Annotated in this window: 52 protein-coding genes, 7 tRNA genes and 1 pseudogene (2 of these 60 cut by a window edge); 18 read left to right on the forward strand and 42 right to left on the reverse strand. The window is 53.4% G+C overall.

Annotated elements, in window-relative coordinates:
• The 4 genes in view from nadD to leuS are tightly spaced (at most 14 nt apart) and all read right to left on the reverse strand, a layout consistent with a single transcriptional unit that may run on beyond the window.
• A protein-coding gene (gene nadD, locus FHD02_RS10640; RefSeq protein WP_137360499.1) for a nicotinate-nucleotide adenylyltransferase crosses the window boundary here: on the reverse strand, positions 1 to 202 show its beginning. Its footprint begins 440 nt before the window's first position; 202 of the gene's 642 nt are visible here — the first part of the coding sequence; the start codon lies at positions 200 to 202; the stop codon falls past the left edge of the window.
• 1 nt (position 203) lies between these two features.
• Entirely contained in the window at positions 204 to 1,235 is a 1,032-nt protein-coding gene (holA, locus tag FHD02_RS10645) for a DNA polymerase III subunit delta (protein ID WP_137360500.1), read from the reverse strand.
• Positions 1,235 to 1,828, reverse strand: a complete 594-nt coding sequence (gene lptE, locus FHD02_RS10650; RefSeq protein WP_137360501.1) for an LPS assembly lipoprotein LptE — start codon at positions 1,826 to 1,828, stop codon at positions 1,235 to 1,237. The genes holA and lptE overlap by 1 nt, the downstream gene beginning before the upstream one ends.
• A gap of 14 nt (positions 1,829 to 1,842) precedes the next feature.
• Positions 1,843 to 4,425, reverse strand: a complete 2,583-nt coding sequence (gene leuS, locus FHD02_RS10655) for a leucine--tRNA ligase (protein WP_094301018.1) — start codon at positions 4,423 to 4,425, stop codon at positions 1,843 to 1,845.
• A gap of 235 nt (positions 4,426 to 4,660) precedes the next feature.
• Between leuS and FHD02_RS10660 the strand changes: the two genes are divergently transcribed.
• Complete coding sequence (locus FHD02_RS10660) at positions 4,661 to 5,143, forward strand: zinc ribbon-containing protein (RefSeq protein WP_137360502.1); 483 nt, start codon at positions 4,661 to 4,663, stop codon at positions 5,141 to 5,143.
• Positions 5,144 to 5,249: 106 nt separating this feature from the next.
• On the opposite strand, the gene rihA is transcribed toward FHD02_RS10660, so the two are convergent.
• The 10 genes from rihA to miaB form a co-directional block, all read right to left on the reverse strand.
• Positions 5,250 to 6,185, reverse strand: coding sequence for a pyrimidine-specific ribonucleoside hydrolase RihA (gene rihA / locus FHD02_RS10665; RefSeq protein WP_220393867.1), 936 nt, complete (start codon positions 6,183 to 6,185; stop codon positions 5,250 to 5,252).
• A 116-nt stretch (positions 6,186 to 6,301) separates the two neighbouring features.
• Positions 6,302 to 7,027, reverse strand: a complete 726-nt coding sequence (gene gltL / locus FHD02_RS10670) for a glutamate/aspartate ABC transporter ATP-binding protein GltL (protein WP_003022754.1) — start codon at positions 7,025 to 7,027, stop codon at positions 6,302 to 6,304.
• Complete coding sequence (gene gltK / locus FHD02_RS10675) at positions 7,027 to 7,701, reverse strand: glutamate/aspartate ABC transporter permease GltK (RefSeq protein ID WP_003022757.1); 675 nt, start codon at positions 7,699 to 7,701, stop codon at positions 7,027 to 7,029. The genes gltL and gltK overlap by 1 nt, the downstream gene beginning before the upstream one ends.
• Positions 7,701 to 8,441, reverse strand: coding sequence for a glutamate/aspartate ABC transporter permease GltJ (gltJ, locus tag FHD02_RS10680; protein WP_137370880.1), 741 nt, complete (start codon positions 8,439 to 8,441; stop codon positions 7,701 to 7,703). Before gltJ ends, gltK begins: the two co-directional genes overlap by 1 nt.
• A gap of 159 nt (positions 8,442 to 8,600) precedes the next feature.
• Positions 8,601 to 9,509: a glutamate/aspartate ABC transporter substrate-binding protein GltI gene (gene gltI / locus FHD02_RS10685; protein ID WP_003022762.1), complete on the reverse strand. Its 909-nt coding sequence runs from the start codon at positions 9,507 to 9,509 to the stop codon at positions 8,601 to 8,603.
• Between the two features lie 357 nt (positions 9,510 to 9,866).
• Complete coding sequence (gene lnt / locus FHD02_RS10690; protein WP_137370879.1) at positions 9,867 to 11,405, reverse strand: apolipoprotein N-acyltransferase; 1,539 nt, start codon at positions 11,403 to 11,405, stop codon at positions 9,867 to 9,869.
• A gap of 24 nt (positions 11,406 to 11,429) precedes the next feature.
• Positions 11,430 to 12,308, reverse strand: a complete 879-nt coding sequence (gene corC / locus FHD02_RS10695) for a CNNM family magnesium/cobalt transport protein CorC (RefSeq protein WP_038638785.1) — start codon at positions 12,306 to 12,308, stop codon at positions 11,430 to 11,432.
• 96 nt (positions 12,309 to 12,404) lie between these two features.
• The gene (ybeY, locus tag FHD02_RS10700; protein ID WP_137370878.1) at positions 12,405 to 12,872 is read right to left on the reverse strand and encodes an rRNA maturation RNase YbeY; all 468 of its coding nucleotides are present in this window, start codon (positions 12,870 to 12,872) and stop codon (positions 12,405 to 12,407) included.
• Positions 12,869 to 13,915 carry a PhoH family protein gene (locus FHD02_RS10705; RefSeq protein ID WP_042309794.1) on the reverse strand — a complete coding sequence of 349 codons (1,047 nt, stop codon included), beginning with the start codon at positions 13,913 to 13,915 and terminating at the stop codon, positions 12,869 to 12,871. Before FHD02_RS10705 ends, ybeY begins: the two co-directional genes overlap by 4 nt.
• A 153-nt stretch (positions 13,916 to 14,068) precedes the next feature.
• A complete protein-coding gene (gene miaB / locus FHD02_RS10710) occupies positions 14,069 to 15,499 on the reverse strand; it encodes a tRNA (N6-isopentenyl adenosine(37)-C2)-methylthiotransferase MiaB (protein WP_042309792.1) in 1,431 nt (476 codons plus the stop codon).
• Between the two features lie 147 nt (positions 15,500 to 15,646).
• On the opposite strand from miaB, the gene ubiF reads away from it, so the two are divergent.
• Positions 15,647 to 16,822 carry a 3-demethoxyubiquinol 3-hydroxylase gene (ubiF, locus tag FHD02_RS10715; RefSeq protein ID WP_137370877.1) on the forward strand — a complete coding sequence of 392 codons (1,176 nt, stop codon included), beginning with the start codon at positions 15,647 to 15,649 and terminating at the stop codon, positions 16,820 to 16,822.
• A 104-nt stretch (positions 16,823 to 16,926) separates the two neighbouring features.
• On the opposite strand, the gene FHD02_RS10720 is transcribed toward ubiF, so the two are convergent.
• From FHD02_RS10720 to nagB, 12 genes are all read right to left on the reverse strand, one after another.
• A tRNA-Gln gene (locus FHD02_RS10720) sits at positions 16,927 to 17,001 on the reverse strand.
• A gap of 35 nt (positions 17,002 to 17,036) precedes the next feature.
• Positions 17,037 to 17,111, reverse strand: a tRNA-Gln gene (locus FHD02_RS10725).
• A gap of 43 nt (positions 17,112 to 17,154) precedes the next feature.
• Positions 17,155 to 17,231: transfer RNA gene (locus FHD02_RS10730), tRNA-Met, on the reverse strand.
• Between the two features lie 21 nt (positions 17,232 to 17,252).
• Positions 17,253 to 17,327 (reverse strand) — tRNA-Gln (locus FHD02_RS10735).
• Between the two features lie 37 nt (positions 17,328 to 17,364).
• A tRNA-Gln gene (locus FHD02_RS10740) sits at positions 17,365 to 17,439 on the reverse strand.
• A gap of 23 nt (positions 17,440 to 17,462) precedes the next feature.
• Positions 17,463 to 17,547 (reverse strand) — tRNA-Leu (locus FHD02_RS10745).
• 8 nt (positions 17,548 to 17,555) lie between these two features.
• A tRNA-Met gene (locus FHD02_RS10750) sits at positions 17,556 to 17,632 on the reverse strand.
• Positions 17,633 to 17,855: 223 nt separating this feature from the next.
• A complete protein-coding gene (gene asnB, locus FHD02_RS10755; RefSeq protein WP_003835552.1) occupies positions 17,856 to 19,520 on the reverse strand; it encodes an asparagine synthase B in 1,665 nt (554 codons plus the stop codon).
• Positions 19,521 to 19,771: 251 nt separating this feature from the next.
• On the reverse strand, positions 19,772 to 20,524 hold the full coding sequence (gene nagD / locus FHD02_RS10760) for a ribonucleotide monophosphatase NagD (protein WP_038638796.1): 753 nt from the start codon (positions 20,522 to 20,524) through the stop codon (positions 19,772 to 19,774).
• 57 nt (positions 20,525 to 20,581) lie between these two features.
• Positions 20,582 to 21,802, reverse strand: a complete 1,221-nt coding sequence (locus FHD02_RS10765) for an N-acetylglucosamine repressor (protein ID WP_042309787.1) — start codon at positions 21,800 to 21,802, stop codon at positions 20,582 to 20,584.
• Between the two features lie 8 nt (positions 21,803 to 21,810).
• Positions 21,811 to 22,959 (reverse strand): N-acetylglucosamine-6-phosphate deacetylase, encoded by a 1,149-nt coding sequence (gene nagA / locus FHD02_RS10770; RefSeq protein WP_042309784.1) that lies wholly within the window; start codon positions 22,957 to 22,959, stop codon positions 21,811 to 21,813.
• A gap of 60 nt (positions 22,960 to 23,019) precedes the next feature.
• Entirely contained in the window at positions 23,020 to 23,820 is an 801-nt protein-coding gene (gene nagB, locus FHD02_RS10775; RefSeq protein WP_003022803.1) for a glucosamine-6-phosphate deaminase, read from the reverse strand.
• Positions 23,821 to 24,162: 342 nt separating this feature from the next.
• Here nagB and nagE point away from each other — a divergent pair, with 342 nt between their 5' ends.
• The 4 genes from nagE (at position 24,163) to chiQ (ending at position 30,190) form a co-directional block, all read left to right on the forward strand.
• Positions 24,163 to 26,112: a PTS N-acetyl glucosamine transporter subunit IIABC gene (gene nagE, locus FHD02_RS10780; protein WP_220393868.1), complete on the forward strand. Its 1,950-nt coding sequence runs from the start codon at positions 24,163 to 24,165 to the stop codon at positions 26,110 to 26,112.
• 187 nt (positions 26,113 to 26,299) lie between these two features.
• Positions 26,300 to 27,967, forward strand: coding sequence for a glutamine--tRNA ligase (gene glnS / locus FHD02_RS10785; RefSeq protein ID WP_220393869.1), 1,668 nt, complete (start codon positions 26,300 to 26,302; stop codon positions 27,965 to 27,967).
• A 434-nt stretch (positions 27,968 to 28,401) separates the two neighbouring features.
• On the forward strand, positions 28,402 to 29,808 hold the full coding sequence (gene chiP / locus FHD02_RS10790) for a chitoporin (RefSeq protein WP_038638807.1): 1,407 nt from the start codon (positions 28,402 to 28,404) through the stop codon (positions 29,806 to 29,808).
• 49 nt (positions 29,809 to 29,857) lie between these two features.
• Complete coding sequence (gene chiQ, locus FHD02_RS10795; RefSeq protein ID WP_038638809.1) at positions 29,858 to 30,190, forward strand: ChiQ/YbfN family lipoprotein; 333 nt, start codon at positions 29,858 to 29,860, stop codon at positions 30,188 to 30,190.
• Positions 30,191 to 30,338: 148 nt separating this feature from the next.
• On the opposite strand, the pseudogene FHD02_RS10800 reads toward chiQ, so the two are convergent.
• The 9 genes and pseudogenes from FHD02_RS10800 to ybfF form a co-directional block, all read right to left on the reverse strand.
• Positions 30,339 to 30,598: pseudogene (locus FHD02_RS10800) on the reverse strand (hypothetical protein); the annotation flags it as partial.
• A gap of 53 nt (positions 30,599 to 30,651) precedes the next feature.
• On the reverse strand, positions 30,652 to 31,791 hold the full coding sequence (tcuB, locus tag FHD02_RS10805; RefSeq protein WP_137360511.1) for a tricarballylate utilization 4Fe-4S protein TcuB: 1,140 nt from the start codon (positions 31,789 to 31,791) through the stop codon (positions 30,652 to 30,654).
• Entirely contained in the window at positions 31,778 to 33,181 is a 1,404-nt protein-coding gene (tcuA, locus tag FHD02_RS10810; RefSeq protein WP_042309774.1) for an FAD-dependent tricarballylate dehydrogenase TcuA, read from the reverse strand. The genes tcuB and tcuA overlap by 14 nt, the downstream gene beginning before the upstream one ends.
• 97 nt (positions 33,182 to 33,278) lie before the next feature.
• Positions 33,279 to 34,205 (reverse strand): tricarballylate utilization LysR family transcriptional regulator TcuR, encoded by a 927-nt coding sequence (tcuR, locus tag FHD02_RS10815; protein ID WP_137360512.1) that lies wholly within the window; start codon positions 34,203 to 34,205, stop codon positions 33,279 to 33,281.
• A 128-nt stretch (positions 34,206 to 34,333) separates the two neighbouring features.
• Entirely contained in the window at positions 34,334 to 34,780 is a 447-nt protein-coding gene (fur, locus tag FHD02_RS10820; protein WP_003022836.1) for a ferric iron uptake transcriptional regulator, read from the reverse strand.
• Positions 34,773 to 34,859: a ryhB-regulated fur leader peptide gene (locus FHD02_RS24860; protein WP_137349021.1), complete on the reverse strand. Its 87-nt coding sequence runs from the start codon at positions 34,857 to 34,859 to the stop codon at positions 34,773 to 34,775. Before FHD02_RS24860 ends, fur begins: the two co-directional genes overlap by 8 nt.
• A gap of 210 nt (positions 34,860 to 35,069) precedes the next feature.
• Complete coding sequence (fldA, locus tag FHD02_RS10825; RefSeq protein ID WP_054176141.1) at positions 35,070 to 35,600, reverse strand: flavodoxin FldA; 531 nt, start codon at positions 35,598 to 35,600, stop codon at positions 35,070 to 35,072.
• 155 nt (positions 35,601 to 35,755) lie between these two features.
• Positions 35,756 to 36,043, reverse strand: coding sequence for a LexA regulated protein (gene ybfE / locus FHD02_RS10830; RefSeq protein WP_042310165.1), 288 nt, complete (start codon positions 36,041 to 36,043; stop codon positions 35,756 to 35,758).
• A gap of 128 nt (positions 36,044 to 36,171) precedes the next feature.
• A complete protein-coding gene (gene ybfF, locus FHD02_RS10835; RefSeq protein ID WP_137360513.1) occupies positions 36,172 to 36,945 on the reverse strand; it encodes an esterase in 774 nt (257 codons plus the stop codon).
• A 193-nt stretch (positions 36,946 to 37,138) separates the two neighbouring features.
• Between ybfF and seqA the strand changes: the two genes are divergently transcribed.
• On the forward strand, positions 37,139 to 37,681 hold the full coding sequence (gene seqA, locus FHD02_RS10840; RefSeq protein ID WP_042309768.1) for a replication initiation negative regulator SeqA: 543 nt from the start codon (positions 37,139 to 37,141) through the stop codon (positions 37,679 to 37,681).
• A 24-nt stretch (positions 37,682 to 37,705) separates the two neighbouring features.
• On the forward strand, positions 37,706 to 39,346 hold the full coding sequence (gene pgm / locus FHD02_RS10845; RefSeq protein ID WP_016152262.1) for a phosphoglucomutase (alpha-D-glucose-1,6-bisphosphate-dependent): 1,641 nt from the start codon (positions 37,706 to 37,708) through the stop codon (positions 39,344 to 39,346).
• Between the two features lie 94 nt (positions 39,347 to 39,440).
• Here pgm and kdpE read toward each other — a convergent pair whose 3' ends face one another.
• From kdpE to kdpF, 6 genes are read right to left on the reverse strand one after another with little or no spacing between them, the layout of a single operon-like run.
• Positions 39,441 to 40,118, reverse strand: coding sequence for a two-component system response regulator KdpE (kdpE, locus tag FHD02_RS10850; RefSeq protein ID WP_137360514.1), 678 nt, complete (start codon positions 40,116 to 40,118; stop codon positions 39,441 to 39,443).
• A complete protein-coding gene (kdpD, locus tag FHD02_RS10855; RefSeq protein WP_042309756.1) occupies positions 40,115 to 42,799 on the reverse strand; it encodes a two-component system sensor histidine kinase KdpD in 2,685 nt (894 codons plus the stop codon). Before kdpD ends, kdpE begins: the two co-directional genes overlap by 4 nt.
• 10 nt (positions 42,800 to 42,809) lie before the next feature.
• Positions 42,810 to 43,376 (reverse strand): potassium-transporting ATPase subunit KdpC, encoded by a 567-nt coding sequence (gene kdpC / locus FHD02_RS10860; protein ID WP_220393870.1) that lies wholly within the window; start codon positions 43,374 to 43,376, stop codon positions 42,810 to 42,812.
• Between the two features lie 8 nt (positions 43,377 to 43,384).
• A complete protein-coding gene (gene kdpB / locus FHD02_RS10865; RefSeq protein ID WP_220393871.1) occupies positions 43,385 to 45,433 on the reverse strand; it encodes a potassium-transporting ATPase subunit KdpB in 2,049 nt (682 codons plus the stop codon).
• Between the two features lie 20 nt (positions 45,434 to 45,453).
• A complete protein-coding gene (kdpA, locus tag FHD02_RS10870) occupies positions 45,454 to 47,133 on the reverse strand; it encodes a potassium-transporting ATPase subunit KdpA (RefSeq protein ID WP_137360516.1) in 1,680 nt (559 codons plus the stop codon).
• Positions 47,133 to 47,222 (reverse strand): K(+)-transporting ATPase subunit F, encoded by a 90-nt coding sequence (gene kdpF / locus FHD02_RS10875; RefSeq protein WP_077949339.1) that lies wholly within the window; start codon positions 47,220 to 47,222, stop codon positions 47,133 to 47,135. Before kdpF ends, kdpA begins: the two co-directional genes overlap by 1 nt.
• A 308-nt stretch (positions 47,223 to 47,530) precedes the next feature.
• On the opposite strand from kdpF, the gene FHD02_RS10880 reads away from it, so the two are divergent.
• The 4 genes from FHD02_RS10880 (at position 47,531) to FHD02_RS10895 (ending at position 51,282) form a co-directional block, all read left to right on the forward strand.
• On the forward strand, positions 47,531 to 47,737 hold the full coding sequence (locus tag FHD02_RS10880) for a YbfA family protein (RefSeq protein WP_003022870.1): 207 nt from the start codon (positions 47,531 to 47,533) through the stop codon (positions 47,735 to 47,737).
• A gap of 89 nt (positions 47,738 to 47,826) precedes the next feature.
• Positions 47,827 to 48,780, forward strand: a complete 954-nt coding sequence (locus FHD02_RS10885) for a DUF523 and DUF1722 domain-containing protein (protein WP_061381671.1) — start codon at positions 47,827 to 47,829, stop codon at positions 48,778 to 48,780.
• A gap of 20 nt (positions 48,781 to 48,800) precedes the next feature.
• Positions 48,801 to 50,219, forward strand: a complete 1,419-nt coding sequence (phrB, locus tag FHD02_RS10890) for a deoxyribodipyrimidine photo-lyase (protein ID WP_061381672.1) — start codon at positions 48,801 to 48,803, stop codon at positions 50,217 to 50,219.
• A 160-nt stretch (positions 50,220 to 50,379) separates the two neighbouring features.
• Entirely contained in the window at positions 50,380 to 51,282 is a 903-nt protein-coding gene (locus tag FHD02_RS10895; protein WP_137349223.1) for an Rpn family recombination-promoting nuclease/putative transposase, read from the forward strand.
• A gap of 50 nt (positions 51,283 to 51,332) precedes the next feature.
• Here FHD02_RS10895 and dtpD read toward each other — a convergent pair whose 3' ends face one another.
• Positions 51,333 to 52,814, reverse strand: coding sequence for a dipeptide permease DtpD (gene dtpD / locus FHD02_RS10900; RefSeq protein ID WP_042309740.1), 1,482 nt, complete (start codon positions 52,812 to 52,814; stop codon positions 51,333 to 51,335).
• Positions 52,815 to 53,103: 289 nt separating this feature from the next.
• Between dtpD and ybgI the strand changes: the two genes are divergently transcribed.
• The 6 genes in view from ybgI to FHD02_RS10930 are tightly spaced (at most 53 nt apart) and all read left to right on the forward strand, a layout consistent with a single transcriptional unit that may run on beyond the window.
• The gene (ybgI, locus tag FHD02_RS10905; RefSeq protein ID WP_137360543.1) at positions 53,104 to 53,847 is read left to right on the forward strand and encodes a radiation resistance protein YbgI; all 744 of its coding nucleotides are present in this window, start codon (positions 53,104 to 53,106) and stop codon (positions 53,845 to 53,847) included.
• A gap of 19 nt (positions 53,848 to 53,866) precedes the next feature.
• Positions 53,867 to 54,523: a 5-oxoprolinase subunit PxpB gene (pxpB, locus tag FHD02_RS10910; RefSeq protein ID WP_079224989.1), complete on the forward strand. Its 657-nt coding sequence runs from the start codon at positions 53,867 to 53,869 to the stop codon at positions 54,521 to 54,523.
• Positions 54,517 to 55,449: a 5-oxoprolinase subunit PxpC gene (gene pxpC, locus FHD02_RS10915; RefSeq protein WP_038638865.1), complete on the forward strand. Its 933-nt coding sequence runs from the start codon at positions 54,517 to 54,519 to the stop codon at positions 55,447 to 55,449. Before pxpB ends, pxpC begins: the two co-directional genes overlap by 7 nt.
• A complete protein-coding gene (gene pxpA, locus FHD02_RS10920; RefSeq protein WP_079224988.1) occupies positions 55,439 to 56,173 on the forward strand; it encodes a 5-oxoprolinase subunit PxpA in 735 nt (244 codons plus the stop codon). The genes pxpC and pxpA overlap by 11 nt, the downstream gene beginning before the upstream one ends.
• A 53-nt stretch (positions 56,174 to 56,226) precedes the next feature.
• Positions 56,227 to 56,949 (forward strand): DUF969 domain-containing protein, encoded by a 723-nt coding sequence (locus tag FHD02_RS10925; protein ID WP_061381677.1) that lies wholly within the window; start codon positions 56,227 to 56,229, stop codon positions 56,947 to 56,949.
• Positions 56,946 to 57,671 carry the 5' portion of a DUF979 domain-containing protein gene (locus tag FHD02_RS10930; protein WP_042309733.1) on the forward strand. 270 nt of this gene lie beyond the right edge of the window, so the window shows 726 of its 996 coding nt (coding positions 1-726); its start codon is at positions 56,946 to 56,948; its stop codon lies beyond the right edge, outside the window. Before FHD02_RS10925 ends, FHD02_RS10930 begins: the two co-directional genes overlap by 4 nt.

A 57,671-nucleotide genomic window follows, 5' to 3' on the forward strand; every position in this document is an offset into this window, starting at 1 on the left:
GCTTATCGGCAATGGCCAGCTCAACCATGCGCTTACGTTGTTCGCCGGATGCTTCGGGTTGCGCGCGATGTGGCGGCACGTTATTGGGCATGATGATGACCCGGGAAAGGCCAATCAGATTCGCCAGAATTTCAACCGGTTTAAGATGACCATAATGCACCGGATCAAAGGTGCCGCCGAACAGAGCCTGCAATGATTTCATATCAACCATCAATAAAAACATCGGCCAGCGATTTATGGCAGAGCAAAAGGGAAAGTCCCTCAAGTTCCGCCCACACTGACTGACCATAGTCTTGTTTAAGCGTAATTTCCGTACGTGTTAACAGCGTCACCGCCTGACGCAGCTGTTCCGGATGTAGCCGGTTAAGCGCATCGCCCATCATGCCACGGCGATTTTGCCACACACGATGTTTATCAAACAACGTGCGCAAGGGCGTATGGGCCGATTGCCGTTTCAGATTGACCAGTAGCAGCAATTCGCGCTGTATCGTACGCAGTAAAATAACCGGCTCGCTGCCTTCAAGGCGTAACTGTTGCAGGATGTGCAGCGCGCGTTTGCTTTTGCCCATCAGCAACGCATCCACCCAGTGGAATGGCGTAAAGTGCGCGGCATCGTTAACGGCTTTCTCCACGCGAGGCAGCGTGAGTTTGCCATCAGGCCACAGTAATGCTAGCCGCTCAAGTGCTTGCGCCAGAGCTAACAGGTTACCTTCATAGCAATAGCACAATAGCTGATTGGCGGCGTCATCCAGTTGCAGGTTGTTAATTTTCGCTCTCGCGGCAACCCAGCGTGGAAGCTGTGCTTGTTCCGGTGTCTGGCAGCTAACCTGAACCGCGTTATTTGCCAGCCCGGTATACCATGCGCCGTTTTCCTGCGCCTTAGTCAGTTTGTTGCCGCGAACAATCAGCAGCAAATCGTCATGCAGCAGAGTGACGAGCGACGTGAGTTGTTCGTTAATGGCGGCATTGGGGCCATTTTCAGGCAACTGCAAAAGCAGAGTTTGACGACTGGCAAACAAGCTCATCGCCTGGCAGAGTGAAAATATTTCTCCCCAGTCGGTGCTGGTGTCCAGAGTAAAAGCGTGGTGTTCTTCGAATCCTTGCGTTGCGGCAGCCAGACGGATGGCATCCTGGCTTTCCTGCAATAAGAGGGGATCGTTGCCCAGTAGTAAATACGCCGCGCGCAGCCCTTCATTGAGCTGTGCGCGGAGTTGTTCAGGGTACAGCTTGAGCATCAGTTACCCAGCGTGGTGGAAACACGCGCCGGAGATGACGCTGGCGCTGCGGCTGGCGTCGCTGCTTGCTCAGCATCGGCACTGGATGACCGAGTATCGGCCAGATGAACGCTTGGCAGCTTACGAATCAACTGTTCCGCCGCTTTGTCGTACATCTCTTTGATGATCATGTCCTGCTCGTTATCCTTCGCCAGTGCAGCCTGAGAGTTATCAAAGAACGAACGATAAACTTTGGCGCTGATGGGGTAGATATCGTGTCCTGGAATCAGCACGGTAGCTCTTACGGACATTATCATCTGGTATTCAGCCGTTTGACCGTTCTGGAATACCGACGCCGTATCCTTTGAGAGACTCACTCCTCCCAGCCGTAAGGACGTCACATCTTTACGCATTGAACCATCTTCAAGCAGCGTAACGCCGTTCAGACGCAGTTGATTACGCACCGCGCGGCTTAACGGGCCATTCGGATCGCCAGAGTTCAGGATCATGGTTTGCATTGAGGGTGGAACCTGCGTAGTACTACGCAGGTGCCAACCACACCCGGCGGTGACCAGCACCGCCAGAGATAACAACAATGTTGTCAGAAGTCGCACGCTTCCTCCCGCGCTTAGCCAACGACCAGATTGAGGAGTTTACCCGGTACATAAATCACTTTACGTACGGTAACGCCATCAAGATATTTTGCTACCAGATGCTCCTGGCCAGCACGTTCACGAACCTGTTCTTCGGTGGCGTTTACCGGAACGGTGATTTTGCCACGTACTTTACCGTTAACCTGAACGACAACCAGCGTTGAGTCTTCAACCATAGCGCTTTCGTCAGCTACCGGCCACGGTGCGTTATCGATATCGCCTTCGCCTTTCAGCGCCTGCCACAGGGTGAAGCAAACGTGTGGGGTGAACGGGTTAAGCATACGCACAACGGCCAGCAACGCTTCCTGCATCAGGGCACGGTCCTGCTCGTCTTCCTGCGGCGCTTTCGCCAGCTTGTTCATCAGCTCCATAATCGCCGCAATTGCGGTGTTGAAGGTCTGACGACGACCGATATCATCGGTGACTTTAGCGATAGTTTTGTGCACGTCGCGGCGCAGCGCTTTTTGATCTTCGCTCAGAGCATCAACGTTCAGGGCAGCAACATCACCTTTGGAAGTATGTTCGTAAACCAGTTTCCAGACACGTTTCAGGAAGCGGTTAGCTCCTTCAACGCCGGATTCCTGCCATTCCAGGGTCATGTCAGCCGGAGAGGCGAACATCATAAACAGACGCACGGTGTCCGCACCGTAACGTTCAACCATCACCTGCGGGTCGATGCCGTTGTTTTTGGACTTGGACATCTTGCTCATGCCGGTATACACCAGTTCATGACCTTCGGCGTCCTTCGCCTTCACGATACGACCTTTTTCGTCGCGTTCAACGATGGCATCAACCGGAGAAACCCAGTTACGCTCGCCGTTGGCACCCACGTAATAGAACGCATCTGCCAGCACCATGCCTTGACACAGCAGCTGTTTAGCCGGTTCGTCAGAGTTCACCATGCCCGCGTCGCGCATCAGCTTATGGAAGAAGCGGAAGTAGAGCAGGTGCATGATGGCGTGTTCGATACCGCCAATGTAGATATCAACTGGCAGCCAGTAGTTAGCGGCTTCTGGATCCAACATGCCTTCGTTGTACTGCGGGCAGGTATAACGCGCGTAGTACCAGGAGGATTCCATAAAGGTATCGAAGGTGTCGGTTTCACGCAGCGCAGGCATGCCGTTAATGGTGGTTTTCGCCCACTCAGGATCGGCTTTGATCGGGCTGGTGATGCCATCCATGACCACATCTTCCGGCAGAATAACCGGCAGCTGATCTTCAGGCGTTGGCAGTACAGTACCGTCTTCCAGCGTCACCATCGGAATCGGCGCGCCCCAGTAACGCTGACGGGAAACGCCCCAGTCGCGCAGACGATAGTTAACTTTACGCTCACCCACGCCTTTTGCGACCAGCTTGTCAGCAATGGCGTTGAAGGCAGCTTCGAAGTCGAGGCCATCGAACTCACCGGAGTTAAACAGCACGCCTTTTTCGGTCAGAGCTTGTTCCGACAGATCCGGCTCTGCGCCTTCGGCGGTCAGAATGACCGGCTTGATGGTCAGGCCATATTTGGTGGCAAATTCGTAGTCGCGCTGATCGTGACCCGGAACGGCCATCACTGCGCCTGTGCCGTATTCCATCAGGACAAAGTTTGCCGCCCAAACCGGGATTTCTTCGCCAGTCAGCGGGTGAACCGCTTTAAAGCCAGTGTCGACGCCTTTCTTCTCCATGGTCGCCATTTCGGCTTCAGCAACCTTGGTGTTACGGCATTCGTCAATGAAGGCGGCCAGTTCAGGGTTGTTCGCGGCAGCTTTCTGCGCCAGCGGATGACCTGCGGCAACGGCCAGGTAGGTCGCCCCCATAAAGGTGTCCGGGCGGGTGGTATAGACGGTCAGCGTGTTGTCGTAACCGTTCACGTCGAAGGTGATTTCCACACCTTCAGAACGGCCGATCCAGTTGCGCTGCATAGTCTTAACGGTGTCTGGCCAGTGATCCAGGTTATCCAGATCGCGCAGCAGTTCGTCAGCGTAAGCGGTGATTTTAATAAACCACTGCGGGATCTCTTTACGCTCAACTTTGGTATCGCAACGCCAGCAGCAGCCGTCGATAACCTGCTCGTTGGCGAGAACGGTCTGATCGTTCGGGCACCAGTTGACCGCAGAGGTTTTCTTATACACCAGGCCTTTTTTGTACAGCTCGGTGAAGAACTTCTGTTCCCAACGGTAGTACTCCGGGGTGCAGGTCGCCAGCTCGCGGCTCCAGTCATAACCAAAGCCCAGCATTTTGAGCTGGTTTTTCATGTAGGCGATGTTGTCGTACGTCCACGGTGCCGGAGCGGTGTTGTTTTTCACCGCAGCGCCTTCCGCAGGCAGACCGAACGCATCCCAGCCAATGGGCTGCAGTACGTTTTTGCCAAGCATACGCTGGTAGCGGGCGATTACGTCACCGATGGTGTAGTTACGTACGTGGCCCATGTGTAGTCGACCAGAAGGATAGGGAAGCATAGACAGGCAGTAATACTTCTCTTTGCTCTCGTCTTCGGTCACTTCAAATGTGCGCTTCTCATCCCAGTGAAGCTGTACTTTGGATTCTATCTCTTCCGGGCGGTATTGCTCTTGCATGGCAGCCAGTGGTCCTGTTTTCAATACAGCTACAAACGTAGCTCTAGATGTGGTGTTTCAGATCCGCATAGCATAGCCCAAACGCCCGCGCCAAAACAGCCTTTCGCGCATTCAGCGTTGAATTCCCGCAAGGATAATTCTTGCACGAATTTACACACTCTGTGGACAGTCTTGCAAAGCGTAGCGTAAATAACGTCTATTATTATAGACAGTTAACGACCCAGGAGGTGAAGTGATGAACAAGGTTGCTCAATATTACCGTGAACTGGTGGCTTCACTGAGCGAACGCCTGCGTAACGGCGAACGCGATATTGATGCGCTGGTGGAGCAGGCGCGTCAGCGAGTTATGCAGACCGGGGAGTTAACGCGAACCGAGGTGGAAGAGGTCATTCGGGCCGTTAGACGCGACTTAGAAGAGTTTGCGTTGAGTTATGAAGAGAGTCTCGATGAGGAGACGGACAGCGTCTTTATGCGGGTTATCAAAGAGAGTATCTGGCAAGAACTGGCCGATATTACCGATAAAACGCAGCTCGAATGGCGCGAAGTCTTTCAGGATCTCAGCCATCATGGGGTTTATCACAGCGGCGAGGTGGTTGGCCTGGGCAATCTGGTCTGCGAGAAGTGCCACTTCCATTTAGCGGTATACACCCCGGATGTACTGCCGCTGTGCCCGAAATGCGGGCACGATCAGTTCCAGCGCAGGCCGTTTGAGCCTTAATGATTAGACGTGCCAAACGTCATTTGTAGGCCTGATAAGATGTGTCAGCATCGCCATCAGGCAATATGCCGGATGGTGGCGCAAGCGCCTTATCCGGCCTACATTTTTACGCGTAATATCTTAAACGTTCTGCCAGCAGATCGACAAACCCCTGGCGATCCACGTCCACCATCACGGTGGCGTTTGGCTTATTGCCGCTCAGGAAGTAATAATCCACCACAGTCATCCCCTGGGTGTATTTGCCCTGGGTTTCCACGCCGACCCAGCGCTCGACGGTGGTAAACAGTTCAGGTTTCAGCAGCCAGGCAATGGTACATGGGTCGTGCAGCGGCGCGCCGATGAATCCCCATTTTTCGTCTTTATGATATTCAAAGAAAAAGTCGAGTAGTTCTGCCACGATCGTCGGAACAGGGTTGCCGATAGCGCGGAATCGCTCGGTATCTTCACGATGTATTTGCGCTTTATGCGTGACGTCCAGCCCGGCCATTACCACTGGGATACCCGACTGGAATACGATCTCAGCGGCTTCAGGATCAACATAGATATTGAATTCCGCCGCGGGCGTCCAGTTCCCGAGGCCCATCGCACCACCCATAATCACGATACGGGCGATTTTGGCGTGCAATTCCGGGTGGCTGTTCAAAAGCAATGCGACGTTAGTTTGCGGCCCGGTGGAGACAATCGTGACTGGTTCCGGACTTTCGCGCAGCACTTTAGCCATCAGTTCCACGGCGGTACAGTCCAGAGGAGCGAAAGCGGGTTCCGGCAATGCCGGGCCATCCAGCCCACTCTCACCGTGGACGTTATCGGCAATAATCAGATCGCGCATCAGCGGTTTTACGGCTCCGCCGGCTACGGGGATATCCGTACGGTTGAGTAACGTTAACATGCGTAATACGTTACGCAGCGTTTTGTCGGGCGTCTGGTTGCCGGCAGAAGAGGTGATTGCTTTCACATTCAGTTCAGGTGAGGCGAGGGCGAGAACAATTGCGATAGCGTCGTCATGACCTGGATCGCAATCAAACAGAATAGGAAGTGCCATTGTTGCTCCTTGTAAGTGGGACTTTGTGACAAGGGTAACGCTGGGCTGTACCTGTTTCGAGAAGTGAAGAGATAAAGCGTGAGGTGGCGCGCACATAGCGGTGCGCGCCAGCAAGATTAGTGCAGGATTTTGGCGAGGAAGTCTTTGGCGCGGTCCGACTTCGGATTGGCGAAGAACTCTTCTTTCGGTGAGTCTTCAACAATTTTCCCTTCATCCATGAAGATTACCCGGTTCGCTACTTTCCGCGCAAAGCCCATTTCGTGGGTCACCACCATCATGGTCATCCCTTCGTTGGCCAGTTCAACCATAACGTCCAGCACTTCGTTGATCATTTCAGGATCAAGCGCCGACGTTGGTTCGTCAAACAGCATGGCGATAGGATCCATGCACAGCGCCCGGGCGATGGCGACACGCTGTTGCTGGCCCCCGGAGAGCTGAGCCGGAAACTTCTCGGCATGCGCAGACAGACCGACACGTTCCAGTAACTTTTGCGCTTTGTCGCGGGCTGGTTTTTTGTCGCGTTTAAGCACTTTTACCTGCGCCAGCGTCAGGTTTTCAATAATCGACAGATGCGGGAACAGTTCAAAGTGCTGGAACACCATACCCACACGGGAGCGCAGTTTGGCCAGATCGGTTTTTTTGTCGTTCACCACGGTGCCATCAACCGTGATGACGCCCTGTTGTACCGGCTCCAGACCGTTCACCGTTTTGATCAGCGTGGATTTACCGGAACCTGAAGGACCGCAAACCACGACTACTTCGCCTTTTTTCACTTCCGTGGAGCAGTCGGTCAGCACCTGAAAGTGACCATACCATTTAGAAACATTTTTCAGGGTAATCATTAAACTGTCCTTTTCTTCAAATAGCTGACCAACAACGATGCGCTCAGACTGAATACAAAATAAACGGCGCCAGCAAACAGGATCATTTCAACCTGCGTGCCGTCACGCTCGCCAATGGTGGAGGCGGTACGGAAGAAATCTGCCAGACTTAATACATAGACCAGCGAGGTATCCTGGAAGAGTACGATACCCTGGGTAAGCAGCAGCGGCACCATCGCGCGGAAGGCCTGCGGCAGAATAATGAGCTTCATCGACTGCCAGTGGGTCATCCCCAGCGCCAGCGCGGCGCTGGACTGTCCACGAGAAATACTCTGGATCCCAGCCCGGATAATCTCTGAGTAGTACGCGGCTTCAAACATCGAAAACGCGACCATCGCCGAGATCAGGCGAATATCGGTTTTTGGCGACAGACCCAATACGTTTTGCAGGAAGCCAGGCACAATCAGGTAGAACCACAGCAGTACCATCACCAGTGGAATAGAACGGAATACGTTGACGTAGCCTTTCGCAAACCAGGCTATCGGCGCGAAGCTGGACAGACGCATGACGGCCAGGATAGTTCCCCATACGATACCAATGACGACCGCCGTGACGGTGATTTTCAGCGTGATGATCAGCCCGTCCAGCAGGTACGGCAGGGAAGGGACAATAGAACTCCAGTCAAATTCGTACATTATTTGCCTCCCATATTGCCCGGCAGGCGGATCTTGCGTTCGACGAGATTCATCACCAGCATGATGACTGCGTTAATCAGCACGTAGGCCAGGGTAATAGCCGTAAACGATTCCCAAGCGTGGGCGGAGTAATCCAGCAGCTTACCTGCCTGAGCAGCCATATCGACCAGGCCGATGGTGGAGGCGATCGCGGAGTTCTTCACCAGGTTCATCATCTCTGAGGTCATTGGCGGAACAATCACGCGGTATGCGTTTGGCAACAGAACATAGCGGTAGGCCTGAGGTAACGTCAGCCCCATCGCCAGTGCGGCGTTTTTCTGCCCACGAGGCAGAGACTGAATAGCGGCACGAACCTGTTCGCAGACGCGCGCGGCGGTAAACAGACCCAGACAAAGCATCGATGAGAGGAAGAACTGGATGTTGGGATCCAACTCAGCCTTGAACCACATCCCAATGTTTTCCGGAAGCAGTTCAGGAATAACCAGATACCAGGTGAAAAACTGGACGATGAGCGGAACGTTACGAAAAAGCTCAACGTATAGCGTGCCGATCCCGGAAAGAAAACGATTTGGAACGGTACGTAAGATGCCGAATAATGAGCCTATGAGGAAAGCGATAATCCAGGCGGTGATGGATAACGCGACCGTGACCTGGAAGCCACTCCAAAGCCAGCCGAGATAGGTGGTGTTGCCGAACGGGGCTTGTTGTAAAAAAATACCCCAGTTCCAGTCTATAGACATAAATCTACTCCAGAAAAAAAAGGGTAGCAGCGCTACCCTCGAAGATTGTTATTCGGCGTTTTGCGGTTTTCAGGCCTGATGGGGAACGACCATCAGGCTTATAGTCTGTCCGTGCCGAGTAGCAATCGAGAGGGAGGGGAAGCCTCCCATTTATTTTAGTTAGTTAAGCGCTTTATCATTCGGTTCTTTGAACAGGGCTTTCATCTCGTCTGACAGTTCGAAATTCATGTTCAGGTTCTTCGGTGGAATTGGGTTTTTAAACCACTTATCAAACCATTTTTCCGCTTCGCCTGAGGTCTGCGCCTTGGCGATAGTGTCGTCCATCAGCTTTTTGAACTCAGGGTCATCTTTGCGCAGCATGCAGCCGTAGGCTTCCTGAGACTGTGGCTTGCCGACGATCTCCCAGTTGTCTGGTTTCTTCGCCTTCGCGCGTTCGCCAGCCAGCAGGGCGTCATCCATCATAAAGGCAACGGCGCGGCCGCTTTCCAGAGTACGGAAAGAGTCACCATGGTCCTTCGCGCTGATGATGCGCATATCCATTTTTTGTTCTTCGTTCAGCTTGTGCAGCAGCACTTCCGAGGTGGTACCCGAAGTCACGACCACGGCCTTGCCTTTCAGGTCAGCGAAATCTTTAACATCACCGCCTTTTTTCGCCAGCAGACGGGTGCCAACAACGAAAATAGTGTCAGAGAATGCCGCTTGTTTTTGACGCTCGACGTTATTGGTGGTGGAGCCACATTCAAAGTCGAAGGTACCGTTTTGCAGCAGCGGGATACGGTTCTGTGAGGTGATCGGGATCAGTTTTACCTGTAGGTCAGGCTTGTTGAGTTTTTTCTTCACGGCTTCAACGATGGCGTTGGAGTAATCCTGTGAATAACCGACCACTTTTTGCTGATTATCGTAGTAAGAAAACGGTACCGATGATTCACGGTGGCCGACAACGATAACGCCATTTTTGGCGATCTTGTCCAGCGTGCTGCCTGCCGCTGGTGCTGCGTCTTCTGCGTGCGCCAGACCGGCGGACATTCCCATGACCAGCATAGCAGTGGCGAGCTTACGTAATTGCATATCCAACTCCTTTATCGTCTGCGCCAGGGACGCATTGATACCCATTGTGATGTTGTTATTGTTTGCTACTTAAACGTGCAGTCTTGTATATGTTTGTTAACATTTAGTTTGGATGAATGTAAAGAATTTGCTGTGTTATTGTTTATTTTTGCGAAGTGCGCCGCACCATTTGGGGGCAAAAATATCTTGTTGCACTTTTCAGGTGCTACCAAAGCTCAACTTTGGTGCGACCAGGTTGCACATTCAGCCAAAACGGCGTTTGCCTTGTATAACAAAGCAATAGGCGTGCCATAATGGGCAGGGTAGGGAGTTTGTCGGCCGGATAAACAAATCGTTATCCGGCTTGGGGAAGGAAGGTTATTTACGACGCTGGCGCAGGCTCATTACCAGCGCGCCAAAGCCAAACAGCGCGGTAAGCAGCCATAGCGGCCAGTTACCGGTCCGGGCATACGGGGTTAAGCCCGTGGTTGGCGTCACGCTGGTGGTCAGCACCTGACGGGTAAACTGCGGGATCATCGCCTGAATTTCACCCTGTGGACCAATCACCGCCGTAATACCGTTGTTGGTGCTACGCAGCAGCGGGCGCGCCAGTTCCAGGGAACGCATACGCGCCATCTGGAAGTGCTGCCACGGGCCGATAGACTTACCAAACCACGCATCGTTAGAGATGGTGAGCAGATAGTCCGTATCCGGGCGGAAGTTATCACGAACCTGTTCGCCAAGAATGATTTCGTAGCAGATAGCTGCGGTCAGCTTAAAGCCATGCGCATGCAGCTGTGGCTGCACATACGGTCCGCGGCTGAACGACGACATAGGCAGGTCAAAGAACGGCGCTAACGGGCGCAGGATCGATTCCAGCGGGACAAACTCGCCAAACGGTACCAGATGGTTTTTGTTGTAGCGGTTGCTGGAGTCGTAGCTGTACGGACTGTCTTTACCCAACGTGATGATGGTGTTGTAGGTGTCGTAACGGTTCTGCTTATTCAGCCGCGCGTCTACGATACCGGTAATCAACGTGCTGTTTTTCGATTTCAGCAGGTCATCCATCATGCTCAAAAAACGCTGCTGGTTAATTTCCAGGTCCGGGATAGCGGACTCCGGCCAGATGATCAGCTGTGATTTGCCCATTTCGGGCTGGGTGGCGTCGAGATAAATTTTCAGCGTGTTAAGTAGCTGACCCTCATCCCATTTGAGTGATTGTGGAATGTCACCCTGGACCATCGAAACCTGAGTCGTTTTTTCCGGCTCAAGCGTATACCACTGGATATAGCGCAGCGGGAAGGGCAGAGCGAAAAGCACCATGCCAGCAATCAGCGATTGCCAGTTACGCTGTACGATAGCCAGCGCCAGCAGGCCGCTGACCATCATCAGCAGGAAGTTTATCGCTTCAACGCCCATCACCGGCGCCAGCCCTTTTAGCGGGCCGTCAATCTGGCTGTAGCCGAACTGCAGCCACGGAAAGCCGGTCAGCACCCAGCCCCGCAGGAACTCGGTTATCTGCCAGACAACCGGCGCGGCAATGGCGACGCGTAGCCAGGTTGTTTTCGGCCACAGGCGTGACAACACGCCAGCAAACAGACCGGTATAGAGTGAAAGGTAGGCGGCAAGCAGTACCACAAGGAAAACGTTAACCGGACCTGGCATACCGCCAAACTGCGCGATGCTGACGTAGACCCAGTTAATGCCGGAACCAAACAACCCCAGGCCCCAGAAGTAGCCGATAGCGGCTGACTGAAGTGGACGGCGGTTGAGGGTGAGAGCCTGCAGGCCCATCAGCGATACGATCGCCGCAGGCCAGATGTCATACGGAGAGAAAGCCAGCGTCCCGCAGGCACCGAATAATAACGCCAGCAGCAGGCGAATGCGCTGGCGTTCAATTAGTGAGGCAAATGCCATGTAGTCTTAGATCCAGTTTCGGGTTTATTCGTCCAGTTTGGGCTGGGGTGAGTCGTCCGGAATTCTGACATGAACCTGAATAATACGACGGCTGTCGGCCATTGCCACTTTGAACTGGTAACCATCAATGTCGATAGTCTCCCCACGAGCGGGCAGATGACCAAAGGCCTGCATGACCAAACCGCCAATGGTATCGACTTCTTCGTCGCTAAAGTGGGTGCCAAAGGCTTCGTTGAAGTCCTCAATTGGCGCCAGCGCGCGAATGGTCCAGGTGTGGCGACTGAGCTGACGGAAGTCGATATCATCTTCTTCGTCGTACTCATCTTCGATTTCACCAACAATCAGTTCAAGGATGTCCTCAATGGTCACCAGACCAGAGACACCGCCGAACTCGTCGATGACGATAGCCATATGATAACGCTGGGAGCGGAACTCTTTCAGCATGCGGTCAACGCGCTTGCTTTCCGGTACGACAACCGCCTGGCGTAACACTTTCTCCATGCTGAAAGCTTCGGCATCGCTGCGCATAAACGGCAGCAGATCTTTGGCCATCAGAATCCCTTCAATGTGATCTTTGTCTTCGCTGATCACCGGGAAACGCGAGTGGGCTGACTCGATAATGACATCGAGGCATTCATCCAGGGTCTGGTTGCGTTTCAGGGTAATCATTTGCGAGCGGGGGATCATGATGTCGCGAACACGCTGGTCCGCAATGTCCATCACCCCTTCGAGCATATCACGCGTATCTTCATCGATAAGGTCGTTCTGCCCGGAATCACGGATCAGCTCCAACAGTTCGTCGCGGTTTTTGGGTTCACCGTGGAAAAGTTGGCTCAGTAACAGGGAAAAGAATCCCTTTTTGCTGGTTAACGTGTCACTACTGTGTGAATTGTCGTCGCTCATGGCGTCGTATGGGTTCTCATGTTAGTTAATAGATCGCTCAATGCGCGTAAACTCAGCGCATGGCTTCATGGGAAGCCCGGGCAGATGCCCGACGGCTTATTCCTTCTCGGCAATGTACGGATCCTCATAGCCCAGAGCAAGCATAATCTCTGTTTCGAGGGATTCCATTTCTTCCGCTTCATCATCTTCGATATGGTCGTAGCCGAGTAAATGCAGGCTACCGTGCACCACCATGTGCGCCCAGTGGGCTTCAAGCGGCTTACCTTGCTCCTGAGCTTCTTTCTCAACCACCTGACGGCAGATGATCAGATCGCCCAGCAGCGGCATCTCAATGCCCGGCGGAGCTTCAAACGGGAAAGAGAGCACGTTGGTTGATTTATCTTTTCCGCGATAGGTCAGGTTCAGCTCGTGGCTTTCCGCGTCATCGACCAGGCGAATCGTCACTTCAGACTCTTCCTGAAACTGCGGGATTACCGCATTCAGCCAGCCCTGAAACTGACTTTCTGTGGGTAAACCGGTTTCGTCTTCACATGCCAGCTGTAAATCGAGAATAACCTGACTCATTTTTGCTCCTGCTCCTGAGCTTCGCGCTTGCGTTCCGCTGCCAGCTCGGCTTTACGTTTCTGTTCTGCTTCTTCCCAGGCTTCATACGCCGTGACGATACGGGCGACTACCGGGTGGCGAACCACGTCTTCGCTGTGGAAGAAATTAAAACTAATCTCGTCGACTTCGGCCAGCACCTCAATGGCATGACGCAGACCTGACTTGGTGCTACGCGGCAGGTCAATCTGAGTGATATCGCCGGTGATGACCGCTTTGGAGTTAAAGCCGATACGGGTCAGGAACATTTTCATCTGTTCGATGGTGGTGTTCTGGCTTTCATCAAGAATGATGAACGCATCGTTCAAGGTACGACCGCGCATATAGGCCAACGGCGCCACCTCAATGACGTTACGCTCGATCAGTTTTTCGACCTTCTCAAAACCGAGCATTTCGAATAGCGCGTCATACAGCGGACGTAAATACGGATCGACTTTCTGGCTGAGATCTCCCGGCAGGAAGCCCAGTTTTTCACCCGCTTCCACTGCCGGACGGGTCAGCAGAATTCGACGGACCTCCTGGCGCTCAAGTGCATCGACCGCGGCGGCAACCGCAAGATACGTTTTACCCGTACCCGCAGGGCCAACGCCGAAGGTGATGTCGTGATCGAGAATGTTGGCGATATACTGTGCCTGGTTTGGCGTACGCGGTTTAATCACTCCGCGTTTGGTTTTGATATTCACCGCTTTGCCAAATTCCGGCACGCTGTCCGCGCTTTGCTCAAGCACTCGCGCTTCTTTAATCGCCAGATGAATTTGCTCAGGTTCAATGTCCTGGGTCTGACCGCGCATTGGGGCGGTATCGACATACAGGCTGCGTAAAATATCAGCCGCAGCGGTGACGCAAATTGGGCGACCGGTCAGCTTAAAGTGGTTATCCCGACGGTTAATTTCGATGCCGAGACGACGTTCCAACTGTTTGATGTTGTCATCAAATGGACCGCAAAGGCTCAACAGGCGGGCGTTGTCTGCGGGTTCAAGGGTGATTTCGCGAGTGTCTATGTTCAAACTGTTCCTCTTTAGCATGTCTCGCCGGACGCTGAACATTTACCGGCATCTAAGGAAATTATTCACGCCATAGGGAAAAGGCGCAAGCATTGCAATAAATATGGGGATTGCAGGAGGAAATACAAGGCCCGCCAGAGCTGACGGGCCAGAAGATTAAGGCTGGTAAATACCTACACCCAGATCGTTTTCTTTGCGGGTACGCGCAATGACCGACTCAGGGGATTCTGCGATGCGCAGACCCATTTCGTCTTCGGTGCGAACCACTTTACCGCGCAGGGAGTTTGTCCAGACATCGGTAATTTCAACATCCACAAACTTACCGACCATTTCCGGTGTGCCTTCAAAGTTCACGACACGGTTGTTTTCGGTACGTCCTGACAACTCCATGATGCTTTTGCGCGACGTACCTTCAACCAAAATGCGCTGGATTGTGCCGACCATACGACGGCTCCAGGCCATGGCCTGCTGGTTGATACGCTCCTGCAGGATATACAGACGCTGTTTTTTCTCTTCTTCCGGTACGTCGTCAACCATATCGGCGGCCGGGGTGCCAGGACGCGCAGAGAAGATAAAGCTGTAGCTCATGTCAAAATTCACGTCTGCAATCAGCTTCATGGTCTGCTCGAAATCCTGTGTGGTTTCGCCTGGGAAGCCAACGATGAAATCCGAGCTAATCTGAATGTCCGGACGCGCTGCGCGCAGTTTGCGGATAATCGCTTTGTATTCCAGCGCGGTATGGGTGCGCCCCATCAGATTCAGTACGCGATCTGAACCGCTCTGTACCGGCAGGTGCAGGAAGCTCACCAGCTCCGGCGTGTCGCGATAAACTTCAACGATATCATCGGTGAATTCGATCGGATGGCTGGTGGTGAAGCGGATGCGGTCAATGCCGTCGATCGCCGCCACCAGACGCAGCAGGTCAGCAAAGGATCCTGTTGTGCCGTCATAGTTCTCACCGCGCCAGGCGTTGACGTTTTGCCCCAGCAGGTTCACTTCACGCACGCCTTGCGCCGCAAGCTGAGCGATTTCGAACAGGATGTCATCCGCCGGGCGGCTGACTTCCTCACCGCGGGTGTAGGGCACCACGCAGTAGGTACAATATTTATTACAGCCTTCCATGATGGACACAAACGCGCTTGGACCTTCAGCACGCGGTTCCGGCAGGCGGTCAAACTTTTCTATCTCCGGGAAACTGATATCAACTACCGGGCTACGGCTAGTGCTTCCACGTACTTTGTTGATCATTTCCGGCAGGCGATGCAGAGTCTGCGGCCCAAAAATAATATCGACGTAGTGGGCGCGCTGGCGAATATGGTCGCCTTCTTGTGACGCGACACAGCCACCGACACCGATGATGAGATTGGGGTTTTTCTCTTTTAACAGCTTCCAGCGGCCCAACTGATGGAAAACTTTTTCCTGAGCCTTCTCACGGATTGAGCAGGTATTCAGCAGCAGCACATCCGCTTCTTCCGCCACGTCGGTCAGTTGATACCCATGAGTGGCATCCAGCAGATCGGCCATCTTCGATGAATCGTATTCGTTCATCTGACAGCCCCAGGTTTTAATATGGAGTTTTTTGGTCATCGACTTGCTCTTGCGAAATTGTGGCTGAAATGCAGGGCGCATAGTGTACTGCTTTGGCGCGGTTGTGACCAGTATGACGGATGTCAGCCTCAAGGGGTAAAAAATCCTGTAAACTTACACAATACATGTAACAGGATGATTGACCACATGACAAATCAACCAACGGAAATTGCCATTGTCGGCGGGGGGATGGTCGGCGGCGCGCTGGCGCTTGGACTGGCGCAGCATGGATTTACGGTAACGGTCATTGAACACGCCGTTCCCGCGCCGTTTGTGGCTGATGGACAGCCCGATGTCAGAATTTCCGCCATTAGCTCCGCCTCGGTGTCGTTGTTGAAAGGACTGGGGGTCTGGGATACGGTTCAGGGTATGCGCAGTCATCCTTACCGTCGTCTGGAAACGTGGGAATGGGAAAATGCCCATGTCATGTTTGATGCCGCCGAGCTTAAGTTACCTTTGCTGGGCTATATGGTGGAAAACACGGTTCTGCAACAGGCGCTCTGGCAGGCGCTGGAAGCTCACCCGAAAGTCACGCTGCGCGTACCGGCGTCATTGATCTCTCTGCATCAACATAACGATCGGCATGAGCTTGAACTGGCTGGCGGTGAGAAAATCAGCGCGAAGCTGGTGATCGGCGCGGATGGCGCAAATTCTCAGGTGCGGAAAATGGCCGGGATTGGTATTCATGCCTGGCAATACGCGCAGTCCTGTATGTTGATCACCGTACAATGCGAGAACGCACCCGGCGACAGCACCTGGCAACAATTTACACCTGACGGCCCACGCGCGTTTTTACCGCTGTTTGATAACTGGGCCTCGCTGGTGTGGTATGACTCACCAGCGCGTATCCGCCAGTTGCAAGGCCTGACTATGTCGCAATTGCAGGCGGAGATCGCCAAACACTTCCCGTCACGACTCGGCAACGTTACGCCTGTGGCGGCGGGGGCATTCCCGCTTACGCGTCGTCACGCGTTGCAATATGTGCAGCCAGGCCTTGCGCTGGTAGGCGATGCCGCGCATACCATTCACCCGCTGGCGGGGCAGGGCGTTAATCTGGGGTTCCGTGATGTGGATGCGCTGATTGACGTGCTGGTTAATGCGCGCAGCTACGGTGAATCCTGGGCCAGTCAGCCGGTGCTGAAGCGTTATCAGAATCGTCGTATGACTGATAATTTCATTATGCAGAGTGGGATGGATCTGTTCTACGCCGGATTCAGCAACAACCTGCAGCCGCTGCGTATCATGCGTAATCTCGGGTTAATGGCCGCAGAGCGCGCAGGCGTACTGAAACGTCAGGCCTTGAAGTATGCGTTAGGATTGTAATTCAGGCAGGCCTACGGGGGAAATACGTAGGCCTGATAAGCGGAGCGCCATCAGGCGATAAACGCAGAAAAGCAAAAAGCTCGCCGAAGCGAGCTTTTTTAATATGGCTGGGGTACGAGGATTCGAACCTCGGAATGCTGGTATCAGAAACCAGAGCCTTACCGCTTGGCGATACCCCAACGGGCGCACCCACAATGTGGACGACTTTTGAAATTGGCTGGGGTACGAGGATTCGAACCTCGGAATGCCGGAATCAGAATCCGGTGCCTTACCGCTTGGCGATACCCCAACAATATTTTGGCTTTACCGAACGAGTCGATACGTCCTTAATATGGTGGCTACGACGGGATTCGAACCTGTGACCCCATCATTATGAGTGATGTGCTCTAACCAGCTGAGCTACGTAGCCTGATACTATTATATTCTTCGATGGCTGGGGTACCTGGATTCGAACCAGGGAATGCCGGTATCAAAAACCGGTGCCTTACCGCTTGGCGATACCCCAATGACCGTTGCGGTGAACCGCTATATCGAAGAAAAAATGGCTGGGGTACCTGGATTCGAACCAGGGAATGCCGGTATCAAAAACCGGTGCCTTACCGCTTGGCGATACCCCATCCGTGCAACGCTTACGGGTGAATGGTGCGGGAGGCGAGACTTGAACTCGCACACCTTGCGGCGCCAGAACCTAAATCTGGTGCGTCTACCAATTTCGCCACTCCCGCAAAAAAGATGGTGGCTACGACGGGATTCGAACCTGTGACCCCATCATTATGAGTGATGTGCTCTAACCAGCTGAGCTACGTAGCCATCTTTTTTTCGCGTAACCTTATCGGCGTTGCGGGGCGCATTATGCGTATTGAGCCTTGAAGCGTCAACCCCTTTTTCATTGAAAATAGCTGGAATGTGACTGTTTGGTTAGGTTGCGAACAGCATGGCGCAATATTCGGCAATTATTAGTTATTAATTGTTTTTTTGCACAGAAAACAGACATAAAAAAAGAGCCCCGCAGGGCCCTTTTCTAAGGATTAACTTATTTATAAGCGGACTGATGTACGCCAACTGCACGGCCAGAGGGATCGTTCATGGTTTTAAACGCTTCATCCCATTCAATCGCTTTGGCAGAAGAACAGGCTACTGATGGCCCGCCAGGCACACATTCCGCCGCGCTGGCAACCGGGAACAATTCTTCAAAAATCTCACGGTACAAATACGCTTCTTTAGATGATGGCGTGTTGTAAGGGAAACGGAAGCTGGCGGTTTCCAGTTGCTGGTCAGAAACTTGCTCAGCAGCCACTTCTTTCAAGGTATCAATCCAGCTGTAACCGACACCATCAGAGAACTGCTCTTTCTGACGCCATGCGACGCTGGCAGGCAGGTAAGATTCAAAACATTCGCGCAGCACATGTTTTTCCATTTTGCCGTTGCCGCACATTTTATCCTGCGGGTTGATGCGCATTGCCACATCAAGGAATTTCTTATCCAGGAAGGGCACGCGAGCTTCCACACCCCAGGCAGACATCGCTTTGTTGGCGCGGGCGCAGTCGAACATATGCAGCGCCTGCAGCTTACGCACGGTTTCTTCATGCAGCTCTTTCGCGTCTGGCGCTTTGTGGAAATAGAGATAGCCGCCGAATACTTCGTCAGAGCCTTCACCCGACAGCACCATTTTAATGCCCATCGCTTTAATTTTACGCGACATTAAGTACATTGGCGTCGATGCGCGGATCGTTGTGACATCGTAAGTTTCGATGTGATAAATCACGTCGCGGATAGCATCCAGACCTTCCTGCACGGTGAAGTGGATCTCATGGTGCACGGTCCCCAGATGGTTCGCTACCTCTTGCGCGGCTTTCAGATCCGGTGCGCCTTCCAGCCCGACGGCGAAGGAGTGTAACTGTGGCCACCAGGCTTCGCTACGTTCCTGATCTTCAACACGGCGCGCCGCGTATTTTTTCGTAATCGCGGAAATGACGGATGAATCCAGACCACCGGACAGCAGCACACCATAAGGAACATCTGACATCAGGTGGCTTTTCACTGCATCTTCCAGCGCCTGACGCAGCTCGTTTTTATCGGTCACGTTGTCTTTGACCGCATCGTATTCAAACCAGTCGCGCTGATAGTACTGACGAATTTCGCCGTCCTTACTCCACAAATAGCTACCGGCCGGGAATTCTTTGATCGTGCGGCATACCGGAACCAGGGCTTTCATTTCAGACGCGACGTAGAAGTTACCGTGTTCGTCGTAACCCATATACAGTGGGATGATCCCGATATGATCGCGACCAATCAGGTAAGCGTCCTGTTCGCTGTCGTACAGGGCAAAAGCAAACATGCCTTGCAGGTCATCCAGGAACTCTGGGCCTTTTTCCTGATACAGCGCGAGGATAACTTCGCAGTCTGAACCCGTCTGGAACTGATAGCGATCGCCATATTCCGCTCGCAGCGCCTGATGGTTATAAATTTCACCGTTAACAGCCAGGATATGCGTTTTTTTCACGTTATACAGCGGCTGAGCGCCGGCATTGACGTCGACGATGGACAGACGTTCGTGCGCCAGAATGGCGTTATCACTGGCGTAAATACCTGACCAATCCGGGCCGCGATGGCGCATCAGACGAGACAATTCCAGGGCTTTTTTACGCAGTTCAACTGCGTCAGTTTTAATATCGAATACGCCAAAAATAGAACACATAACCTTCTCCGTTAACCTGTTGCGTAATGCTTTTTATGTTTGCTTGATAAAGAAAATGCCGCAAAGCGGGAGAGGGCGCAAGCGAATTACGGTGCGGAAAATAAAAAACGCAATGGTCATTGCTGATTGATGAAAAAAGATTATGTAATGAGCGCTATTATTAATGAATCAACAGTGAAGTGGTGATTTTATTGAATGGATGTATTTTTCAGGCCGGATAACTTGCAGATGTTGTTATCCGGCTAAAGAGATTAAATGACGTCTATTTCAGCAACGGACGGGTAAATCCAGCTCGGTCTGAACGGCATGCTGTCGATGTCGTCAAGCGTTGAGACGCCAGACAATACCAGAATGGTTTCCAGACCGGCCTGGAATCCTGCCAGAATATCGGTACGCAGGTTATCGCCAACGATAACGGTCTCTTCTGAGTGCGCCTGCATTTTGTTGAGTGCCGCGCGAATAATCCACGGGCTGGGTTTGCCGACATAAAACGGCTTACGACCAGAGATTTTCTCGATACCGGCGCAGAGCGCCCCGCAGGCTGGATAAAAGCCGCGGCCGTGAGTATCCGGGTTTGTGGCGATGAAACGCGCGCCGTTAGCGACAAAATATGCTGCTTTATGCATCATGTCCCAGTTGTAGGAGCGCGTTTCGCCAACAATCACAAAATCGGGGTTCACGTCGGTAATGGTAAATCCGGCTTTATATAGCTCATGAATTAATGCGCCTTCACCTACCACGTAGGCCTTTTTCCCTTCCTGGCGACGAAGAAAATCAGCGGTAGCCATGGCGGAAGTATAAAAGACGCTATCGGGGACATTCACACCCGCGGTGGCGAAGCGGTTTGCCAGATCTTGCCCGGTCTGTGAAGGATAGTTAGTCAGCAGAACTAACGGCAGGCCTTTTTCCAGGATCCCGGTCAGAAATTCTGCCGCACCCGGTACGGCAACATTGTCGTGCATCAGCACGCCGTCGATATCACAAATTACATTCTTAATGGTCATGAACAACCCAGGGAATTAGTTATGAGTCTTATAGTAATCCACTACTATATGAGAGCATTAGTTTTCCAGCAAACGTTGGAGCAGTGTACCGTTGAGCATCGCACGCTTCACCAGCGCAAAGGCGCCAATGGCGGAACGGTGATCCAGCGTGGAACGCACCACCGGTAAATTGTGGCGAAACGCTTTCAACGCCTGCGTGTTGATACAGCTTTCTATTGCAGGCAACAGCACTTTATCCGCCTCAGTAATTTCGCCTGCAATGACGATTTTTTGCGGGTTAAACAGGTTGATGGCGATGGCAATGGTTTTACCCAAGTGGCGACCAACATGTTCAATAACTTCTGCCGCCAGGTTATCGCCCTTATTCGCCGCCTTACAGATAGCTTTAATGCTGCAATCATCCAGCGTGAGTCGGCTGGGATAACCCTGTTTCAGTAAGTTTTGCACGCGGTGTTCGATAGACGCATTGGCGGCAATGGTTTCCAGACAGCCGAAGTTACCGCAGTGACAGCGCTCACCCAGTGGCTCTACCTGAATGTGACCAATCTCGCCCACGTTGCCATTGCGACCGATAAAAATTCGGCCATTGGAAATAATTCCCGCCCCGGTTCCGCGGTGAACACGCACTAAAATGGAGTCTTCGCAATCCTGGCTTGCCCCAAAATAGTGCTCAGCCAGCGCCAGGCTGCGGATATCGTGACCGACAAAGCAGGTCACCTTGAAGCGTTTTTCGAGCGCTTCGACCAGCCCCCAGTTTTCGACCTGAATGTGTGGCATATAGCGAATGACGCCGCTTTCAGGATCAACCAGACCGGGCAGGATGACGGAAATCGCAATCAGCTCGCGGATTTTCCGCTGGCAGCTGTCAATAAAAGTGGCAATGGTGTTGAGCAGCGCATACTCCAGCGTTTCCTGGGTGCGCTCCGGGAGAGGGTAATGCTCTTCGGCGACCACTTTACTGCTCATATCATAGAGCGTGAGCGTGGTGTCGTGACGGCCCAGACGTACGCCAATGGCGTGGAAATTGCGAGTTTCGGTGACGATTGAGATAGCGCGGCGGCCCCCGGTGGAGGCCTGCTGATCGACTTCTTTGATCAGCCCGCGTTCGATCAACTGACGCGTAATTTTGGTTACGCTGGCGGGGGCAAGCTGGCTTTGCTCGGCAATCTGAATGCGCGAGATTGGCCCATGCTGGTCAATCAGGCGATAAACCGCCGCGCTGTTAAGCTGTTTTACGAGATCAACATTACCTATTTGAGCTTGTCCGCCTGGTGTCATTCTTTCTCTTACTCAGTAACGACCTCGTTGCCATTAACGATGGTCTTGATGATTTTAAAGTCGTGCGTGAACGCAGTCAGGTTGGCTACTTTGCCTGGCGCGATGCTGCCGAGTCGTTTGTCGACGCCAATGGCGCGAGCAGGGTAGAGCGTTGCCATGCGTAACACTTCGTCGAGCGCGATATTCGCATGTTCGACCAGATTGCGTACGCCTTCAATCATGGTTAATGATGAACCGCTCAATGTCCCGTTCTCATCAACGCATAATCCATTCCGGTAGTATATTGTTTTACCAGCGAAAATGAACTGTTCAATATTTGCACCTGCCGGCGCGGTCGCGTCGGTAACCAGGCACAGCTTGTCGCCTTTCAGGCGCTTGGCATTACGGATATTGACGTAGTCAACATGCAGACCATCAGCGATGATACCGCAATAAATATCGGCTTCATCAAGAATAGCGCCCGCCAGGCCAGGTTCACGGCCCGTTATATAAGGCATGGCGTTAAACAGATGCGTTGCGAAGCTAATTCCTGCGCGGAAGCCGATTTTGGCCTCTTTTACCGTCGCATTTGAGTGACCGGCGGAAACCACAATACCTGCATTTACCAGTTTGGTGATGACCTCTACAGGGACCATTTCTGGTGCCAGCGTGACTTTGGTTATCACGTCAGCATTATCGCACAGGAAATCAACCAACGCAGCGTCCGGTTGACGGACAAATCCCGGATTATGGGTGCCTTTTTTCACCAGATTCAGCCACGGACCTTCCAGATGAAGCCCTAATGCCTGATTCGGGTGCTTCGCCAGGTATTCACGCATGACGCGAACGCCTTGTTTCATCAGGTCGTCGCTGGTGGTGATAAGCGTAGGCAGATAGTTGGTGCAGCCTGATTTTTCATTGGCTTTCTGCATGATTTCCAGCGTTTCAACGGTCACGGCTTCTGCCGTATCGTTAAACTGTACGCCGCCGCAGCCGTTTAGCTGTACATCGATAAAACCGGGGGAAATAATGGCCCCATTCAGTGAGCGCTGTTCAATTCCTGACGGTAACTCAGCCAGTGGGCAAACGCTGTCAATCAGGCCATTGGCGACAACAATCGCATGGTCATCAAGAATTTCGTGACCGGTAAAAATCCGGCCCTGGGTTAAAGCATACATTCCGACCCCCGATTTCAAAAAATGCCGCCCTGCAACTTATCGACAGGGCGGAGACATCAATTACAGACCTTTAATATTTTCCGCTTCTAACTCGTTAAAGTATTTCAGCGTTTTCACTTTCAGTTCCATGGTGGAAGGCTCATCGCATACCACAACGGCTTTTGGATGCAGCTGCAGACAGCTGATGGTCCACATGTGGTTAACGTTCCCTTCAACGGCGGCTTGCAGCGCCTGCGCTTTCTGATGACCCAGTACCAGGATCATCACCTCTTCGGCATCCAACAGGGTGCCCACGCCCACGGTCAGGGCATATTTAGGCACCTGGCTTACGTCGCCGTCAAAGAAGCGTGAGTTAGCAACACGCGTGTCGTGAGTCAGCGTTTTGATGCGGGTACGGGAAGCCAAAGAAGAGGCTGGCTCGTTGAACGCGATGTGACCATCGTTGCCTACACCGCCCATAAACAGGTGGATTTTACCGTAAGAACGGATTTTTTCTTCATACTGACGGCATTCTGCATCAATATCCGGCGCGTTACCATTGAGGAGGTTGATGTTTTCTGCTGGAATATCAACGTGATCAAAGAAGTTGCGATGCATGAAGCTGTGATAGCTTTCCGGATGCTCTTTCGGCAGGCCAACATATTCGTCCATATTGAAAGTAACAACATGTTTGAAGCTCACCTGGCCCGCTTTGTGCATTTCTACCAATGCTTTATAAGCTGTCAGCGGAGTACCGCCCGTCGGCAGGCCCAGAACGAACGGGCGATCTGCCGTTGGTTTGAACGCGTTAATACGGTTAACGATATGGCGAGCAGCCCATTTGCCGACTTGTTCAGCGGTATTCAGGGGGATCAGTCTCATTCTTCACCTCAAAAGTAAATGTAAGCAATTGGCGGATTGAGTCTCTGTGCAGTATTAAGCGTAACCTGGTTTTGCATCGGTAAGGATCAATCCGTTTCGATTTTTTGAATGATAAAATAAGTTTTCGTAGTTAGCCAGTGGAAGGGAGGGTTAATAACGATATTTGGTGACTGGAATCACAAAAAACACGCGTTTAATTTGCGATACGAATTAAATTTTCACACACTCTGAATGTAGATGAATGGTTAATATCGTTGATCCAGAATCTTGCTGTCAGGAATGGTCGCACAATAAAAATATGGCTTCAAAGAAGCCTAATCGGGGTCTCGTAGGGGGAATAAAATGAATATTTTAGGTTTTTTCCAGCGGCTGGGTAGGGCGTTACAGCTCCCCATCGCTGTGCTGCCAGTCGCGGCACTGTTGCTGCGATTCGGCCAACCAGATTTACTAAACGTACCTTTCATCGCGCAAGCGGGCGGGGCTATCTTCGATAACCTGGCGCTGATTTTCGCTATCGGTGTGGCTTCCAGCTGGTCAAAAGACAGCGCGGGTGCGGCAGCGCTGGCGGGTGCGGTCGGTTATTTTATATTGACCAAAGCAATGGTTACCATTAACCCGGCCATCAACATGGGTGTGCTGGCGGGTATCATCACCGGTCTGGTCGGCGGTGCGGTGTATAACCGTTGGTCTGGTATCAAACTGCCTGATTTCCTGAGCTTCTTTGGCGGCAAACGCTTCGTGCCGATCGCCACTGGCTTCTTCTGTCTGGTGCTGGCTGCTATCTTCGGCTACGTGTGGCCGCCGGTGCAAAACGCCATCCATGCAGGTGGTGAGTGGATCGTAGGCGCTGGCGCGCTGGGTTCCGGTATCTTTGGTTTCATCAACCGTCTGCTGATCCCAACCGGTCTGCATCAGGTTCTGAACACCATCGCCTGGTTCCAGATTGGCGAATTTACTAACGCCGCAGGTACCGTTTTCCACGGTGACATCAACCGCTTCTACGCGGGTGACGGCACTGCGGGTATGTTCATGTCTGGTTTCTTCCCGATCATGATGTTTGGTCTGCCGGGTGCGGCGCTGGCGATGTACTTCGCGGCTCCGAAAGCGCGTCGTCCGATGGTTGGCGGCATGCTGCTGTCCGTTGCGATCACCGCGTTCCTGACCGGTGTTACTGAGCCGCTGGAATTCCTGTTCATGTTCCTGGCACCACTGCTGTATCTCCTGCACGCACTGTTAACCGGCATCAGCCTGTTCGTTGCGACGCTGCTGGGGATCCACGCGGGCTTCTCCTTCTCCGCAGGTGCTATCGACTACGTGTTGATGTACAACCTGCCGGCAGCAAGTAAGAACGTCTGGATGCTGGTTGCGATGGGTCTGGTCTTCTTCGTTATCTACTTTGTGTTGTTCAGCGCGGTTATTCGTATGTTTAACCTGAAAACGCCGGGCCGCGAAGATAAAGAAGACGATATCGTTACAGAAGAAGCGAACAGCAACACTGAAGAAGGTCTGGCTCAACTGGCAACCAACTACATTGCTGCGGTTGGCGGTACCGATAACCTGAAAGCGATTGACGCCTGTATCACCCGTCTGCGTCTGACCGTGGCCGACTCTGGTCGCGTAAACGATGCGATGTGTAAACGTTTAGGCGCATCGGGTGTCGTTAAGCTGAATAAGCAAACCATCCAGGTCATCGTAGGTGCGAAAGCGGAATCCATTGGCGACGAAATGAAGAAAGTTGTGGCGCGTGGCCCGGTTGCGGCAGCGTCTGCTGAAAGCGCGCCAGTAGCAGCGGCCCCGGTTGCAAAACCGCAGGCTGTCGCGAACGCAGTCACCGTTGAAGCGCTGGTTTCTCCGATTACCGGTGACGTCGTTGCGCTGGAGCAGGTTCCTGATGAAGCCTTCGCCTGCAAAGCAGTAGGCGACGGCGTGGCGGTGAAACCAACGGATAAAATCGTGGTTGCTCCGGCTGCGGGCACCATCGTGAAAATCTTCAACACCAACCATGCGTTCTGTCTGGAAACTGTTAAAGGTGCGGAAATCGTCGTCCATATGGGTATCGATACCGTAGCGCTGGAAGGTAAAGGCTTTAAGCGCCTGGTTGAAGAAGGTGCGGAAGTGACTGCAGGTCAACCGATTCTGGAAATGGATCTGGATTTCCTGAACGCCAATGCACGTTCCATGATTAGCCCGGTTGTGTGCAGCAACAGCGATGACTTCGGCGCTCTGGTCATTAAAGCTGAAGGTCATGTGGTTGCCGGTCAGACACCACTGTATGAGATTAAAGGTAAATAACTGCTCCTGAGTAAAGTGAGTTAAATGCCTTAAGCGGCGGGGGATATTCCTCCGCCGCTTTTTTTTGCAGCAAATACCCTCATATATCCTGTTGAAACACCTTTTTTGTGCAACTAATAGTTGTCTCCTGACGTCGCTTATAAGATCATGTTCCGTTATACGTTGTTTACGCTTTGAGGAATCCACGATGAGTGAGGCTGAAGCCCGCCCGAGTAACTTTATTCGTCAGATCATCGATGAAGATCTGGCCAGTGGTAAGCACACCACGATCCATACCCGTTTTCCGCCGGAGCCAAATGGCTATCTGCACATTGGCCACGCGAAATCCATTTGTCTGAACTTTGGTATTGCGCAGGATTACCAGGGCCAGTGCAACCTGCGTTTTGATGATACGAACCCGGTTAAAGAAGATATCGAGTACGTTGAGTCGATTAAAAACGACGTTGAATGGTTAGGTTTCCACTGGACTGGCGACATTCGCTACTCGTCTGATTACTTCGATCAGCTTCACGCCTATGCGGTAGAACTTATCAATAAAGGTCTGGCGTACGTTGACGAACTGTCAGCAGACGAAATCCGCGAATACCGCGGTACGCTGACTCAGCCGGGTAAAAACAGCCCATTCCGCGATCGCAGCGTCGAAGAGAACCTCGCGTTGTTCGAAAAAATGCGTACCGGAGGCTTTGAAGAAGGTAAAGCCTGCCTGCGCGCGAAAATCGACATGGCATCGCCGTTTATCGTGATGCGCGATCCGGTGCTGTACCGTATTAAGTTCGCTGAACACCACCAGACCGGCAACAAGTGGTGCATCTACCCGATGTACGACTTTACCCACTGCATCAGCGATGCGCTGGAAGGCATCACGCATTCACTGTGTACGCTGGAGTTCCAGGATAACCGCCGTCTGTACGACTGGGTGCTGGACAACATCACCATCCCGGTTCACCCGCGCCAGTACGAATTCTCGCGCCTGAATCTGGAATATACCGTGATGTCCAAGCGCAAGCTGAACCTGCTGGTTACCGACAAGCACGTTGAGGGCTGGGACGATCCGCGTATGCCAACGATTTCTGGTCTGCGTCGTCGTGGTTACACCGCTGCCGCGATCCGTGAGTTCTGCAAACGCATTGGCGTGACCAAGCAGGACAACACCATTGAGATCGCCTCGCTGGAATCCTGCATTCGTGAAGATCTGAACGAAAACGCGCCGCGCGCGATGGCGGTTATCGATCCGGTGAAGCTGGTTATCGAAAACTACCCACAGGGTGAGAGCGAAATGGTGACCATGCCTAATCATCCGAATAAACCGGAAATGGGCAGCCGTGAAGTGCCGTTTAGCGCTGAAATCTGGATCGATCGCGCTGACTTCCGCGAAGAAGCGAACAAGCAGTATAAGCGTCTGGTGATGGGTAAAGAAGTTCGTTTGCGTAATGCTTACGTGATCAAGGCCGAGCGTTTAGAGAAAGATGCGCAAGGGAATATCACCACCATTTTCTGCACCTACGATGCCGACACTCTGAGCAAAGATCCGGCCGATGGTCGTAAAGTAAAAGGTGTTATTCACTGGGTCAGCGCGGCTCATGCGTTGCCGATTGAAATCCGCCTGTACGATCGTCTGTTTAGCGTACCGAACCCTGGTGCGGCAGAGGACTTCCTGTCCGTGATTAACCCGGAATCACTGGTGATTAAACACGGCTACGGCGAGCCATCACTGCAGGCCGCGGTTGCAGGCAAAGCGTTCCAGTTTGAACGCGAAGGCTATTTCTGCCTCGACAGCCGTTACGCTACGGCTGATAAGCTGGTGTTTAACCGCACCGTGGGTCTACGTGATACGTGGGCTAAAGCGGGCGAATAAGCCGCAACACATCTTGTCTAAACGCCGCATCATGCGGCGTTTTTTTATGCCAAAAAACGTGTGCCAGGCTCCGTTTGCGGAGCGAATTAATTACATGTCTGTAATAATAAAACGGCTGAATGTTTTTACGTTTAAATAACTTACCTCAATATGAGATGGGCTGAAACCGATTTCATCCTCATGGAAAACAAGCGATTTTTTCATTTTTTCAACGCTTTTTTATCTCTCGATGAAAATGTAACAGAAAGCAATGAAATATGTGCGGTTGCTCATACTATTACATACTCGTTACAGAAAGAGATTGATAATTCGCGTCGCGAAAAATAGTCTATTCATTGTAGTCACTGAGGTTTTCTTGGCGCTACTTTTTTAATTTTTGTTTTTTCGCTGACCGCTTTTATCGGCAGCATTTTTATGTCAAAGAGGATTAACATATGCGTACGTTTAGTGGCAAACGTAGTACGCTGGCGCTGGCTATCGCCGGTATCACAGCAATGTCGGGTTTCGTTGTCGCTCCCCAGGCTCACGCCGAAGGTTTCATTGATGACTCCACTTTAACCGGCGGCATCTATTACTGGCAGCGTGAACGTGACCGTAAAGATGTCACCGATCATGACAAATACAAAACCAACCTTTCTCACTCGACCTGGAACGCTAACCTCGACTTCCAGTCCGGTTATGCGGCCGATATGTTTGGTATTGATATCGCAGCATTCACCGCGATTGAAATGAACGAAAGTAGCGAAAGCGGCCATCCAAACGAAATCGCATTCTCTTCAAAAAATAAAGGCTACGACGAAGATTACTCCGGCGACAAGAGCGGAATTAGCCTGTATAAAGCAGCAGCCAAATTTAAATACGGCCCAACCTGGGCGCGCGCCGGTTACATTCAACCAACCGGGCAGACGCTATTGGCTCCGCACTGGAGCTTTATGCCTGGTACTTATCAGGGTGCCGAAGCCGGTGCCAACTTCGACTATGGTGATGCCGGCGCACTGAGCTTCTCCTATATGTGGGCCAATGAATATAAAGCGCCGTGGCACACCGAAGTCGATAAATTTTATCAGGCCGATAAAAAGACCAGCGTAGATTACCTGCACTCAATCGGCGCGAAATATGACTTCAAAAATAACCTGTTGCTGGAAGCGGCATTTGGTCAGTCCGAAGGCTACGTCGATCAATACTTCGCGAAAGCCAGCTACAAATTCGATTTAGGCGGTAACCCGTTTACCACCAGCTATCAGTTCTATGGCGCGCGCGACAAAGTTGATGATCGCACAGTAAACGATATTTATGATGGCACGGCTTGGTTGCAGGCGTTAACCTTCGGCTACAAAGTGGCGGAGGTGGTTGACCTGCGCCTGGAAGGGACCTGGGTTAAAGCAGACGGGCAGCAGGGTTACTTCCTGCAGCGTATGACCCCGACCTACGCCTCATCAAACGGTCGTCTGGATATCTGGTGGGACAACCGTTCTGACTTCAACGCCAACGGCGAAAAGGCCGTCTTCTTCGGTGCAATGTATGACCTGAAGAACTGGAACCTGCCGGGTTGGGCAGTCGGTGCGTCCTACGTTTACGCCTGGGATGCCAAGCCATCTACCTGGCAGCTCAATCCGGATGCGTACTACGACAAAAACCGGACTATCGAAGAGTCTTCTTACAGCCTGGATGCGGTCTATACCCTGCAGGATGGTCGTGCAAAGGGCACCATGTTTAAACTGCACTTCACCCAGTACGACAACCATTCAGACATTCCGAGCTGGGGCGGTGGTTACGGCAACATCTTCCAGGATGAACGCGACGTGAAGTTCATCGTTATTGCTCCGTTCACCATCTTCTAATGCCAACAGCGGCAGACCAGACGTCTGCCGCTCCGTTGAGGAAAGTGCTATGAAAAAACTGATACTCATCGCCATTATGGCATCAGGGCTGGTGGCTTGTGCGCAATCCCCTTCGCCGAAAGAAGACAGTCGCCTGAAAGAAGCCTACAGCGCGTGTATTAACACCGCGCAAGGATCGCCGGAGAAAATTGAAGCCTGCCAAAGCGTGCTGAATGTGTTGAAGAAAGAAAAGCAGCACCAGCAGTTTGCTAATGAAGAAAGCGTACGCGTACTGGATTATCAGCAGTGTATCCAGGCCACGCGCACGGGTAACGATCAGTCCGTTAATGCTGATTGTGACAAGGTCTGGCAGGAAATTCGTAGCAAGAACGCTGCGCAGTAATTCGAAAAATGCTACGGGCGGAGAATTTTCCGCCCGTTTGCTTGTACGAGAACCAAAGCAGGACCAGCGTCATGCGCGTGAAGTCTGGCGCGGCGGTGAGCCAGTGCATTACCGGCCAGGTGGTGAGTAGTGCGAGTACGGTAATCCCCATCAATACCGGACGACGACCAATTCTGTCGATATAAGCACCCAGCACGATTGCGCCAACGGGCTGCATTAAAAAAACCGAACCGAAAGCCGCAAAGGTCAACATGAGCCCGGCAAACTCACTCTCCGCGGGGAAAAACGTCTTTGCAATATAGGTGGCGTAAAACCCGAACAGAAAAAGTCGAACTGTTCGAGAAAATTACCGCTGGTTACCCGCAGTATTGCGCCGAAAGTTCCGGCGCGCGATGGTTGTTGTGTCATTGGGTTTGCTCCACTGTCTTATCATAATATTTATAGAGGTAAGAGTTTGCGGGTTAGTCGCCTGTGACCCCCGCCTGTTTGCCGCGCCGTTTCTCAATCGCCCACTTGAGTAAGGCTGCGCAGCGGTAAAATCCGTGGGCAAATTTTCCGTAAGGAATGGTCAGAAAAAGCGCCATGACCACGCCGAGATGAATGGCCAGTAAAATAGCCATCCATGAAGTGTCCCTTCCCGCCAGCAGCGCCAGACCAGTCAAACTGGTCAGCAGCAGCAGCAAAATAAAACCGCGATCCATCGGTTTTTGCCGGGCGTCGCCATGCAGCGGTGAACGCTTAAGATTCAGCCATAGCAAGCCCGCCGGGCCGACAACCAGACCAATGCCACCCAACGTGCCCAGCATCACCGGCACGCTGAAGAACGGGTAGGGCGCTTCTATACCTGCAAAGTAGTGATAGCCCGTTGCCACCACGGTGGCGGCAAAGCAGAGCATAAAACCGTAGAAGGTAAAGTGGTGGAAACGGCGGCGCATCAGGGTGAAAGCATCATCCGCTTCGTTACAACCTTTGCCGTGGCCACCATCGAGATATTTCAGCGTCAGCACATCGTGTGAGGCTTCAGCAATCTCGGCGGAACGCGGCATACCCGGAGAGATCTCGCGCCAGAAGCGGATTACGCCCGCCATCAGCAAACCGATCGCCAGAATAAACACCGAACCAAACATCCAGGCCAGCAGGTTATGCGGGAAAATTTGATAGAAATCCCCGGCCAGTGGAGGATGGAATAATGAACCTTTCAAACCTATAGCGAGGAGTAAAAACAGGATCAGACCGAAAACCAGCGCCAGCGTCACGGTGACGCCTGCGCGACGATAAAGCGTGCCAAAGGCGGCGGGCTGCGCGTAATGCTGATAGGTTTCGAGCCGGACTTCCGCCATCGCCTTCGGTACGTTGATGGCAAATTCATGAGGCGGGGCATACTGACATGCGTGCAGGCAAGCGCCGCAGTTATGGCACAAGTTTGCCAGGTAATTGATATCCGCTTTACCGAATTCCAGACGCTGCGTCATGGCCGGGAATACGGCGCAAAAGCCTTCACAATAGCGACAGGCATTGCACACTTGCATCACACGTTCAACTTCCGCTTCCGGTTCGGTGATAATTTGCGCTTCGATGATCAGTTTCTCAAGCTGCTTCATGACGAGTCTCCTTACGTGCAGCCAGCGCGGCTTCTTTTCCGGCAATGCGGCCAAAGGTCGTGCCGATCGACATCCCCACGCCTGCGGTGTAGCCCTTACCCAGCACGTTGCCCGCCATCATCTCTCCGGCGACAAACAGATTACGGCTTGGAAGCCCGGCAAAATGCACCGCGGCGCGTTCGTTCACTTTTAACCCAAGATAAGTGAAGGTGATCCCTGGCCGCAGGGCATAGCCGTAGTATGGCGGCTGGTCCAGCGGTCGCGCCCAGTGCGTTTTCGCGGGTAGCAAATCTTTGGTGGTGCAGTTATCCAGAACGGTATGGTCGAACTGGCCGGGCTGGCAGGCGTTGTTGTACTCCGTCACGGTGTGGGTAAAGCGTTCGGCATCCAGTCCTAACTGAAGGGCCAGTTCTGCCAACGTATTGGCCTGCGCGCCGGGAAAGACCGGAGGCATAAAGTGGCCGATAGCTTTACTGTCGATGATGGAGTAACCAATCTGCCCTGGCTGTTGAGCGACCAGACGTCCCCATATGGCGTAGCGTTTCGGCCAGAAATCTTCGCCTTCATCATAAAAACGATCTGCGTCACGGTTTACCATTATGCCCAGCGAGACGCAGTCCACGCGGGTGCAAATTCCGCCATCATATAATGGTGCTCTGGCATCAATAGCCACGCAGTGTGACTGGGAGGGATCGCCGATAATGTCGGCTCCGGCATCCATCATAAATTTGAGCAGTACGCCCTGGTTAAAGCGCGTGCCGCGAATCAGGAAGTTATCCGCAGGCCACTCGCCGCGCTCGTTCTCTCCCCACGCTTCTCGTAGCCATTCACGGTTGGACTCAAACCCGCCAGCGGCAAGCACGCAGGACTTAGCGGTGATGCGCTCTTCGCCTGCCAGCGCCGCCACGAACTCGCCATTACGCAGTTCAAGCGCCTGAACGGGGGTGTTATAGCGAATTTGAACGCCCAGCTTTTCTGCGCTGCGATAATAGGCATTCACCAGGGCCTTTCCACCGCCCATAAAAAAGGCATTGGTTCGCGCCACGTGTAAAGCGCCGGAGAGAGGAGGTTGAAAGTTAACGCCGTGCTGACGCATCCAGTCACGGCATTGTGAAGAGGTACGGATCACCAGACGCGCCAGCGCTTCGTTGGTATTCCCTTCCGTGACGCGCCACAGATCCTGCCAGAATTCTTCTTCAGGATAGCTTTCCACCAGCACATCCTGCGGCGCGTCATGCATACAACGTAAATTACGTGTGTGTTGGGAGTTTCCTCCGCGCCATTCACGGGGAGCCGCTTCGAGCAGGAGTACCGAAGCTCCTTGCTCCCGGGCGGTCAAGGCAGCACACAACGCGGCATTGCCACCGCCAATCACCAGAACATCAACCATCGTATACTCCATTACCATTTAACTATTTGTTAAATTTGTAATTGAAATGTATACGTACAGGCTGTGTGGGCGCTATGACGTGACGCTAAACAGTGCTTTAGTTATTGTAAAGCGTAGCGCCAGGCCAGCTTCCGGCTTCCACCAGTTGATGCATAACTTTTGTCAGCACCACACGGGCGGCGAGGCCTGCCGGGGTAAGTTCATCGTCAGAGAGGCTGACCAGAAAGTTAGGGCGGCTAAGTACCGGATTATGGACGCCGATCACTCTTAGAGTTTCTTTATCGAGATGGGAGATCGCCGCGCCTGGCTGAAGAGTGGCACCAATGCCACTGCGCACGGCGCGCATCAGTAACGCCAGACCATCAATTTCAGTAGCGATCTCAATGTTCAGCGCGTGTTCCTGACAGATGGCATCCAGCCTGCCGCGCAGACCGTGTCCCGGGCTTGGCATGATCAATGGAATATTGGCCAGTTGGGCAGGAGCAATATTGTCATCGACAATATCAGCCAGTAGGGCATGGGTCCCAATTAAAAACAGCCGTTCTTCAAGAATCGGTCTGGCGCTCCAGCGCAGGATCTTTTCTTTTTGAAACACGATAGCCAGATCAATCTGGCGGGTATTAATCATTCGTTCCAGGTTGCCAGAGAGACTTTCCACCACATGCAGGCGAACATCAGCATAGCTTTCCCGCATGGCGTGAATAAAAGGCATGCCGAGAACGGAAGCGGTACTGGGAGCCATACCGACGCTGACATGCCCGGAAAGTCGGGCCTCGCGGGCGGCGAGGATTGCATCGTCTGCATGCCGGAGCGCCAGCTGCGCCTGGGAGTAAAAAGCCAGTCCGGCGCTGGTGGGTGTCACACCGCGCGAGGTGCGTTGTAACAGGCGAATAGCAAGTTCGTTTTCCAGCCGCGTCATTTGCTGACTGAGCGCCGAAACGCCGATATTAAGATCGAGCGCTGCGCTACCCATGCTGCCGGTTTCTACAATGCGAACAAAATAGCGTAGCTGGCGAAGTTCCATTTCAACTCTCCGGAAGGGCAATTGATTTTTACATTAAAGCAACATTGACGGAGAAGGAAGAGGGTGCTGGTCAAATTCAGCCCATAAAAAAAGCCAACCGGAAGGTTGGCTTTTCAGAAAGCGTCACATTATTTGCCGTCGTGCGCATGCTCATCTTCGCGGCAATCGCCTTCGGCGCAGTGGCCGTAAAGATAGAGGCTATGGTTGGTTAAGCGAATACCATGTTTAGCCGCAATCTCACGCTGGCGCGCTTCAATGGAATCATCGCTGAACTCGACCACTTTGCCGCAGTCGAGGCAAATGAGGTGATCGTGGTGATGCTGTTGAGTCAGTTCGAAGACGGATTTACCACCTTCAAAATTATGGCGGGTCACGATACCGGCATCATCAAACTGGTTCAGCACACGATACACGGTCGCCAGACCAATTTCTTCACCCATATCGATCAGGCGCTTGTATAAGTCTTCCGCACTGACGTGATGGTTATCCGGTTCCTGAAGAACTTCCAGAATTTTTAAACGAGGAAGCGTTACTTTCAGGCCAGCCTTCTTTAATGCGGTATTGTTGTCAGTCATGCGGAATCTGTCCTGTAGCTAAACGATTCACTTCATTAACAGAAGTGACAGAAATTGCACTTGAGAAATTGCATATCATTATAGAACTGCCATGGTTAAATGAAAACTGCAAGTCTCTGGCATATATTGTTAATCAAAACGTGGTATCGCCGACAAACACACTGTGCAACACCCGATTGGCATCCAGCCATTGTACAGGGTCAGACGAAAAAGTTACAAATTTGTAGCAATTATTTTGATTGGTTTTATCTATTGATGCGGCGCAGATGATGATCTACGCCGCGTGATATCAGGCATTGATGATTTCGTCGAGGTGCAGTTCTTCTGAGATCTGCTTAACCCATTTTTCTACGCGTTCTGCGGTCAGCTCCGGCTGGCGATCCTCATCAATAGCCAGACCAACAAAGTGGTTGTCATCAGCCAGACCTTTGGACGCTTCAAAGTGATAACCCGCCGTTGGCCAGTGACCGACGATGGTGGCGCCGCGTGGCTCAATGATGTCGCGAATGGTGCCTAACGCATCGCAGAAGTATTCTGCGTAATCTTCCTGGTCGCCACAGCCAAACAGTGCGACCAGTTTGCCGTTAAAATCAATGTCTTCGAGGGTAGGGAAGAAATCGTCCCAGTCACACTGCGCTTCACCGTAGTACCAGGTTGGAATGCCGAGCAGCAGAATGTCATACCCTTCCAGGTCTTCTTTGCTGCTTTTTGCAATGTCATGTACATCGGCAACGTCTTTACCAAGCTGTTTTTGAATCATTTTTGCGATGTTTTCGGTATTACCGGTGTCGCTGCCGAAAAAGATGCCAGTGATTGCCATGAGTAAAATAACCTCTTGAAACTTATTGAAATGGTGGTGGCGCATTGCCCACGGATAAGGGCAATCATAGCAGAACAGTCAGGCATGCGGAAACAGCAAACACGCGGGACTGCACTCTGTGCTACACGATTTATGATTTAGAGCAGAAATTCAGACTATGCCTGACCGCGCAATGCGGTGAGTTGGGTCATCAGCATCTCTTCGATGAGTTCACTGCGACTCATGTTACGCGCCTCGGCCAGCTCGTTTAACGCGTCAACGGCATCAGCGTTCAGTTTCAGTTCGACACGCTTAAGCCCGCGAACTTTGTCACGTTTAAGCTGATTACGTTTATTTATACGTAACTGTTCATCACGCGAGAGCGGATTAGTTTTGGGTCGTCCCGGGCGACGCTCCTGCGCGAACAGATCTAATGTCGTACGGTCCGTTTGTTCTTTGGCCATGATCTTGGTGACTTCGGGGAAACAATCAGCCAGGCGTCTGCCCGGATGGATAGCGCGCCATAATACATCAGCAGGGGAGGCACGCCAACGCCCACGCGCGTAATCGCGCACGGACGCTGAGTTTTTAATCAGTTAGCCTGCTCGTTCAGATAACGACGAATGGCCCGCAGCACTGCTTCAGGTTTTTCCGCATGTACCCAATGCCCCGCGCCCGCAATTACGTGCGCCCGAGCCTGCGGGAATTGTGCCAGCAGCTGTCCGCGATACGCTTCGGTGACATAAGGGGAGTTACCGCCTGGGATAAACAATGCCGGGTGCTCCCACGCCGGGACGGTTTCCCAACCAACGATATGGGGATATTGATCCCACAATACGGGAACGTTAAAGCGCCACTCGCCGTCAACAAAGGATTTCAGCAGAAACTGGATAACACCTTCCTCTTGCAGATGCTGGCGCATGACGCTTGCCGCCTGCTGGCGTGAGGACGCTTGTGCATCGGTTACGGCATTGATTGCCGCAAAAATCTCATCATGACGGCGTACATGATAGTCAACCGGCGCAATATCAATAGCCACCAGCCGATCGATACGATCAGGGGCCAACGCGGTTAACGCCATGACGGCTTTTCCCCCCATCGAGTGACCAATAAAGATCGCTTTTTCGATCTGTCGATCGTCCAGCGTATCCACCAGGTCTTGCGCCATGGCCGCATAATTCATCTCAGGCGATCGGGGCGAGAGGCCATGATTTCGCATATCAACCTGGATGATATCGTGATCGGCCACCAGATCGCGCGCCAGGATCCCCAGGTTATCCAGACTACCAAACAGGCCGTGAACCAGGACGATGGGAGAATTATTGTGCAGGTTTTGCGCAGATTGCGCTCGGATATTCAATTTCATGGCAAAGTTCTTTTTTTCACACTCACGGGTTAGGGTATCATGTTGACCATTCTGCCACAGGGCTGCAACAACTACGGTTACTCCGAGTTTTATCAGCCACCAGGCTTGACGCTATCCGCTGTTGGGATTTGCCTTTACACTACGCGTGTTAACCCAACAACTTGTATTCAGCTAAACACTGCACTGGATTAAGATGAAAACGATTGAAGTTGATGATGAACTCTATAGCTATATTGCCAGCCACACCAAGCATATCGGCGAGAGCGCATCCGACATTTTACGGCGTATGTTGAAATTTTCCGCCGCATCACAGCCTGTCACTCCGGTAGTAAAAGAAGTCCGCGCTGTGCAACCTGTCGTGGAAGCCAAGCCGGTTAACCCCGTAAAAGATAAAGTGCGCGCGATGCGTGAACTGCTGTTGTCCGATGAATATGCGGAACAGAAGAAAGCAGTAAATCGCTTTATGCTGGTGCTGTCTACACTCTATTCTCTGGATCAAAACGCGTTCGCCGAAGCAACGGATTCGTTGCATGGCCGGACGCGCGTTTATTTTGCAGCAGATGAACAGACGCTGCTGAAAAATGGTAATCAAACCAAACCGAAACACGTGCCAGGCACGCCGTACTGGGTGATCACCAATACCAACACCGGCCGTAAATGCAGCATGGTGGAGCACATCATGCAGTCAATGCAATTCCCTGCGGAATTGATTGAAAAGGTTTGCGGAACAATTTAATCCTTGCATTAGAAGGACCAGGCAATGGCAATCCACAACCGTGCAGGTCAACCTGCGCAACAGAGTGATTTGATTAACGTCGCCCAACTGACGGCACAGTACTATGTACTGAAACCAACGGCAGGGAACGCTGAGCACGCCGTCAAGTTCGGTACGTCCGGGCATCGCGGCAGCGCAGGTCGTCATAGTTTTAACGAGCCGCATATTCTGGCTATAGCCCAGGCGATAGCTGAAGAACGTGCGAAAAACGGGATTACTGGCCCGTGCTATGTGGGCAAGGATACCCACGCGCTGTCTGAACCGGCTTTTATCTCTGTGCTGGAAGTGCTGGCGGCGAATGGTGTTGACGTCATCGTGCAGGAAAACAACGGCTTTACGCCAACCCCTGCCGTGTCGAATGCCATCCTGGTCCACAACAAAAAAGGCGGCCCGCTGGCTGACGGCATTGTGATCACGCCGTCCCACAACCCGCCGGAAGACGGCGGCATTAAATACAACCCGCCAAACGGTGGTCCGGCAGATACCAACGTCACCAAAGTGGTGGAAGACAGGGCTAACGCGTTGCTGGCTGACGGTCTGCAAGGCGTGAAGCGTATGTCGCTGGACGCCGCGCTGGCATCGGGTCATGTGAAAGAGCAGGACCTGGTTCAGCCGTTTGTTGAAGGGCTGGCAGATATCGTCGACATGGCGGCGATCCAGAAAGCGGGTCTGACGCTGGGTGTCGATCCGTTGGGCGGTTCCGGTATCGAATACTGGAAGCGTATTGCCAAACACTACAACCTGAACCTGACTATCGTTAACGATCACGTTGATCAGACTTTCCGCTTTATGCATCTCGATAAAGACGGCGCAATCCGTATGGACTGCTCCTCCGAATGCGCGATGGCGGGTCTGCTGGCGCTGCGTGACAAGTTCGATCTGGCCTTTGCCAACGATCCGGACTATGACCGTCACGGTATCGTCACTCCGGCGGGGCTGATGAACCCGAACCACTACCTGGCGGTGGCGATCAACTATCTGTTCCAGCATCGTCCGCAATGGGGCAAAGATGTTGCCGTCGGTAAGACGCTGGTTTCCTCGGCGATGATTGACCGCGTGGTCAACGATCTGGGCCGTAAGCTGGTGGAAGTGCCGGTCGGTTTTAAATGGTTTGTTGACGGTCTGTTCGACGGCAGCTTTGGCTTTGGTGGTGAAGAGAGTGCGGGCGCATCTTTCCTGCGTTTCGACGGTACACCGTGGTCGACCGACAAAGACGGCATCATCATGTGTCTGCTGGCGGCAGAAATCACCGCTGTGACCGGTAAGAACCCGCAAGAACACTACAACGAACTGGCTGCTCGCTTCGGCGCGCCGAGCTACAACCGTTTGCAGGCGAGCGCGACCTCCGCGCAAAAAGCGGCGCTGTCTAAGCTGTCTCCGGAAATGGTAAGCGCCAGCACGCTGGCGGGCGATCCGATCACCGCACGTCTGACCGCGGCGCCTGGCAATGGGGCTTCCATTGGCGGTCTGAAAGTGATGACTGACAACGGCTGGTTTGCCGCGCGTCCGTCAGGCACGGAAGACGCTTACAAGATCTACTGCGAAAGCTTCCTCGGAGAAGAACACCGCAAACAGATCGAAAAAGAAGCGGTTGAAATTGTCAGCGAAGTGTTGAAAAACGCGTAAACCCCTGGCCGGATAAGACGCTAGCGTCACTATCCGGCATGAATAAAAAAGCCGGATAGCATGTATGCTGATCCGGCTTTTTTTTGACGAAGACTTACGGCATAAACCGATAGCCAATCCCAGTTTCGGTTAGAAAATGACGTGGACGAGCCGGGTCCAGCTCCAGTTTCTGGCGTAGGTGTCCCATATAGATTCGCAGATAGTGACTGTGCTCAACGGAGTTTGGCCCCCAAACCTGATTTAACAGCTGGCGTTGCGTCAGTACCTTCCCGGCATTATTCAGCAGTACCGCTAACAGGCGAAACTCAATTGGCGTCAGATGGATTTCCTCGTCGCCATGGTGTACGAGGCGGGCGGCGAGATCCACTTTTACGTTGGAAAAATGCACCACCGGTTCGGGGGACGCGCCGCTGGCGTGGCGCCGCAATGCCACGCGCAATCGCGCCTGTAGCTCGCCAATACCAAAGGGTTTACTGAGATAGTCATCGGCACCGGCATCCAGCGCGGCGATTTTATCGCTCTCTTCGCTACGGGCTGAAAGCACGATTACTGGAATTGCGCTCCACTGTCGCAGGTCGCGAATAAAATCAATGCCGTCGCCGTCTGGCAGGCCGAGATCGAGAATGATGAGATCGGGTTTTCGCGTGGCGGCTTCCAGCAGACCACGTTGCAGCGTTTCCGCTTCATATACACGCAGGCCATCGGCTTCCAGCGCGGTGCGCAGAAAGCGGCGAATGGCCTGTTCATCTTCAACAATCAGAACGTTTGTCACATATCCTCATGAAAATCTTCAAGTTCAGGGGGGATTTCCTGGGGCAGTGTAACACGGAAACAGGCTCCTCCCTGGGCACGATTATGGGCGGAAATGGTACCGCCGTGCACGTCCACAATCGCCTGACAAATGGCCAGCCCCAATCCCACGCCGGGTACCGATGACTCTTTGTTTCCTCTGGAAAATTTGTCAAAAACACGCTGTTCCATACCCGATGGAATACCCGGTCCATTATCCCAGACGTCCAGTTGCAGGTGCTCACCGTTGACGCTGGCATCAATGCCGATTTGTGCCTGCGGACCCGCGTACTTAACGGCGTTCTCCAACAGATTAATTAACACCCGTTCAAAAAGCGGGCCATCGACATGGATCAGCGTCAACGGTTCGGGTAACGACAGATTAATCGGGGCTGAGAGTCCCGGCTCCAGCATCTGCAGGGCGCTGCCCACCACCTCTTCCAGCGTTAACCACTCCTTCTTAAGATTAAAGCCACCAGACTGAATTCGCGCCATATCCAACAGATTATTAACCAGTCGGGTGGTATTCAGCACGTGCTGGCGAATCTCACTGGCCTGACGCGCATGCGGCGAACCTTCACTGGCCAGATCCAGCGTTAAAATCTCAGCCTGACCGAACAGCACCGTCAACGGCGTGCGCAAATCGTGGGACAGGGCGGCAAGCAGCGCATTGCGAATACTTTCACGCTCACTGGCAAACCTGGCCTGCTCTTCGCTGGCGGTCAGCGTCAGACGTTCCAGCGCACTGGCGACCAACAGGGTAAAGGTTTCCAGCAGGCGCTGCTGCTCGGGGATCATCAACTGACGCAGATTTCCCGGTTCCACTACCAGTAGCCCATGCGTTTTATCGGCGCTTTTTAGCGGTAAGATTTGGTACGGTACGCCCGGTAAGGTATCCGTGCCCGCGCCAGCTGGCTGCCCTTTGTCAAAACTCCATTGGGCAATGGCATCGTCCCATGGCGTCATGCCCTGTTGATGGGTGAGGGGCGCCAGCTTACCGTGTTCATCAGGTAATAAAACCTGACTACGGGCCTGAAACGTTGAGGCGATAAACTGTTCGCTGGTAGCGGCGATATCCTGCTGACTCCGTCCAACGGCTAACGCTTTCGACATCTCATACAGATGACGCGTACGTTGTTCCCGATAGCGTGCCACTCGCGCCTGATACCGGACTCCGGCGGTCAGATTACCGATAACCAGCCCTACCGTTAGCATCACGGTAAAAGTGAGTAGGTACTGGACGTCGGAAACGGCCAGCGTCCCACGCGGGGCAATAAAGAAGAGATCGAAGCTGGCGACGTTAATAAAGGTTGCCAGCACGGATGGCCAGCGTCCGTAGAACAGGGCGATAACCACCACACCCAGCAAATAGAGCATTACCAGGTTAGCGGCATCAAAGGCCATCAGCCACTGCATCGCGATCAGCGTAATGATGGCGCACAGCGCGACGGCAACCACACAACCCTGAATTTGTACCCGCCATTTATCTTTAAAGGTGCGGCTATCCGTAGTGGGTAGCGTCGGGCGTGAAGGCGGTTCGTCCAGCGCGACAATCATCAGATCGAGATCCGGTGCGCGATGGGCCAGTTTGTCGGCAAAGGAATCGCTGCGCCACCAGCGACGCGTTGTCGGACGCCCGAGCACAATTTTTCCCAGATTATGCTCGCGGGCATAGCGGATTACCGCTTTATCTTCAGCGGGATCGGAAAGTGTGGCGGTTTCCGCGCCCAGCTCCTGGGCTAATCGCAGGGCGCTTAAGATCGCGCGGCGCTGTTTTTCGGGGAGTCGGTGCAGCGCTGGAGTTTCGACATACACTGCGTGCCAGACGCTGCCGAGACGCGCCGCCAGTCGCGCGGCGGCGCGTACCAGTTTTTCGCTGCCGGTGTTGTGCCCAATGCACAGCAAAACGGCGTCGCGGGTATGCCATACTTTCTCTTCCCCTGGACGTCCGCGCCAGGCGCGCATTTGATCGTCCACCCGATCGGCCGTGCGGCGCAGGGCCAGCTCGCGCAGCGCGATCAAATTACCTTTGCGAAAGAAATGCTCGATGGCTCTTTCCGCCTGACCGGCGATATAGACCTTGCCTTCATTCAGGCGCTGCCGCAAATCATCGGGGGGAAGATCGACCAGCACCACATCGTCAGCGGCATCGAAAAAAGGATCGGGGACGGTTTCGCGAACCTGAATACCGGTGACGCCGCTGACCACATCATTGAGACTTTCCAGATGCTGTACGTTAACGGTGGTAAAGACGTCGATACCGGCTTCCAGCAGCTCTTCAATATCTTGCCAGCGCTTAGGATGGCGTGAACCTGGCGCATTACTGTGCGCCAGTTCATCCATTAAAATGAGCGCCGGACGGCGGGCCAGGGCGGCATCGAGATCGAACTCGCTGATGTGACGACCATGACGCGCGTGTCGCTTTAGCGGCAGGATGCTGAGACCGTCCAGCAGCGCGGCGGTCTCTTTGCGTCCGTGGGTTTCCACCACGCCAATCAGCACATCTAACCCCTGCGCCCGCAGCCGCTGGGCTTCCGTTAGCATGGCCCAGGTTTTGCCGACGCCCGCGCAGGCACCGAAGAATATTTTTAGTTTTCCGCGGTGCGGGGCAGTGGTCTGCTCCAGCAGACGATCGGGGTCGGGACGTAAGGGTTCGCTATGCATGTCCTTTTTCTCAGTGCTTATCCAGCGCTAAATTAAGTTCCACCAGGTTCACCACCGGCTGGCCGATAAAACTGACCAACGGCTTTTGCGTGTATTGTGCAACCAGGCGCGACACCTCTTTAACGCTGAGGTTGCGGGCCTGCGCCACGCGGGGAATTTGCCAGGCCACCGCGTCGGGCGTCAGGTTGTTATCCAGCCCGCTGGCCGACGCGGTTACCAGCTCTAGCGGAACGGCAGGACTAGCCTGTGGATTGGCAGCACGCAGCGCGGCAATCCGGCTTTGCAACTGTTTATCCAGTTCCGGGTTGCTGACGGCCAGATTACTGCCGCCAGAAGCCATGGGATTATAGGGCATTTCCGCCGTTGCAGACGGACGCCCCTGAAAATAACCGGCGGCGGTAAAATGTTGCCCAATAAGTTCAGAGCCGCGAACAACCTGATCTTCGCGGATCAAGGAGCCGTTAGCCTGGTGGGGAAACCACCACTGCCCCAGCGCGGTGGTCAGCAGCGGGTAAGCCCCGCCGGTTATAAGCATCAGGAAAATCAATGTTGATAATGCAGGACGTAATCCACTCATCTGAAACCTCACACCAGACCCAGCAGGGTCAGCAGTACATCAATCGCTTTAATGCCAATAAATGGCACCACCAGACCGCCCAGGCCGTAGATCCACAAATTACGGCGCAACATTGCAGATGCGGATAACGGCTTGTAGCTCACGCCTTTAAGCGCCAGTGGGATCAGAAAAATGATTATCAGCGCATTAAAGATAACCGCGCTGAGGATCGCTGAGTCCGGCGAATGCAGTCCCATTACGTTAAGTGCATTGAGCTGCGGATAGGTGGCGGCGAACGCGGCCGGGATAATGGCGAAATACTTTGCCACGTCATTGGCGATACTGAAGGTGGTCAGCGAGCCGCGCGTCATCAGCATCTGTTTACCAATGTGCACCACTTCAATCAGTTTGGTGGGGTTGGAATCAAGATCCACCATGTTGCCAGCTTCCTTCGCCGCCTGGGTCCCGGAGTTCATGGCGACCGCGACATCCGCCTGCGCCAGTGCCGGGGCGTCGTTGGTTCCGTCGCCGGTCATCGCCACCAGACGGCCTTCCGCCTGATACTGACGAATCAGCGCCAGCTTGGCTTCCGGCGTGGCCTCCGCTAAGAAATCATCCACCCCGGCTTCAGCGGCGATCGCGGCTGCGGTCAGACGGTTATCGCCGGTGATCATCACCGTTTTGATGCCCATTTTGCGCAGTTGGGCAAAACGTTCTTTGATCCCGCCTTTCACAATATCTTTCAGGGCAATCACGCCCAGTACGCGGGAGCCTTCGGCTACCACCAGCGGCGTAGCGCCAAGGCGAGCGACGTTGTCGACCTTCTGCTCTACATCGGCGGGGAATTGACCGCCGTTGGCTTCAACGTGACGACGAATGGCATCGACCGAACCTTTGCGGATCATACGGTTGTCGATGTTGATACCGCTCATACGACTTTGCGCGGTAAATGGCACAAAGGTAGCGTGCAGCGATTGCACGTCGCGAATACGCAGATTAAAGCGCTGTTTTGCCAGAATTACGATGCTGCGGCCTTCCGGCGTTTCATCGGCCAGCGATGAAAGCTGTGCGGCGTCGGCCAGCGTTTTTTCGTCCACCCCCTGGGCGGGCAGAAAATCTGAAGCCTGGCGGTTACCCAGCGTAATGGTGCCGGTTTTATCCAGCAGCAGGACGTCCACGTCACCCGCGGCTTCGACCGCGCGTCCGCTGGTGGCAATGACGTTCGCGCCCAGCATACGGCTCATCCCGGCCACGCCAATGGCAGAAAGCAGACCGCCGATGGTGGTGGGGATCAGACAAACGAGCAGGGCAACCAGTACCGTGACGCTGACCGCGCTGCCGCCCCAGGCGGAAAATGGCCACAGCGTGGCGGTCGTCAACAGAAAAACGATGGTCAGGGCAATCAGCAGGATCGTCAGGGCGATTTCGTTGGGGGTTTTACGCCGCTGCGCGCCTTCGACCATGGCGATCATCCGGTCAAGGAACGTTTCACCGGGATTTACGCTGCATTCGATCACCAGCCAGTCGGAGAGAATGCGAGTCCCGCCGGTGACCGATGCAAAATCGCCACCGGATTCACGAATGACCGGCGCAGACTCACCGGTAATCGCGCTTTCGTCCACCGATGCGCCACCTTCGATCACCTCACCGTCACACGGGATAATATCGCCAGCTTCCACCAGCACAATATCGCCTTTACGTAAATCATCGGCAGGGACGTGATCCATGGCCGAGCCGTATTTGGGTTCGCGAAGTTTGCGGGCAAAAGCGGTTTTTTTCACCCCTTTCAGGCTGTTCGCCTGTGCTTTACTGCGCCCCTCAGCCAGCGCTTCGGCAAAGTTGGCGAACAGGACGGTGATCCACAGCCATAGACTTATCGCGCCGGTAAACCACGGATTGCCTGGCAGATAACCTGTTGCCATCGCCAGCGTTAACAACGTGGTCAGCAGACTACCCAGCCAGACGAGAAACATCACCGGATTACGCCATTGGGTATGTGGGCTTAATTTTTTCACGGCATCCATCAGCGCCTGTGCGACCAGAGAAGGTTCGAACAGCGCCAGTTGCTTGCGACTCATAGTAATGTGCTCCGCATCACTCAGTGTAATGACAGGTATTCTGCGACCGGGCCAAGGGCCAGGGCAGGAACAAAGGTAAGAGCGCCAACCAGTAACACCGTACCGATTAACAACCCGACAAACAGCGCGCCGTGGGTGGGTAGCGTGCCCGGGCTTGCTGGCTGGATCTTTTTACTGACCAGCGACCCGGCAATAGCCATCACGGGAACGATCACGCCGAAGCGACCAAAGAACATGCACAACGCCAGCAGGCAGTTCCAGAACGGGCTATTGGCGCTTAATCCGGCAAAGGCGCTACCGTTGTTATTCGCGGCAGATGACACGGCATACAGCACTTCACTAAACCCATGTGGACCCGGGTTGAGCATGGCGCTACGCCCGGCATCGGTCATCATTGCTATTGCTGTGCCGAGCAGGACCAGCGCAGGGGTGACCAGAATCGCCAGCGCGGTCATTTTCATTTCGCGCACGTCGATTTTCTTACCCAGGTATTCCGGTGTTCGGCCAATCATCAGCCCGGCGATGAACACAGCCAGCAGTACGAACAGCAGCATACCGTACAGGCCTGAACCCACACCGCCGAAGACCACTTCGCCAATTTGCATCAGCCACATCGGCACCATTCCGCCGAGTGCGGTAAAGGAGTCATGCATCGCAATCACTGCGCCACAGGATGCCGCCGTTGTGACGACCGCAAACAGACTGCTGACCAGTACACCAAAGCGGCTCTCTTTGCCCTCCATGTTGATATTGCTGTTTGCACCTAACTGCATCAGATGCGGGTTGCCCTGAACTTCGGCCCACATCACGACGGCTACGCAGATGACAAAAATGAGCGACATGGCCCATAACAAGGTCCGTCCCTGACGACGATCGCCCACCACATCGCCAAAGGCAAAACACAGCGCGGTAGGGATCAAAAAGATCGCCAGCATCTGGACCAGGTTGGTCAGCGCGGTTGGGTTTTCAAACGGATGTGCTGAGTTAGCGTTAAAGAAACCGCCTCCGTTGGTGCCGAGCATCTTAATCGCTTCCTGCGAAGCGACAGGTCCCATCGGCAGCAACTGTTTCACCCCTTCAAGCGTCGTGATGGGCTGATAGGGCAAGACGTTTTGCAGCACGCCTTGTTGAATAAAAAACAGGGCGATGAGCAGCGCAATCGGCACGAGGATCCACAGCGTAATACGAACCAGATCGACCCAGGCATTACCCAGCGTATCCATACTCTGGCGCGTAAAGGCACGAATCAGGGCAAAAATCACCGCAATCCCGGTCGCCGCGGACAGGAAGTTCTGCACGGTCAACCCAGCCATCTGGCTGAAGTAGCTTAAGGTGGTTTCACCCGCATAGGATTGCCAGTTGGTATTGGTGACAAAACTCACCGCCGTGTTGAGCGCCAGATGCCATGAAAGTCCTGGTAGCTGCTGAGGATTCAGCGGCAACAGATTTTGCGCCATCAGCATCGAAAACAGGACCAGCAGGCCCAGCACATTGAGCGCGAGGATTGCCAGCAGATACTGCCGCCAGTTCATCTCCTGCTGCGAAATACCCAGACCACGCCAGAGCACACTTTCCACGCCAGCAAGGCCCGGCAGAGACGTATTATTGATGAGTCGGGCCAGCCCAAACCCCAGCGGTCTGGCGATGACAAACAGCACCAGCAAGAAACTGGCAATAAGTAAAAATCCTTGAGCCGCCATCAGAACGCCTCCGCATTAATCAGGGCATACACAAGGTAACCTAATAATAAAAAGACCAGCCCAATGCCGGTTATCACGCCTGCACTCACAGTGCACCTCCAGTGGCATAAATGTGATAACCAGAGCGTAGGTTTTTGCTTGCAAAGATTTCGCAAAAATCGGCGGGCGAGGTGTAAAAAAAGTATAAAAATGGCAAAGACCATTATTTAACTAATGATTAGTATTAATTTAACTTTTATGTAACTTAATTACGTTTTTAAACTAAACGGGGCATAAATAGATAAAAATAAGTGGTCGGATGAGTAGTAAAATTACACACAAGGCGGTATTATTTTCATCAGTTAACCAACTTTATTTTTCCGGTGCGATTCACCGAACAGTTATATGGGAGAGGATTATGGACTTTTATAAAGAATATCCAGCACACATTGTTTTCTTACGCCGTACCTTTGCCGTGGTGGCGGGCGTACTGGCTCTGCCGGTCATGCTGTTCTGGAAAGACCGCGCCCGTTTTTACAGCTATCTGCATCGCGTCTGGTCTAAAACCAGTGATAAGCCGGTGTGGATGGAGCAGGCGGAAAAAGCCACCTGCGATTTCTACTGATAGCTAATAAATCCCCAAAAGCCGCTGATATCAGCGGCTTTTTTGCTCATGATAGCTACACTTATTTCAGGAATGAAAAAGGAGCGATCATGAGCGAGAAAATCCCTGTTGGTATCAGTGCCTGTCTGTTGGGGGAGGCGGTTCGCTATGATGGTGGGCATAAGCGGCTGGCCTTTGCTGTAGAAGAACTGTCGCCGTGGGTCGCGTTCGAACCTGTTTGCCCTGAAATGGGGATCGGGTTACCCGTCCCGCGACCTGCGTTGCATCTGGTCAAAGAGGGCGAGGCTGTTTCCCTGCGTTTTAGTGATAAGCGCGAGGGTGATTTGACAGACGCCATGACGGCTTTTAGTCAGCGACAAAGCGATCGTCTGGCGCATTTGTGCGGCTATATTGTCTGTGCGAAATCACCCAGTTGCGGTATGGAACGGGTGCGAGTCTACGACGCGGAAGGCAAAAACAACCGTAAAGCAGGACGAGGGATCTTTACGTCTGTGCTGATGTCGACGTTACCCTGGCTTCCCGTGGAAGAGGACGGGCGTTTACACGACCCGCAGATTCGGGAAAATTTTGTGGAGCGCATTTATGCTTTGCACGAGCTCAATACTATCCGACAGCAAGGGTTAACGCGCGGCGCATTAATCGATTATCATAGTCGTTACAAGCTATTACTGTTGGCCCATTCCCAGCCGGACTATCGCGACCTCGGGCGTTTTGTCGCGGCGATTGGCGAATGGCAAGATCTGCAGGCTTATTTTGTCGAGTATCGCTTAAGGCTGATGAGTTTGCTGGCTCATCTTCCCTCCCGGCGCAACCATACCAACGTGCTGATGCATGTCCAGGGCTATTTCCGTACGCAATTAAATTCTCGTCAGCGGCAGGAGCTGGCCTCTCTCATTGACGGTTATCGACGTGCGACTCAACCGCTGCTTGCGCCAATAACATTACTCAAACACTATATGGCGGAATACCCGGATGCTTATCTCTCCGGGCAGCGCTATTTCAATCCCTGGCCAGAGGCTCTGCGTTTGCGCTACGGGCGTTAAGTTTTTTCTTCAGGAGTGTTATGACCACCCATTTGGTCTGGTTTCGGCGTGATTTACGCTTGCACGACAACCTCGCACTGGCGGCGGCTTGTCGGGATCGTTCCGCGCAGGTACTGGCGTTATATATCGCTACCCCCGAGCAGTGGAAGGCCCACGATATGGCCCCGCGCCAGGCGGCATTTACCTGCGCACAGTTGAATGCGTTACAAACGGCGCTGGCAGAAAAAGGTATTCCTCTACTGTTTCACGAAGTGGCTGATTTTGCGGCCAGCGTGGACATCGTCAAAAGTGTTTGTCTGCAGCATGACGTCAGTCGATTATTTTATAACTATCAATATGAAATAAACGAACGGCAGCGTGATGCAAACGTAGAAAAATCATTACCCCAGGTGGTGTGCGAAGGGTTTGATGACAGCGTGATCCTGCCTCCGGGGGCGGTGATGACCGGCAATCATGAGATGTATAAAGTGTTCACGCCGTTTAAAAATGCCTGGCTGAAGCGGATTAAAGACGGTATTCCAGAATGTGTGAGCGCGCCGAAAGTGAGAGAAAGTGGCGCTCTTGACGCACCGTTAACACCAATTACGCTGAGCTATCCACAGCAAGATTTTGATGCGCAGAGGTTTGTGGCAGATGAAAAATTGGCCATCGCGCAATTACGCCAGTTTTGCCAGCAGGCTGCGGGAGAATACGAACAGCAGCGTGATTTTCCAGCGATTGACGGGACCAGTCGATTATCCGCAAGTCTGGCGACAGGCGGGTTATCGCCGCGCCAATGCCTGAATCGACTGCTCGCGGAGCAGCCGCAGGCGCTTGAGGGCGGGTCAGGTAGCGTCTGGCTGAACGAGCTTATCTGGCGTGAGTTTTATCGCCACCTGATGACGTATCATCCGGCGCTGTGTCGGTATCAACCCTTTATCCGCTGGACCGATCGCGTGCAATGGCAGAATGACCCGGCGCATTTGCAGGCCTGGCAAATGGGGCAAACGGGTTACCCGATTGTAGACGCGGCGATGCGTCAGCTCAACGCCACGGGCTGGATGCATAATCGTTTACGCATGATTACGGCCAGTTTTTTAGTGAAAGACCTGCTGATCGACTGGCGCAAAGGCGAGCAGTATTTCATGTCGCAACTGATCGATGGCGACCTGGCGGCCAATAACGGCGGCTGGCAGTGGGCCGCGTCTACCGGGACCGATGCCGCACCGTATTTCCGCATATTTAACCCCACGACGCAGGGCGAAAAATTTGACCGTGACGGTGAGTTTATCCGCCAGTGGCTGCCGGAACTGCGCGATGTGCCGGGTAAAACCATTCATGACCCGTGGTCGTGGGCGGAAAAAGCGCAGGTGACGCTCAACTATCCTCGCCCGATTGTCGATCATAAGCAGGCAAGACTGGCGACGCTGGCGGCATATGAGGCGGCGCGTAAAGAGTAAAGGCATGGTGGATTTTGCGTAATGCCTTCCAGCAGAATGAAAGTGTTGCGGTCTGGGGCTTTTAGCGCTGAAGCGTGCGCGCAAGGTTGTTAATGCCCTGATGCAGATGCTTTTATCTGGCAGTAAAGTTCCGTCATCTTCATTCAGGTGATGGAACTTGATGACAATGCCAACAACCTCCACACCGCACGATGCGGTGTTTAAAACGTTTTTACATCATCCCGAAACCGCGCGGGATTTTCTCGACATTCACCTGCCAGCTGAACTGCGGACGCTTTGCGATTTGAATTCGCTGAAGCTGGAGTCAGAAAGCTTTATTGAAGCGGATTTACGTTCGCGCTACTCCGACGTGCTCTGGTCTTTGCACACACGCAACGGTGACGGTTATGTCTATGTGGTGATAGAGCATCAAAGTTCAGCCGAGCCGCATATGGCTTTTCGTCTGTTGCGTTATGCGATGGCGGCGATGCAGCGCCATCTGGACGCAGGGCATAAGGAACTGCCACTAGTGATACCGATGCTCTTTTATCATGGCTGCCGAAGCCCCTATCCGTACTCATTGTGCTGGCTGGATGCCTTTGCCGACCCCGTGGCGGCAAGACAGCTTTATTCCAGCGCATTTCCGTTGGTAGACATAACGGTGGTACCCGATGATGAGATCATGGCTCACAGACGAATGGCGCTGCTGGAATTAATGCAAAAACATATCCGTCAGCGGGATTTGCTGGGGCTGGTAGAGCAACTGGCCACGCTGCTACTTACTGGATGTGCTAATGACACGCAATTACAGGCGATGTTTAATTACATCCTACAATCTGGCGACGAATCTCGTTTTAATGAATTTATGCAGGAGATAGCGCAACGGATCCCCCAACATAAGGAGAGGCTGATGACTATTGCAGAGCGGTTACGGTTAGATGGATTACAGGAAGGGTTACAGCAGGGTAAACAAGAAGCCGCATTACGTATAGCGCAAACCATGCTGGAACAAGGTATAGATCGCACAATGGTGCTACTGGTTACAGGTCTTACTGAAGAGGAACTCGCAACAATTCATGCATAATTACCTGAAAAAACAGGCCCGAATCTTATCACATCATCGGGCCTGTACACTCAGGACTCTACCGCTAACGCACGGTTTCTGAATTTCAGCGACTGGTACAGCCAAATCAGCAGCACCAGTACCACACAGGCCAGTGCGCCCCAGGTAATTTCGCTAAAGACGTCGATGTAGGCATTGATGGAATAGTTGATGGCTCCGGCAGCGTCAAACGACCCTTGCGACGTCTGGTCGGCGATCACCCCAGCCAGGTAGTTGGCGATTGCGCCGGAAAGCAGCATATAAATGCCGGTTAATACACCGGTTACACCGGGGATCTCGATGCGCGTAATTTGTGACATTGCCACCGGGTCGATAAACAGTTCGGCAAAACCCATGACCGCCAGCCCCAATACCATCAGCGGCATGGAAGAGTGGCCGTAAGCGGCGGACCAGCGGGCGCTTAAGGTCAGAATACAAAAACCGGCGCTCATTAAACCGAGACCAAGGGCGAATTTACCCCAGATGCGTACGGTGCGATTACCGCTTACGCTCTCTTTGACCACCCAGGCCAGCACGATACCGCACAGCATAACCGCAAAGGCGTTAACCGACTGGAACATCGCGGTGGGTACGGAATACCCCAGAATGTCGCGATTAACAAAGCGGTCGATATACAGGCTGATTGAGCTGCCGCCCTGTTGAGCAAAGGCCCAGAACAGCATGCTAAAGAAGGTCAGCGTGACGATGAGCCCCAGTTCTTTGCGCTGTTTCTGCGTTTGCGCCTGGCGATAAATCTTCGCCAGAACCGCCAGACCAATGACAGTGGCAACGATCAGGGCGTACACGGACCACTCTTTCCAGAACAAGACAGTAATCAGCAGTGGGGCGGCAACCAGCAGGACTAACAGCCAGGCCCAGTTTGGCAGCATATATTTTTTCGCACACAGGACGGCCTTGTTGACGCCGGTGGTATGGGCGAAATGGCGATTGCCACATAAGAAAATCACCAGCCCCGCCAGCATGCCGATAGCGGCCAGCGCAAAGCCCATCGCCCAGCTGTACTCTTCTTGCACGTAGCCGCAGGCTATCGGGGCAATGATTGAACCAATATTTCCGGCAGCGTAGAGCAGAGAGAACCCACCGTCGCGACGCGGATCTTCAGGCTGGTACAGCTCACCCAGCAGACAACTGACGTTGGATTTAAACAGACCGTAGCCACAGACGATAATCGCCAGCGATAAATAAAGGAATGCGGGGGCCATTTCGCTGGCGCCCAACACCAGATGCCCCACCGCCATCAAAAATGCGCCGATCATCACCGCCATCCGGTTACCGAGCACTTTATCCGCCAGATACCCACCGAGAATGGGGGTGACATAGACCAGCGAGCAGTAGGCGCTGAACAGTTCATAGGCGTGATTATCGTCGTACTTAAGCTGGTTAGTGAGATACAGAATCAGCAGCGCACGCATACCGTAAAAACTGAAATATTCCCAAATTTGTAGCGCGACAACGTAATAAATCGCCCGCGGTTGAGATGCTTGTTTATTCATTGTTTTCTCGAAGTAAATGTCTCACAACAGGCTGGATGTGCTGTGCGAGCGTGTTTCCTTAAAGTTGTAACTTTGATACAGATCTGATTATTTTTGCAATATGCTGTCTGATTGCATAAATATACATGAATTAGATCGCGTGGTGGTATGCAAATTGCGTTATACAGCGGTGTGATTGTTTCTTAATATGTCAGTGAAATGACTATCGACGAACGCAGGCGAGGACGCTATTTTAACCTAAGCTGTGTTGCTGATTGGGCAGGCAGAATTTATGACAACGAGGACGATGATGAAAAACACCGAACTGGAACAACTGATCAATGACAAACTGAACAGCGCCGCCATTAGCGACTATGCGCCGAACGGTTTGCAGGTTGAGGGCAAAGAGACGGTGCATAAAATCGTGACAGGCGTGACCGCAAGCCAGGCGCTGCTGGACGAGGCGGTGCGCCTGCAGGCGGATGCGGTCATCGTTCATCACGGTTATTTCTGGAAAGGCGAATCTCCGGTGATTCGCGGCATGAAGCGCCATCGTCTGAAAACGCTGTTGGAAAATGATATCAACCTGTATGGCTGGCATCTGCCGCTGGATGCCCACCCGGAACTAGGTAATAACGCGCAGCTTGCCGCGCTGCTGGGTATTACCGTGAAGGGGGAAATTGAGCCGCTGGTGCCGTGGGGTGAACTCTCTATGCCGGTTCCGGGGCTGGAGCTGGCGTCGTGGATTGAGGCGCGTCTGGGCCGTAAACCGTTATGGTGCGGTGATACCGGGCCGGAAAAGGTGCAACGTGTCGCGTGGTGTACGGGGGGCGGTCAAAGCTTCATTGATAGCGCAGCCCGGTTTGGCGTCGATGCCTTTATTACCGGGGAAGTCTCAGAGCAAACCATTCACTCAGCCCGCGAACAGGGGCTGCATTTTTATGCTGCCGGTCACCATGCAACCGAACGCGGCGGGATTCGCGCATTAAGTGAATGGCTGAATGAAAACACCGATCTGGATGTCACGTTTATCGATATTCCTAACCCAGCGTAATTAATAAAGAGGGACGAAAGTGCAGCGAGCGCGTTGTTATCTGTTAGGTGAGACTGCGGTAGTGCTTGAACTGGAGCCGCCCATTACGCTGGCGTCTCAGAAACGTATCTGGCGTCTGGCCCAGCGTCTGGCTGATGCCCCGAATGTGCGTGAAGCTATTCCGGGAATGAACAATATCACGGTGACCTTGCGCGACCCGCAAACGTTGGCGCTGGATGCGATTGAACGCCTGCAGCGCTGGTGGGAAGAGAGCGAAGCGCTGGAACCGGATTCGCGTTTTATTGAAATCCCCGTGACTTATGGCGGTGAGTTTGGCCCGGATCTGGCAGCGGTCGCCCGGCACAGTGGATTAAGCGACAAGCAGGTCGTCGAACTTCATGCGTCAGTCGACTATGTGGTGTGGTTTATTGGTTTTCAGCCAGGGTTCCCTTATCTCGGGAGCTTACCTGAACTACTGCATACCCCAAGACGGGCAGAGCCGCGTCTGCTTGTTCCGGCAGGTTCTGTAGGTATTGGTGGATCGCAAACGGGGGTCTATCCGCTTGCCACGCCCGGCGGATGGCAATTGATTGGGCGTACCTCTGTGTCGCTATTTGATCCAAAACGAGAAGAGCCGATCCTGTTACGCGCTGGGGATACCGTGCGTTTTGTTCCGCAGAAGGAGGGGGTATGTTAAACATCATTCGCGCGGGCATGTACACCTCGGTCCAGGACGGCGGACGCCACAATTTTCGTCAATCCGGCATCAGCCACTGCGGTGCGCTGGATAAACCAGCGCTGAACGTTGCTAACCTGCTGGTGGGAAATGATGCGAATGCCGCTGCGCTGGAAATCACGCTGGGGCAACTGGTCGTGGAATTTGAAGCCGATGGTTGGTTTGCGCTGACCGGCGCTGGATGCGAAGCGCATCTGGATCGTGCTCCTGTATGGAGCGGGTGGCGGCTGCCGGTGAAAGCGGGACAGCGCTTGACGCTAAAACGTCCACATCATGGTATGCGTAGTTATCTGGCTGTAGCGGGCGGATTTGATGTACCTGAAGTGATGGGGTCGCGTAGCACCGATCTTAAAGTTGGCATTGGCGGGCTGGAAGGGCGTCTGCTGCGCGATGGCGATCGGCTGGCGATTGGAGCATCTACCCGGCAATTTAGTGGGCCGCAGGGGGTAAAACAGCTGATGTGGGGAAACCACATTCGTGCGCTGCCCGGGCCTGAATACCAGGAATTTGACGAGGTCTCGCAGGCGTCTTTCTGGCGTTCGCCGTGGCAACTTAGTCCGCAAAGTAACCGGATGGGGTATCGCCTGCAGGGGCAGCCGTTGACGCGTATGACCGATCGCGAGTTGCTGTCGCATGGCTTACTCCCCGGCGTGGTGCAGGTTCCGCATAATGGTCAACCGATCGTGCTGATGAATGATGCCCAGACGACGGGCGGCTATCCGCGCATCGCCTGCATCATCGAGGCGGATATGTATCATCTGGCGCAGATCCCGCTCGGTCAGCCGATTCATTTTGTGCAGTGTTCGCTGGAGGAAGCGCTTAAGGCGCGCCACGATCAGCAGCGTTATCTGCAACAGTTAACATGGCGACTTAACAATGAAAATTGATCTCAACGCAGACCTCGGCGAGGGCTGTGCTAACGATGCAGCGCTGCTGCAACTGGTTTCGTCAGCGAATATCGCCTGTGGGTTTCATGCTGGTGATGCGCAAACCATGCTTTCAAGCGTGCGTGAAGCGCTAAAAAATGGTGTGGCGGTAGGTGCACATCCGAGCTTTCCGGATCGGGAGAATTTTGGCCGTAGCGCCATGACTCTGCCAGTGGAAACGGTGTATGCGCAAACGCTGTATCAAATTGGCGCGCTGGCAGCCATTACGCATGCGCAGGGTGGCGTGATGCGCCATGTGAAACCCCACGGCATGCTTTATAACCAGGCGGCAAAAGATCCACAGTTGGCGGATGCGATTGCGAAAGCGGTGCATGCCTGCGATCCCTCGCTGGTTCTGGTGGGGCTGGCGGGAAGCGAACTGATTCGCGCCGGGGAACATTATGGCCTGGTGACGCGTCAGGAGGTTTTTGCCGATCGGGGTTATCAGGCTGACGGCAGTCTGGTTCCGCGTAGCCAGCCTGGCGCATTGATAGAGGATGAAGAGCAGGCGCTGGCGCAAACGCTAGAAATGGTGCAATCCGGTAGAGTAAAAAGTCAGAGCGGAACATGGGCGAACGTGACGGCCCAGACGGTATGCATTCATGGGGATGGCGAGCACGCACTCGCTTTTGCCCGTCGCTTGCGCAGCGCATTCGATGCATGCAATATTCAAATTAGCGCATAAATTTTTTCATACAAAACAATAATATATCACACAACAACATAAGGGACTGAATTATGGGAGAGGCTGTTTCTCTCTGGCCATTGACGGGGATCGCCGTCATTGTGGTCGGATTTCTTTTACGTTTTAACCCGGTATTGGTGGTCATTATTGCCGGGATCGTCACCGGACTGGCGGCGCATATGCCAATCGCTACCATTCTGGAAAAGCTGGGTGAGGGATTTCTCAACACCCGCAACCTGCCGTTTATCCTGCTGATCCCACTGGCGGTTATTGGCCTGCTGGAGCGTCACGGACTCAAAGAGCGCGCTCAGGCGTGGATTGCCAAAATCCGCAGTGCCACCAGCGGCCGTCTGCTTATTGTCTATCTGTTTATTCGTGAGGCTACCGCGGCCTTAGGGCTGACCAGCCTGGGGGGACATCCGCAGATGGTGCGTCCGCTGCTGGCGCCAATGGCAGAAGGGGCCGCCGAGAAAAACCACGGTGAGATACCGGGGGCGGTTCGTTATCGTCTGCGCGCCATGTCTGCCGCGACCGATAACGTTGGGCTGTTTTTCGGTGAAGATATCTTTGTTGCCTTCGGTGCGATCATATTCATGCACAACTTTATGCTGGAGTCTGGCGGGATCCAGACCGAACCGCTGCATATCGCCCTGTGGGGGATCCCGACGGCAATATGCGCCTTCCTGATCCACGGCACGCGTCTGTGGCGGCTGGACAGCTATTTGCAGCGTGAAGTGGCGAAAGCGAATGCCGCAGCACAGGGGGAAGCAAAATGAATTTTCAGCAAAGCTATCTCTACTGGCTGGCAGGTGCAGTTTTACTGATTGTGGCGCTGATGTCCTGGCGGGATAAAGCTAACCCGCGTCGCTTAACCACCGGTCTGTTTTGGGGCCTGTACGGCGTTCTCTTTCTGCTTGGCGACTGGACATACTCGCTGTTTGGCGATAAACGCGCGGTGCATATTGCCGTCGGCGTCGCGGTGGTCATATTGGCCCTGATCGCCGGTTTCGGCGGCGTAAAGCTGGGAAGCTACCATCAACGAACGCCGCAACAGCGTGAAGAAAGCGCCAGTAGGTTGGGTAACCGCTTGTTTTTCCCGGCGCTGGCGATCCCGGTGGTGACAGTTATCGGTGTTCTCATGTTCAACCATATTCCGGGCTTACAGGATGCGCTGTTTGGACCGGGTAATCACGCCACATTGGTGACGCTTTTCTCTATGACCGCAGGCTCGTTGATTGGTCTGGCGATGGCGATAAAAATGACCCATGAGCGGGTGCATCAGCCGATTCAGGAAGCACGCCGACTGCTGGACTCCATCGGGTGGGCATTTATCCTGCCGCAGATTCTGGCTACTCTTGGACTGTTGTTCACTGCGGCGGGTGTCGGCAGCGGTATATCCTGGCTGACGCAAGAATACCTGGCGGTGGATAGCCGCTTTATCGCGGTGGCGGTGTACACCATTGGTATGGCCTTGTTGACGATGGTGATGGGCAATGCG

It is taken from the genome of Citrobacter sp. EC_71 (assembly GCF_019584005.1).
Lineage (GTDB): Bacteria > Pseudomonadota > Gammaproteobacteria > Enterobacterales > Enterobacteriaceae > Citrobacter > Citrobacter werkmanii.

Excerpts from the sequence above, each read along its gene's own strand:
- ybfF (WP_137360513.1), bottom strand. The coding sequence starts at position 36,945 with ATGAAATTGAATATCCGAGCGCAATCTGCGCAAAACCTGCACAATAAT.
- lnt (WP_137370879.1), bottom strand. The coding sequence starts at position 11,405 with ATGGCATTTGCCTCACTAATTGAACGCCAGCGCATTCGCCTGCTGCTG.
- kdpD (WP_042309756.1), bottom strand. The coding sequence starts at position 42,799 with ATGCATAGCGAACCCTTACGTCCCGACCCCGATCGTCTGCTGGAGCAG.
- chiQ (WP_038638809.1), top strand. The coding sequence starts at position 29,858 with ATGAAAAAACTGATACTCATCGCCATTATGGCATCAGGGCTGGTGGCT.
- chiP (WP_038638807.1), top strand. The coding sequence starts at position 28,402 with ATGCGTACGTTTAGTGGCAAACGTAGTACGCTGGCGCTGGCTATCGCC.
- kdpC (WP_220393870.1), bottom strand. The coding sequence starts at position 43,376 with ATGAGTGGATTACGTCCTGCATTATCAACATTGATTTTCCTGATGCTT.
- nagE (WP_220393868.1), top strand. The coding sequence starts at position 24,163 with ATGAATATTTTAGGTTTTTTCCAGCGGCTGGGTAGGGCGTTACAGCTC.
- gltI (WP_003022762.1), bottom strand. The coding sequence starts at position 9,509 with ATGCAATTACGTAAGCTCGCCACTGCTATGCTGGTCATGGGAATGTCC.
- pxpA (WP_079224988.1), top strand. The coding sequence starts at position 55,439 with ATGAAAATTGATCTCAACGCAGACCTCGGCGAGGGCTGTGCTAACGAT.
- dtpD (WP_042309740.1), bottom strand. The coding sequence starts at position 52,814 with ATGAATAAACAAGCATCTCAACCGCGGGCGATTTATTACGTTGTCGCG.
- gltJ (WP_137370880.1), bottom strand. The coding sequence starts at position 8,441 with ATGTCTATAGACTGGAACTGGGGTATTTTTTTACAACAAGCCCCGTTC.
- nagA (WP_042309784.1), bottom strand. The coding sequence starts at position 22,959 with ATGTATGCTTTAACCCAGGGCCGGATTTTTACCGGTCACGAAATTCTT.
- FHD02_RS10925 (WP_061381677.1), top strand. The coding sequence starts at position 56,227 with ATGGGAGAGGCTGTTTCTCTCTGGCCATTGACGGGGATCGCCGTCATT.
- asnB (WP_003835552.1), bottom strand. The coding sequence starts at position 19,520 with ATGTGTTCTATTTTTGGCGTATTCGATATTAAAACTGACGCAGTTGAA.
- tcuA (WP_042309774.1), bottom strand. The coding sequence starts at position 33,181 with ATGGTTGATGTTCTGGTGATTGGCGGTGGCAATGCCGCGTTGTGTGCT.
- holA (WP_137360500.1), bottom strand. The coding sequence starts at position 1,235 with ATGCTCAAGCTGTACCCTGAACAACTCCGCGCACAGCTCAATGAAGGG.
- corC (WP_038638785.1), bottom strand. The coding sequence starts at position 12,308 with ATGAGCGACGACAATTCACACAGTAGTGACACGTTAACCAGCAAAAAG.
- miaB (WP_042309792.1), bottom strand. The coding sequence starts at position 15,499 with ATGACCAAAAAACTCCATATTAAAACCTGGGGCTGTCAGATGAACGAA.
- kdpB (WP_220393871.1), bottom strand. The coding sequence starts at position 45,433 with ATGAGTCGCAAGCAACTGGCGCTGTTCGAACCTTCTCTGGTCGCACAG.
- nagD (WP_038638796.1), bottom strand. The coding sequence starts at position 20,524 with ATGACCATTAAGAATGTAATTTGTGATATCGACGGCGTGCTGATGCAC.
- nagB (WP_003022803.1), bottom strand. The coding sequence starts at position 23,820 with ATGAGACTGATCCCCCTGAATACCGCTGAACAAGTCGGCAAATGGGCT.
- glnS (WP_220393869.1), top strand. The coding sequence starts at position 26,300 with ATGAGTGAGGCTGAAGCCCGCCCGAGTAACTTTATTCGTCAGATCATC.
- tcuB (WP_137360511.1), bottom strand. The coding sequence starts at position 31,791 with ATGAAGCAGCTTGAGAAACTGATCATCGAAGCGCAAATTATCACCGAA.
- ybeY (WP_137370878.1), bottom strand. The coding sequence starts at position 12,872 with ATGAGTCAGGTTATTCTCGATTTACAGCTGGCATGTGAAGACGAAACC.
- FHD02_RS10885 (WP_061381671.1), top strand. The coding sequence starts at position 47,827 with ATGAGCGAGAAAATCCCTGTTGGTATCAGTGCCTGTCTGTTGGGGGAG.
- phrB (WP_061381672.1), top strand. The coding sequence starts at position 48,801 with ATGACCACCCATTTGGTCTGGTTTCGGCGTGATTTACGCTTGCACGAC.
- fur (WP_003022836.1), bottom strand. The coding sequence starts at position 34,780 with ATGACTGACAACAATACCGCATTAAAGAAGGCTGGCCTGAAAGTAACG.
- kdpA (WP_137360516.1), bottom strand. The coding sequence starts at position 47,133 with ATGGCGGCTCAAGGATTTTTACTTATTGCCAGTTTCTTGCTGGTGCTG.
- gltK (WP_003022757.1), bottom strand. The coding sequence starts at position 7,701 with ATGTACGAATTTGACTGGAGTTCTATTGTCCCTTCCCTGCCGTACCTG.
- FHD02_RS24860 (WP_137349021.1), bottom strand. The coding sequence starts at position 34,859 with ATGATATGCAATTTCTCAAGTGCAATTTCTGTCACTTCTGTTAATGAA.
- leuS (WP_094301018.1), bottom strand. The coding sequence starts at position 4,425 with ATGCAAGAGCAATACCGCCCGGAAGAGATAGAATCCAAAGTACAGCTT.
- FHD02_RS10660 (WP_137360502.1), top strand. The coding sequence starts at position 4,661 with ATGAACAAGGTTGCTCAATATTACCGTGAACTGGTGGCTTCACTGAGC.
- FHD02_RS10765 (WP_042309787.1), bottom strand. The coding sequence starts at position 21,802 with ATGACACCAGGCGGACAAGCTCAAATAGGTAATGTTGATCTCGTAAAA.
- ubiF (WP_137370877.1), top strand. The coding sequence starts at position 15,647 with ATGACAAATCAACCAACGGAAATTGCCATTGTCGGCGGGGGGATGGTC.
- tcuR (WP_137360512.1), bottom strand. The coding sequence starts at position 34,205 with ATGGAACTTCGCCAGCTACGCTATTTTGTTCGCATTGTAGAAACCGGC.
- rihA (WP_220393867.1), bottom strand. The coding sequence starts at position 6,185 with ATGGCACTTCCTATTCTGTTTGATTGCGATCCAGGTCATGACGACGCT.
- FHD02_RS10895 (WP_137349223.1), top strand. The coding sequence starts at position 50,380 with ATGACAATGCCAACAACCTCCACACCGCACGATGCGGTGTTTAAAACG.
- pxpC (WP_038638865.1), top strand. The coding sequence starts at position 54,517 with ATGTTAAACATCATTCGCGCGGGCATGTACACCTCGGTCCAGGACGGC.
- fldA (WP_054176141.1), bottom strand. The coding sequence starts at position 35,600 with ATGGCAATCACTGGCATCTTTTTCGGCAGCGACACCGGTAATACCGAA.
- ybgI (WP_137360543.1), top strand. The coding sequence starts at position 53,104 with ATGAAAAACACCGAACTGGAACAACTGATCAATGACAAACTGAACAGC.
- pgm (WP_016152262.1), top strand. The coding sequence starts at position 37,706 with ATGGCAATCCACAACCGTGCAGGTCAACCTGCGCAACAGAGTGATTTG.
- gltL (WP_003022754.1), bottom strand. The coding sequence starts at position 7,027 with ATGATTACCCTGAAAAATGTTTCTAAATGGTATGGTCACTTTCAGGTG.
- FHD02_RS10880 (WP_003022870.1), top strand. The coding sequence starts at position 47,531 with ATGGACTTTTATAAAGAATATCCAGCACACATTGTTTTCTTACGCCGT.
- seqA (WP_042309768.1), top strand. The coding sequence starts at position 37,139 with ATGAAAACGATTGAAGTTGATGATGAACTCTATAGCTATATTGCCAGC.
- ybfE (WP_042310165.1), bottom strand. The coding sequence starts at position 36,043 with ATGGCCAAAGAACAAACGGACCGTACGACATTAGATCTGTTCGCGCAG.